This is a genomic window from Psychrobacter sp. P11F6, assembly GCF_001435295.1.
Taxonomy (GTDB): Bacteria; Pseudomonadota; Gammaproteobacteria; order Pseudomonadales; family Moraxellaceae; genus Psychrobacter.
Genome location: NZ_CM003594.1, coordinates 1,499,460 through 1,557,130, shown reverse-complemented (window position 1 = coordinate 1,557,130; position 57,671 = coordinate 1,499,460). Strand labels below are relative to the sequence as shown.

The following is a 57,671-nucleotide window of genomic DNA, read 5'->3' as shown; positions in this document are numbered from 1 at the left end:
CTGACTCAACTGACAGCGTTTTAACAAGGTTTTGTTTGCCAGCTGATAACGTGCCTGCTCATCTTTCACAAAAAATACCACATTGGTCAAAGTATTCAGCAGCGGCAGTAATAATGAGACATTACCGATAAAAGCCTCACTACTGTCAGGACGATAGACAGTCATATTCTGCTGCAATGACGTGGTAAGCATAGCAAGCGCTGTATCTTCTATTACATCTGTTATTACCTCAGTCATCGCATCTCACCCCTATCATATCAATTTTACATTCAGCCAAACATCCGTAACTCGCAGGCTATGTCGCTTATATCTATTATCACCAATTTTTAGGCAAAGACTTCTCTAGTGTACACCGAGCCACTATGCAGAAATACGCATTTATCCATGAAAAAACAGCAAGACGCTCTTTCTAAAAAAGTCCACTCTATATACGGACCTCAGCAAATAACGACCAACTATTGGCTGTTAGATTAAAACCATTAGGTCTAGTACATAAAAACGGAATATAACTTTTTCACGGATGAATTAGGGCGTCGGTCATGTCTTCTATATTATTTAATTTCAAAATTATTGACTCGCATACGGGCGGTGAGCCTACTCGTATGGTCTATGACGGATTTCCTGACCTCGTCGGTGATACTATTCAAGACAAACTGCAATCCTTCAAACAAAACTTCGATCACTTACGTCAAAGTATTATTTTAGAGCCGCGTGGTAATGATGTTCTTGTTGGCGCGCTACTTCTTCCCACAAGCAATCCTAAAGCCACAGCGAGCGTTATATTTTTTAATAATGCGGGTTATCTGGGCATGTGCGGCCATGGCACGATTGGCGTAATCATCTCTTTAGCTTATCAACAAAAAATATCAGCAGGCGTACATTGGCTTGAGACTCCCGTAGGTCTGGTTAAAGCAACCCTACATAATGATGGCAGCTGCAGTGTACAAAACGTCCCTTCTTATCGTTATAAAAAACAAGTCGAAGTTCATGTTCCTGAGTTAGGGCTTATCTGCGGTGATATCGCTTGGGGTGGCAACTGGTTCTTTTTGGTCAGTGAACATGGACAAGACATTCAAGCAAATAATGTCGAAAAATTGACTCAAGTAACCATGCAAATTAAACAAGCACTGGTCGCTGCTAATATCACAGGCGAAAACGGTAGCGAGATTGACCACATTGAGTTATTTGCCGATAGCGATGATACACAAGTAGATAGTAAAAACTTTGTTTTGTGCCCAGGTTCAGCCTACGATCGCTCCCCTTGTGGTACCGGCACAAGTGCCAAACTTGCTTGCCTAGCGGCTGACAATAAACTCGCTCCTGAACAATTATGGCAGCAACAAGGCGTCGTCGGCAGCGTATTTACTGGCAGTTATCAGTATGCATCTGAGCTTAATACTAATCTGAGTACCGATCTTAGTACTACGCTCAACAATCCAGCTGGTGCAGCTTATCCTGAACAGAGCATTATCCCAACGATTTGTGGTCATGCTTATGTTTATGCTGAAACCATGCTCATTGTGCAAGAAGACGATCCCTTTAAATGGGGAATCCCATCTTAATAAAATCGCAGCATTATTTATAAAATGACAGGTTTATTAATATAAGACCGCTTAATCGACAGAACGCAATCGAGAAAAATCATGACTACCTTAGACTTCGACTTACATATTATTGGCGGTGGCATTATCGGTCTAGCGGCGGCAGTAATGTTGCAAGCGCGTGGTGTAAAGGTCTTACTTCTAGACGCTAACGAAGTTGGTCAAGGTGCATCACTTGGTAATGCAGGTCATATCGCTACTGAGCAAGTATTTCCCATTGCAGATGCCAGCATGCTGCGTCATGTACCAGCCATGTTATTCAATCCGACTGGGCCGCTGCGTATAGACTGGCGCTATCTACCTCGTTTGATGCCTTGGGCAATGCAGCTATTGATGAATATGCGCCCTGAGCCATTTGAGCGGATTCATCAAGCGTTATTAAACTTAAATAAAAACAGTCTGCAAGCATGGCAAGGCTTTGCCAATCAGTGGCAATTGGACGAATGGGTACAGGTAAAAGGTTCATTATTGACGGTCGAGAATACAAGTAGCGTCGATCCTCTCATAGCACATGGTAGTCGACTTAACGATATTGGCGTGGATAATGAGCTATTGACCAAAGAAGCGTTATTAGAACTTGAACCTGCTTTACGAGATAACCAATTAGCGGCGTTATTTTTTCCAAATACAGGACATATAACCAATTTAAAAGCCGTTATTAATCAGCTTCACCATACTTTTAGACAGTTAGGCGGTCATGTCATTGAACATTGCCGTGTCCTTGCAGCGACCAACGATACAGGCGGTATTCACCTAACAACCAGCCAAGGTGATATGACAGCGTCCAAAGTGATGCTAGCCGCAGGCTCACACTCTAAGGCATTGGCCAAGCAACTGACAGGCGTGAATGTGCCGCTAGATACCGAACGCGGTTATCACTTAATGCTACCGCATGAAAGTACGCGCTTACAGATACCGGTATCAAGCATGGATCGCCGTTTTATCATGACACCGATGCAAGAGGGGCTACGCTTGGCAGGCACAGTAGAATACGCAGGACTTGATGCTCATGCCAAGATGCAGCGCGCGCATATGCTATTACAACAAGCGCAGCCTATGCTCAAAGCCGAGTTAGACTCTACTGATAGTACGCCATGGATGGGGTTTCGACCATCGACCGCAGACTCCTTGCCAGTCATCGACAAAATCGAACGCGTCTTTTTAAGCTTTGGGCATCAACATTTAGGCCTAACGCAAGCTGTCGTTAGTGCGCAAATGATTGCCAACTACTATTTTGATGAAGATCACCCTATCGATCCAAAACCGTATCAACTCTCACGCTTTAAATAAGCAGATTATTAAACGTTTATAAACCCAGAAAAACTAACCGATTCAGCATTGAATCATCACCCATGAAATCAACATCACTAAGGATAGTCTTATGAACATTAATGGAATTTTAGTCCCAATCGTTACTCCTTTTGACAATAACGGCAACGTTGATTCACAAAAATTAAAGACACTGGTCGAAGCTTTTATTGACCAAGGCGTAGCCGGTATCGTTGCCTGCGGTACCACAGGTGAATACTATACCTTTTCGGCTGCAGAGCATGAGTTGGTATTAACTACTATCGCTGAAGCCGCAAAAGATAAAGTCACCCTCATCGCTGGTATCAATAGCTTATCGACGGACCATTCTATTGAGCTTGCCGCCCAAGCCAAAGCTTTAGGTTATGACGGTCTGATGCTGTCTGCCACTCCTTACAGCTTGCCTGAACAAGACGGCATCATCGCTCACTTTGAAAAAGTCGCAGATGCAAGTGATCTGCCTATTATCATGTATAACTTCCCTGCTCGTGTTGGCGTTGCCATTGAATTTGATACTGTCGCTCATCTAGCCAAGCACCCTAACATCGTTGGTGTAAAAGAAAGTAGCGGCGACTTTAGTCATGCGCTACGCATGCTGCAAGCTGATTTTGATGACTTTGATGTGGTTTGTGGCTGCGATGATCAACCCATCGATTTCTTTTTTTGGGGCGCAAAAAGCTGGATTGCCGGTGCAGCTAACGTCTTCCCAGCAGAGCAAGTCGCACTATTTAATGCCACTCAGCAAGGCGACTGGGATAAAGCCAAACAAATTATGAGCGAGATTTATCCTGCCATCCATTCTATGGAATCTGGAAACTACAACCAAAAGGCTAAAGCGGGCTGCTTAAAAGGCAGTATGGATGTTGGCTCAGTGCGTGTGCCATTAACTGATATGCCAAAAGATGAGAAAGCAACGTTTTTAGCCTTATTGGCTAAATAGTACTCAGCTTAGTAAAACAACTTTAAGGATAACCAACGCTATATTTGATGCCGCAATCAAACTTTGAATCTATGGCATCGAAATTAGCAAATAAGGATTAGAAAAATGAGCACTAAAGAGCAAGCTACTAAAGAAAAAATCTATAAAGAACAAGTACTTGAGAAAGCAAAACAGCAACAGCTCTGGGCTGGTCACTTAATAGCGGCTGATCATTTATCAGACGCTACTTTGGACAATTACACGCCTATTGATAATAGCGTTATCGGTCAGATTGCCTCTGGTACTAGCGGTGATGTCGATATTGCCGTGCAAATAGCCCGCGATAGTTTTGAAAATGGTGAATGGCGTCGCCTGGCTCCAGCAGAGCGTAAGTCTGTTATGCAGCGCTGGTGTGCCCTGATGCATGAGCATTCTGAAGAACTTGCCGCCCTAGATTGTGTGGATGCAGGCAAACCAATTACTGAATGTTTAAACACTGACATGCCAGCGACTATTGAGACGTTCGAGTGGTATGCCGAAGCGGCTGATAAGATATTTGGTAAAGTCGCGCCAACTGGTAGCGCAGCTTTAGGGCTTATTGTCCAAGAGCCTATTGGTGTCGTTGGTGCAGTATTGCCTTGGAATTTCCCAGCCCAAATGTACGCGTGGAAAGTCGCCCCTGCTCTGATTATGGGCAACTCCGTCATTGTTAAACCAGCTGAGCTGACCTCATTATCTGCCTACCGTCTAACCGAGCTTGCCTATGAAGCTGGCGTGCCCAGAGAAGCTTTACAAATGGTCTGCGGTCTTGGTGAAAATGTCGGCGCTGCACTTGGTCAACATATGGATGTTGACATGGTGTCTTTCACTGGCTCGACTGAGGTCGGACGTCTGTTTTTACAATACTCGGCACAAAGTAATCTAAAAGAAATCGTCTTAGAATGCGGCGGTAAAAGCCCGCAAATAGTCTTTGACGATGCTGTACTCGATGACGCTGCCATTAACGATATCTTATCAGCCGCGTTTTGGAATATGAGTGAAAACTGTAGCTGTGGTTCACGTCTGCTGGTACATAGTAGCCAAAAAAAAGCGCTGCTTGAGCAACTAAAGAGTGGTCTAAAAGATTGGAAGGTTGGCTCACCTTACGACCCTGATACCGCCATTGGTCCTATGATTGAAAAAACACACTTCGATAAGGTTTGTCATTACTTACAAACTGCAAAGGATGAAGGTGCAACGATTGTCGCAGGTGGCAACATCCACACAGACTTAGGTAGTGGCTGGTATGTCGAGCCGACGATATTTGATGATGTTAGTGCCGATATGACTTTATTCAAAGAAGAAGTATTTGGCCCTTTGCTTGCAGTGACGAGTTTTGAGACTGAAGAAGAAGCTATCAAATTAGCCAATGAGACCAACTATGGACTCGCTGCTTCTTTTTATACCCAGAACATCAAGCGTGCTTATCGTGTGGCATCGTCTATTAAAGCAGGCACAGTCTCAATCAATGGTTTTTCAGAAGGTGATATCACAACGCCATTTGGCGGTTATAAGCAATCAGGGTTTGGCGGCCGTGATAATGGTTTAGAGGCTTTATCACAATACGCACAGACTAAAACCATCTGGGTGGTTAATTAGCTCACTTACTCAATAGGCACAGGTTATATAACCGTATTCACTAATAAAAACAGCAGCTTATCTGATTTAAGCCTTTAGTCACATACTTACAGGGAAGTAAGGTCATGGAAGCGATTATTAATACTATCGTCGGCTATATATGGAGCGATGCTTTAGTTTATTTGGCACTCGGTGTCGGCATTTATTTTACCGTTGTCACTCGCGGTGTACAGTTCCGCTATCTTAAAGAGATGGTTAGGCTGTTGTTTGATAAGCAAACCTCAACCCAAGGTATCAGCTCATTCCAAGCCTTTTGTATGGCATTGTCCGGTCGTATTGGGGTTGGTAATATCGCAGGTGTGGCCACCGCTATCGCAGCAGGTGGTCCAGGAGCGGTATTTTGGATGATTGTTATGGGCTTGCTTGGCGGTGCCAGTGCCTTTGTCGAGTCAACCCTTGCGCAGGTATATAAGCATGACGTCGATGGTCAATATCGCGGCGGCTCCCCTTTCTACATTGAGCGCGGCCTTAAGATGAAACCGTTCGCTATTGTAGTCGCAGCGGTAACCTGTCTTTCTTATGGCGTTTTGGTGCCCGGTGTACAAGCCAATACCATCGCCGACTCTTTTAATACCGCCTTTAATATTCCGCCCGTCATCACTGGGACCATTATCATTGCTCTATTGGCCTTTATTATCTTTGGCGGTGTCAAACGTATTGCCAGCTTTGCGGGCACAGTTGTCCCCTTTATGGCAATCGGCTATATCTTGCTCATGGTGATTGTTTTAGGCTTTAATGCTTCAAACCTACCTGCCATGTTCGCGCTCATTTTCAAAAGCGCCTTTGGTATGGATGCAGTATTTGGTGGTATTGTTGGTCTAGCGATTTCTTGGGGTGTACGCCGCGCAGTCTTTTCAAACGTTGCTGGTGCAGGCGAAGCCACTTTCAGCTCGGCTGCCGCAGAAGTATCTCATCCTGCCAAACAAGGCTTGGTACAGAGTTTTTCTATCTATGTTGATACGGTTCTTGTCTGTACCGCAACTGCGCTCATGATCTTGTCTACGGGCATGTATAACGTCATTCCAGCAGAAGGAATGGTGCTAGTCGAAAACATGCCAGGCATTGAAGCTGGAACCGCATTTACCCAAGCTGCTGTATCGACAGTATTTAGCCAATATGGCAGCGGTTTTGTCGCGATTGCTATTTTCTTATTTGCTTTTACTTGCTTGATTGCTTATTACTATATCGCTGAAACCACGCTCGTCTATTTAGATAGTAAGTTACGCTATCCGGTGCTAAAGCCGATATTAAAAGTGGTGTTTTTAATCATTTGCTTCACTGGCAGTATGCAATCAGTCGGCGTCATGTGGGCATTAGGTGATATTGGCTTCGGTAGTATGTGTTACCTCAACTTTATCGCTATCGTATTACTCAGTAAAACCGCTCTCAAAGTATTAAAAGACTACGATGAGCAAATGAAGCTGGGACTTGACCCTGTCTTTGACCCCCGAAAAGCAGGCGTTGAAAATGCAGACTTTTGGATAGGATATAGCGATAAACATGATAAGCGCTAAACAGCAATGATATAATCTCCCTAAACACAACCTTCTTTCCCAGACGATTAAAGTCCTCTAAACCACTATGATTTAGAGGGCTTTAATCGTATTAATAAACATTAAAATATTATTTAAGAGTCATTATTCAATCAATACAACTTGATCTTGTTAAAAAAATCATTGTCTAATAATAATTTCGGTCTGGCATTGACCTCTTTTAGACCCACCTTATGTTGCATCATAAGCTCTATGAGATTCATTTGATCGATGAGTATCAGACTGTGCGAATCCGTTGCATTGGCATATTCCTGCGCAGGCTTGGTAAAGCTTGTCGTGGTAATAAACAAGCCATGATGATTGGTTTTTTGTGGTGGATAAGCCCCTATGAAGTTTCTCAAATCGCCATTAGATATATTATTACCGGCACTATATAGTTTGGCTTGAATATAATAGTTATGCACCTCACCATCTGGGAAATCCTGAATAATCAGCCCATCAATGCCATTGTCATTCGAGCGTCCAGTATGACGCGATGTCAAATTACTCTCAGGACTTTCAATCTCTAAAGATCGTTCAATCATTTTTAGACAAAACCACTCAAACTGCAAAGGTGACAAGCTTTCAAGCTGCGCCATAATCATATCAGGCGTTACCTTGACAAAATCATTGCCCACAGTAGCATCTGCATAATTGTTCATAAACATAGACGTTCGGCGCTGAGTTTCTTCTATCAAATGATTAATAAGTGCATCGCCATTTTTACCATAAGCCGCAATATTGACTTTTTGCAGATCAGCAAAGGCTTTATTATCAAAACGGGTCAAGTTAGCAATATAATCACTATTTGGAATGCCTTCGTTAATGTATTGAGTAAAATTGTTTCCTGCTAACCAAAAATAGACTTTGCCAAACGGGTCTAAACGTATGATGTTTTTAGGCGTTACTTTTTCATCAAAAGTAATAAAATTAGCGAAATTCTGATTTAAATTGGGTACTAAGCTGAACTTGTCTTCTTTGACCAGCCCCATTGCGGACAAGCACAATAAAATTAGATCAACGATGTCATCATAACAAGGTGAGCCGTTATGACACTCATGGCGTATATCATAATTACTCATGTAATTGATTTCTTTATGATCATTGACAATTTGTGCTAACTTTTCAAACTCTCTATAAAATACCGTGCGACCAACGGTGTTCCGTGTACTCAAATTTTTTATGGTTTGTATACCCGCATTTAACATGTCACCAAATGCGGGCAGCTTCGTAATGTTACTCATAATATTATCGTCTTTGTTTGATTACATGAACATTATTGTGTGAAATAAGGCGTCGAATGGGCTTTGTTTCGCAATAACTTAAGGACAAATGTTTATGCTACCAACTATTAAGATAAAACACAGCAAAATTTTACCTTTATAAATAAGAAAAACAAATCCTCTCACTCAGATTAAAGCCTTTGAATCAGTGGCTGTCTACGGCAAATAATGCTATTATTGACGACCCCATTTAAAACGTATCAACATGGCTATCGAGGTCTTATTTACCTTTGAACATCCATATAAATAACGGATACACATCCTTTATTTTATCGATAGCTTATTGCTTTTGATCGTACTAGTAAGAGTCTTCTATGGCATTTGTACACCTTGGCATCCACAGCGAATATTCAATTACTGATTCTATCGTGCGTATCAAGCCGCTAGTGAAAGCTGCGGCGGCTGACCATCAGCGCGCGCTGGCATTGACCGATTTGTCCAATCTGTATGCCACGGTGAAGTTTTATCGTGCCTGCCTAGGTGCTGGTATCAAGCCCATTATCGGCAGTGAAGTCATCATGGAAAATGAAGACACACGGCTCACCCTACTCGCGATGGACAACGAGGGCTATCAAAACATCACTCGTATCGTATCGCTCGGCTTTACCGAAGGGCGCGCCGACGATGCCAATCATGGTGTACCAGTGGTCAAGCGCAGTCATATTTTAGCGCATGCGGCAGGCGTGATTGTCTTATTTACTGAAAAATCAGATGTCGGTCAGGCACTGGTCGGCTCTATGCCAGAAAAAGCCGATGAGCTGCTAATAGAATGGCAAGCGCAATTTGCTGATCGCTTATATTTTGCGATTAAGCGTACCAATCGCTCAGGTGAAGACGCCTTTATTAAAGCGGCTATTCACTCTGGTGCTAAGCATCATATTCCTATCATTGCCCACAATGACGTGCGGTTTTTAGAGCAGGATGATTTCGATGCTCACGAAGCGCGGGTTTGTATCGCAGGCTCTTACGTACTTGCCGACCAAAATCGCCCGCAGACTTATTCCGATGCGCAATATCTTAAAACCCAAGCACAAATGCAGCAGCTATTTGCTGATATTCCGCAGGTTATCGACAATACTTTGCGCTTAGCAAGCCGTTGTAATGTGACGTTGACGCTTGGTATCAACGTATTACCTGACTTTCCTGTGCCTGAAGGTGAGACGATTGAATCGTTTTTCCGTGCAGAATCTATCCGAGGTCTGAATAATCGACTAGATAAACTATTCCCCATCGAGAAACGTAGCGATAATTGGAGCGAGTTTCGCCAAAGATATGATGACCGCTTAGAGTATGAGCTAAAGGTTATTCTTTCAATGGGCTTTCCTGGTTACTTCCTCATCGTCATGGACTTTATCCGCTGGGCAAAAGCCAATGGCGTACCAGTCGGTCCTGGTCGTGGTTCTGGTGCAGGCTCGCTCGTTGCTTATTCGCTCAATATTACCGACCTCGACCCTATTCATTACGACTTATTATTTGAGCGCTTTTTGAATCCCGAGCGTGTGTCCATGCCCGATTTCGATATTGACTTCTGTATCGAAGGTCGCGACCGCGTTATTGATTATGTAGCACAAACCTATGGTCGTGAAGCGGTCTCGCAAATCATTACCTTTGGTACGATGGCAGCAAAAGCGGTAGTTCGAGATGTCGCGCGCGCGCAAAGTAAATCGTACTTCCTTGCCAGCAAAATGTCGAAACTTATTCCCAAAACACCGGGGATTACTTTAAGCCAAGCGCTTGAACAAGAGCCGCAGCTCAAAGACTTAATCTCCAATCCTGACAATATGGATTATGAAGATGCCACTGAAGTGTGGGAAATGGCGATTAAGCTTGAAGGTATTTGCCGGAACGTGGGTAAACATGCTGGTGGCGTATTGATTGCGCCGCACAGAATCACAGATTTTAGCGCAATTTATTGTGATGATGAAGGTCACCGTGTCAGCCAGTTTGATAAGGATGACGTTGAAGCGGTTGGGCTAGTAAAATTTGACTTTTTGGGTCTACGTAACTTGACCGTGATTGATGCCGCTGTCAGAAATATCAATCTGCGCCGTGCCAAAGAAGGCAAAGATGCGTTGGTGTTAGAAGACCTACCGTTAGATGATAAAAAAGCCTACAAGCTCTTGCAAGATGCTAAGACCACTGCCGTCTTTCAGCTAGAAAGTATGGGCATGAAAAAGTATCTGGCGAAATTACAACCGACCAACATCGAAGATGTGATCGCCATGTGTGCGCTCTATCGCCCAGGTCCGCTTGATGCTGGCATGGTAGAGATGTATATCGACCGTAAGCACGGTCGCGAGGAAGTGATTTATGACCATCCCAATCTTGAGCCGATTTTAGAAAATACCAATGGCGTTATTGTCTATCAAGAACAGGTCATGCAAATCTCGCAGGTCATGGCAGGCTATAGCTTGGGCGGCGCGGATATGTTACGCCGAGCCATGGGTAAAAAGAAACCTGAGGAAATGGCCAAACAGCGCGATATCTTTATCACTGGTGCAACCGCGCAAGGTATCGACGAAGCGACGTCAGGTGGTGTTTTTGATTTGATGGAGAAGTTCGCAGGTTACGGTTTTAACCGCTCGCATTCGGCTGCTTATGGCGTACTGGCTTATCAGACCGCTTACCTAAAACAATACTACCCTGCTGAGTTTATGGCAGCCGTACTCACATCAGATATGAACAACACTGACAACGTGGTGTTCTTTATCAATGATTGCCGTGAAAACTTTGATTTGACCGTGGTTAATCCATCGGTAAATCGCAGTGAATGGCATTTCGTTGCCGATACCCCAACCAATATCATTTATGGCTTAGGTGCGATTAAAGGCGTTGGTGAAGGCGCGGTCGAGTCTATCGTTGATGCACGCCGCCGTGAAGGACCGTTTAAAGACCTATATGATTTTTGTCGCCGCGTTGATATCAAAAAGGTTAATAAACGCACTTTAGAGGGACTGATAAACGCTGGTTGTTTTGATGACTTTGCAGCCACCCTACGACCAGATTTACCAGCCGATGAAGCGTACGAGATTCGCGGCGCATTAATGAGCCAGCTGCCAAGTGCCGTACAAGCTGCTGAACAAGACCGTCAGAACCGTGAAATCGGCATGATGGATTTGTTTGGTGAAATGGATGGTGTCGTCGCCGCGCCGCCACTGGTTATGACGCCAGAGCTGATTTGGGGTGATAAACATCGTTTAAAAGCAGAAAAGAACACGTTAGGATTGTATTTGACGGGTCATCCAATCAATGAATACTTGGATGAGTTAAAACGCTATACCTCAGGCACTCGTCTCGATAAACTGACTGACACGGGCTATAACGGTAGCTGTTATTTCGCCGGATTGATTATTGATATTGCCAACTTTGGTAATCGCAATGTCATTATCTTAGATGACGGCACTTCAAGGCTGGAAGTAAGCTGCTATGCCGAGCGTTTCAATCGTGTCAAAGAACAGTTGAAAATTGATGAAGTCGTCATCATCAAAGGCAGCATTCGTGAGCGTGATGGGCGTTTATTTGCCCGTCTTGATAGTGCCATGAGCATGGTCGATGCGCGCCTAAGATGGATGAAAAAAATCAGTATTAAAATTCATGGCAGCGACATCAATCTGCTGACGCGACTGCAACCGTTACTCAAGTCTGCACAAGCCAGCATTATTCCGGCACCAAAACTGTCTCATGACAACGAGCAAGACGAGCAAAGTGGCAGCTTTAATGGCAATAGTGGCTACGATGCTGCGATAGGTGGAAGTCTGTATGATGAAAATGGCAATGATTTATTGGCGCTAGAAAATGACATGAATCAAAATAGTGCTAATCAAAGTTATGCCAATAATGCTTTGAGCAATACCGACACCTCCATTAATGATAATTGTCTGCCACTGGGACTGAGCATTTATGAGAAATTTGGCATCGCTAACGTAGGGCTATCTGAGCACTGGCGCATCTACCCCAACGATGATAACTTACAGCAATTAAAGAATATGGTTAGTGAAGACAATTTGCATTTCCATTATAGCTAGGGCGTATCCTCATTTTAAAAATGGTGATAAAAATGAGATAAATTGCCGTCAAACAAGGAAGATAGCGACGTTAATATCGAGATATTGATAAGCTATTTGACGATGTTTAACAAAATTTAGCCATTTTTAACCCATTTAGAGAGTAATTGATTGAATTGAGGACACGCCCTAACACCTGAAGAACATTGACGTATTTATTACAAACCCTTTACCGTTTTAACTTTTAGAATTGGACATAAAACCATGGATGAAACCCCAAATAAAAATATGGCTCACCAAGCTAAAGAAATCATTAATCATGAGCAATTTGAAGACATGCGTGATTTATTAGAAGAAGACTTTGCTGACTTGATACAAGTGTATATCACTGATAGTCAGCAGCGAGTAAGTGCGCTGCGAGTCGCTCAGCAAGAAAATGACAATGCCAATGGTTTTGAGGTTGCTCATGCGCTAAAAGGGGCTAGCGCCAATTTGGGCACGACCCAATTAATGAACTTGAGCAGCCAGTTACAAGAGCGCTGCCGCGAGCGTCTTATCAGCGAGCAAGCGGCACTGATTGAAAATATCGCCGTCGCATTGCAACGCGCAGAACAAGAAATCAATCTAAGACTGGGATTATAATGAGTAATGATCCTACCCCTATATTAGCAGCATCTACTGTCCATCATACAGTGAGCGACTATTTGGCTTGTGTGCAAGTTGTCATGGTTAATACCACTTTGCCTGCCAATATTGGCTCAGCAGCGCGCGCCATGCACACAATGGGTTTGTCTCGTTTGACGGTTGTCGATCCTAAGCTACCAATTGATGAAACCAGTGTATCTCATGCAGCAGGTGGCAGCGAGCTGCTATCATCAGCCTTGATTGCACCTACTTTAGAATCTGCTATTGCGAATTGCCAGCTGGTATTTGCTGCCAGCAGTCGCAGTCGGCATTTGCCCCGCCCTGTCGTGACACCCACGCAAGCTGCTAAGATTATGTTTGATTTTATCGATAAACAGTCGGCGTTGAGCAAGGACGATAGCAACGCTGATACCCTATCGGCTGCTACTACTAGTAAACCAAATATCGCTATCCTATTTGGGCGTGAAGATCGTGGATTGACCAATGAAGAATTGGCTTATGCCGATTATCATATCCAAATTGATGCCAACCCTGCTTACCCTGTACTCAATGTCGCGTCAGCCGTGCAAGTAATCGCTAGCTTTATTTTTGCTTACGCGCAATCACACACTCAGACAGCGGATAGTTTAGATACTGCTTTGAGTACTACTACTCAGCCAATGCTCGATGTACATTTACGTCAGCAATGGGATGAACCCGCCATTACCCAGCAGCAATTGCAACAGCTGACCCATCGCACCACTGAACTGATGGCTCAACGAGGTTTAGCCGATAGCGAAAACTTGAAGTCATTACCATCGCGGCTGTCACGACTGGGCTCACGCCTACAGCTTGATCAAAAAGAGTATCAGCTACTCAGTGCTTTGATTGCCAAACTTGCAAACGACTAAAGCTTTTAATATGCAAGGTTTCTGGCATTGAGTTTCTATTGCATTAGCAGCCGTAGCATTTACAAATCCTATGATTTTAAAAATGATATGATTCAATAATAAAAAGGAATTGATGATGAATTGGAACGTTTATTTGTCCGGAGAAATACACACTGACTGGCGACAAAAAATCATGCAAGGCGCGAAAGACAAAGGTTTAGATATTACCTTTACCTCCGCAGTGACTGAACATGAAGCCAGCGATGCAGCTGGTGATGTGCTTGGTAAAGAAAATATTGGGTTCTGGCGCGACCATAAATCATCAAAAGTTAATGCGATTCGCACCAAAAACATGATTCAAAAGTGCGATATTGCTATCATTCGTTTTGGTGATAAATATAAGCAGTGGAACGCTGCCTTCGATGCCGGCTACTGCGCGGCTTTAGGCAAGCCGTACATTACCCTTCATGCTGAAGATATTATCCATCCGCTAAAAGAAGTCGATGCGGCGGCAATGGCATGGGCGCAAACGCCAGAGCAAGTTGTTGAGCTGCTAAAATATGTTGTCAGTGATAGCTAAGTCATAAATAATTGCCTATAGATAAATTGTCAATGACTGGTATTTCATCTGTCAGTCGTCTGTTTTTATTTATCGCTCATCGCTATATTTTGTGCTGCAAAGCTGCTATAACTAAATTGATTGTAATCAAAAATACGATAGGACAATTTATGTCATTGCCAACTGCCTTATTCAAATCACTTTCACGCATCAAAAAAGACCTAACAGAAGATATCGATGCGGTATTTAACCGTGATCCTGCTGCGCGTAATAGTCTGGAAGTCATCTTGACTTATCCTGGCATCCACGCGCTCGTCCTACATCGCGGTGCCCATTATCTTTGGAATCATGAACAAAAACTGGCGGCGCGCGTTATCTCATATGGTTCACGCATCATTACGGGTATCGAGATACACCCTGCTGCCAAAATTGGTCGACGATTTTTTATTGATCATGGTATGGGTATCGTGATTGGCGAAACGGCAGAGATTGGCAATGATGTGACCCTTTATCACGGGGTAACGCTTGGCGGCGTCTCTTGGAATAATGGCAAGCGCCACCCTACTTTGGAAGATGGGGTTATCGTTGGTGCTGGTGCTAAAGTATTGGGACCATTTACTGTCGGTAAAGGCGCCAAAATTGGCTCAAATGCCGTCGTAGTAAAGGCAGTACCAGCAGGTGCGACCATGGTCGGCAGCGCCGCTCGGATGATATCCGACCATCATGATGAAAAGGGCAATCCAATTGTCAAAAAAGTCGATGATGCCAAGCAACAAGAAAAAGTGGCGCAAGCTGCTTCTACAGATAATGGCATAGATAAAAAATCAATAGATGAAAAAGCCACCAACCGCTCAGCACGCGAAACTGCTTTTCAAGCCTATGGTATCGACCCATCCTCACAAGATCCTGTGGCTGAAGCTTTTGCTAAAATGCTCGAACATATTCAGCAATCAGAAAATCGCCTCGATCAACTACAAGCAGCGATGTGCAAAATCGATCCTAACTTTTGTAAAAAAGAATATGACAAACTATGCTTAGAAGATATCGATGTGATTGGCCGTGCCGATATAGATGAGATAGGCGCTGAGCAGAAATAAGGTGCTAGTTATTGTCGTTATTGAATAAAAAAGAGGCTAAACAGCCTCTTTTTTCCATTTTAATGACTTGATAAATAAGATTTATCGACTAGCCATTTGACAAACAACATTTATAAAAAAGACGAGTCAGGCTGGGTCAAAAACTCTACTTCTTCGCTACTCGAAACCCGCCCTAAGATGTCATTACGATGCGGATAACGACCAAAACGATCGATAATCACTTTATGTTTCAGCTCAGCATCCACGGTGTCTGCATTGGTATACTGCTTAAATAGCTTTTCTGCTTGCTGATGAATCAGTTTTAATTCGCTGTGCATATAAGGCATCAATAAAAACTTACGTTCATCCATCGTTTCAAGTGCCTCTAATGCACCGGCAGCCACCGCCTTTTGCGCGAGCGCGAGACTCATCGCATCTTGGGCAAAAGCCGCTGGCGTATCACGGTAAATGTTGCGCGAAAATTGATCCAATATAATAATTTCTGCTAAACGCCCCTTTATGCTACTACGCCACGCATAAAACTCTGCAGCCTTTGCTTGCTCAAGTATATCGCTGTATCGCTCTATTAGTAATTCATCAAACGCTATGTCTTTCTCAAAAAACTTCTCACTACCTGCCTCATCAAAACAGAAATTTAATATGTCGTTGTACATCATTCCCTCACTACATTATTTAAAAAAATCAGCCCAAAACATTATTCAAAGCTATGTTTAAAGCTATCATTTAAAAACATAAAGCTTTCACTTTTGGTTTCATAATCACTAAGGAGTATTTAGCGATTGCGTCCTATACTCTTTCATTATTCATAACTAAAAAAATAGGAAAACTCATGGCGCGTTTACAAGATAAAGTTATCATTATTACGGGTGCCGCCCAAGGCATGGGCGAGACTCATGCGCGTTTGTGTATGGCAGAAGGCGCTAAAGTCGTCTTGACCGATATTAATTCTGATAAAGGCGACGCATTAGCAAAAGAGCTTGGCGCTGATGCGTTATTTATCAAACATGATGTCACCAATGAAGATGATTGGGCGCAAGTCGTTAAAGAAACACAGGAAAAATTTGGTCGAATTGATGTACTGGTTAATAATGCAGGTATCACCACTCATAAATCTATTTTGGATACCTCTTTAGATGACTATCGCAAGATTCTAGAGATTAATCAGGTGTCGGTCTTTTTAGGCATGAAAGCAGTCATTCCAGCGATGAAAGCCGCCAAACAAGGTTCTATCATCAATATCTCATCAATTAATGGCTTGGTTGGCGGCGCTATCGGTTATACCGATTCTAAGTTTGCGGTACGCGGTATGACCAAAGCAGCAGCATTAGAGTGTGCCCCTCATGGCATTCGCGTGAACTCCATTCATCCAGGCGTCATCGCCACACCGATGATTATGCAAGGCGATACCAAAGATGCGGTTGAAGCATTTGCCAAAACTATTCCGATGAGACGTGTTGCTCAGCCAGAAGAAGTCAGCGGCATGGTGTTATTTTTAGCCTCTGATGACTCAAGCTACTCGACGGGGTCAGAGTTTGTCGTTGATGGTGGTTTGACCGCACAGTAGGCGTAATAGTTAAACTTTTTAAATGTGATATAGGCTGGGCATTTTGCTCAGCTTTCATTTTGGAAGGTTTTAAGAAAAATACTAGGGCGTGTCCTCAATAACTTTTACTTATTTAGAATAGCATTTGGGCTGCTTCATTTAACCTTTTAAGAAATGACCTTTAATCAACTCCTCTATCCCTGCTTTTTCATGCGCTTTGAATGGGTAACGATCTGCCATTACAATCCAATTAGACTCTTCAAAATCTTTATTTTTGCTTAGGCTATTTTCATCAGAAACAACTTCTATTAATAGCGTTTCTATCAATAGAATATCGATATCCATCGTAACTTTTTTTATTGGCGTCTGAGCTTCTGTTAGACGCTGTCTATGACAGTCACCTTCAAGATCTTTAAAAACCTGCTGTAACTGTTGCAGTGTCATTGGCTCTACCAAACGCAAATAAACGCACTGATTGGTATAATCGGGCTTTGGTTGCGCTTCGGTCGATGTAAAGTCAGGATTTTCAAATGCAGTAGATAACTGTATTTCCCCTAGCGCCGCTAGATCTTTTCGGACAAGCGGCAGATAATGCTCAGCTTGATAATTACTGCCTAAAGCCAATAATACTGCCGTCACAGACTGCGTTTGCAACTGTTCAGGCGTCTGCTTTTTTAGCGTTTCAAGACTCAAATCAGCCAAATTTTTATGCATATTATGCATCATCGTCCTTGCTTACAACTGGCTTATTTTCAATGACCGTTGCATAACGCGTGATCTGTACCCCAACCGCATCGGCTTGCTTTATAGCAGTGGGCTTAGCAATGCTTAAAGTGATTTTATGACAGCTATATTTGGCAAGCAACTTATCAGCGATTTGCCCCGCTAAATGCTCTAGCAACTGCGCTTTAATCGCTTGGCACCATGCGCTCACATCATCGCAAACCGCTTTATAATTCAGCGCATCATTGACATCATCTGAGATAGCCGCACGGCTGATATCTGTTTCAAGTGCTATATCAATCAGCAGCGGCTGCGTGATTGCGCGCTCCCACGCGTAAACACCGATGACGGCTTCTACTGTCAAGCCTTTGACAAACACCACATCAGATTCGGTATGAAACATGCTCTCATCCTTGTTTGCTAAATTTTAATTAGATTTTGAACTCAGGTTTTTTAATTGGTTTTCTGCAACGCCTCTTCACGCAAACGCGCAGCTTTTAGCGCTTTACTAGGGCGATGACGCCATAAGTCAATGCTGAATAATAACAGACCAAACCAAATCAGACCAAATACTGCAAGACGCTGTAAATCAAATGGCTCGTTATAATAGAACACCGCTAAGAAGAAGATAAAGGTCGGCGTCAGATAATTCATAAAACTTAAAATGCTATAAGCAACGAGCTTGGTAGATTTATTAAACAATAATAGCGGTATCAAGGTAATCGGCCCTGCGATCATTAGTAGCCAAATACTGGGACTAAACCAAAAACTCAATTGACTGCTGACCACATCTGCTTGCCAGAACCACCATAAGCAAATCGGCACCAACATCGTTGTTTCGACAAACATGGCATCGACAGCCGTCAAAGGCGTCTGCCGTTGAATGGTACCGTAAGTACTAAAACTAAAGGCTAAAATCAGTGATATCCATGGCAAGCTACCAATCATAACCACTTGAATGACTACGGATAATAAGGCGAAACCGATGGCAACCCATTGCAGTGTACGTAAGCGCTCTTTGAATAAAATCATCGATAGCGCAACGCCCACCAATGGTCCGATAAAATACCCCAAACTGGCTTCGAGAATACGGTCGTGATTGACGGCCCATACATAAGTGAGCCAGTTGGTGGCAATAATCAAACCCGATATAAATGAGAACGCGATCCATCTCGGGTTTTTCTTTAAGGTATCGATCCATTGCCAGCGCTTGGTGACTACCAACACAATAAGCAAGCAAGCAAACGTCCAAATAATACGATGACCGATAATCTCGGTCGCATCGTAGGCGGCCAATTGTTTAAAATATAATGGAAACCCACCCCAGATAAAAAAGGCAATGAGTGCGGTGATGATGCCACGTCTGGTTGTTTTAATGGGCGTAACTGGTTTTTTGATGACGTTTTGGGTGGTCATAGTACAGTACAACTTTTTAGAGCAAAGCGCACTCTTGCCCCATATTAATGTTTATATCAATTCAATGGCAAAAGCGCAGGGTCACTACAGATAGGATACAAGTTAAAAAGCAATGCGCTCATGCCAATATAGGCATCAACACATTGCTAACGATAACAACTTTAAAAACAACATTTACATCAAGGCTAATGAGCAACTTTTTAGACTTTATTGAATGCTGTAGCCAGCATTTTACAAGTCAGTACTTTAAAGCTCAACCTTGCAAAAGCCAATAATACTATTCAGCAAGTTAATATAGTTTGTGGTATTAAACCGCAGCATTATCAACTTTAATAGACATTCCAATGTGATTGGCAAGCTCTGCAAATCCTGGGAAACTGGTATTGACGGTCTCAACGCCTTCAATAGTAATTTGCTTGGATGCACGTAAGCTGGCAATGGCAAAACTCATAGCAATGCGATGATCATGGTGCGAGGTAATATGACCGCCACCAAAGACAGGCTGGCTATTATTGACCTTGCTATTTTGACCCTCAATACCTTCGCGTTCAATGCCCTTACCTTCAATAATCAAACCATCTTCCGTCACTGTACAGTCAATACCCAGTGTTTGTAATCCTTCTGCCATAACTGCAATACGATCAGACTCTTTTACGCGCAGCTCTTTAGCACCAGTTAACACCGTACGACCTTGCGCACAGCTGGCAGCAATGAACAATACTGGAAATTCGTCAATCGCTAATGGTACTAAATATTCTGGGATATCAATACCTTTTAGGCTTGAGCTACGAATAGTGATATCTGCGACTGGTTCGCCGCCCACATGTGTCTCATTACTTAGGCTAATATCTGCTTGCATGAGTTTTAAGATATCGATAATGCCCGTGCGTGTCGGATTAATACCTACTTGCGTCAAAGTCAGCTCACTATTTTGGCTGATCGCAGCAGCGACCATAAAAAATGCCGCAGATGAGATGTCAGCAGGAACCGCGATATCACCACCTGTGAGTTGCCTGCCACCGGTTACACTGATACGGTTGCCATCGACCGTTACTGGATAACCAAAAGCTGAAAGCATACGCTCGGTATGATCACGACTGACTTCTGGTTGGGTAACGGTTGTGGTGCCTTCTGCCCAAAGTCCAGCCAACAATAAGCAAGATTTAATCTGCGCAGAAGCCACAGGCATCTCATAATCGATACCTTGTAATGGCTTACCGATAGTCGCTCGACCAGTGATACTAAGTGGCGCCGTACCACTATGACCCGTACTTTGAATGACTGCACCCATATCGCGTAAAGGTGCGGCTACACGCTCCATTGGACGCTTGTTCAGGCTGGTATCGCCTGTCAACACGCTGTCAAATGATTGCGCCGCCAAAATACCAGCCAGCAGGCGCATGCTAGTACCTGAGTTGCCCATATACAATGGTGTTTTACTCGGTTTCAGACCGTTCATACCCACGCCATGAATGGTCAATTTGCCGTTATCAGGCCCTTCAATGGTCACGCCCATATCACGGAATGCTTGCAAGGTGGCAAGCGCATCTTCCCCTTCCAAAAATCCAGTGACATTGGTCACGCCTGTCGCAAGGCTGCCCAGCATGATGCTGCGATGCGAGATAGACTTGTCACCAGGAATGGCAATAGTGCCCAATACAGTATTGCTAGGAGTAATATTATAAGAAGCTGACATGGCAGAAGTATCCGTATAAGGGGTGCTGGCTAACATATGGCCAAAATGTCGCCGTGCGGCTTGCGCGCGGCCCAAAAGTCCCATCAGGGCGGTTGAATCTTTATCGATGATAAGCTGACGCATGGTCTGTAGGTAAACGCCATACTCATCAAGGGCGCTAACAATCGCGCTTTCGTTGGCAAAAAATATATCATGCCACATTTTAGGATCACTGGCAGCGATGCGGCTAAAGTCACGAAAGCCGCCCGCTGCATAGCGAAACATATCTAAATTATCATCATGGCTTGCCAGCTGCTCAACCAAATTGAAGGCAAGCAGATGTGGCAAATGACTGGTATGCGCCAATATACGATCGTGGTGTTCCGCATCCATTGACATAACGTTTGCACCCACCGCTTCCCATAACTGCCGCAGCTTAGCGATAGCGTTATCATTGGTCGTTGGCAGCTCGCAGATAATGACACTATGATTAACAAACAATGTCGCACGTCTGGCATGATATCCTGAATTCTCAGCACCCGCAATCGGATGCGCTGGAACAAGACCTATAGGCAATGAGCCAAAGACGGCTTTGGCAGCGTCAATGATATTGACCTTGGTGCTACAAACATCAGTAATGATGCAATCAGTGGCAAGTTGTCCATTATCCATCGCCGCTTTGATATCGATAAATACGGCTTGCACCGCTTGTACTGGTACGGCGATAACAATCAAATCACTACCAAACACTACCTCACTTAAGACAGCACTACCAGCGTCTAATAAGCCGTGCTGAATGGCTTCGTCGATGCTTGGTACATGTCTATCAACCGCCACTAAGCGCTCACTTAAACCATTGTCTTTAATGGCTTGGGCAAGGCTTGCACCGATAAGCCCTAGACCAATCACGCAAATTTGTTTACATAACGGCGGCTGAGTATTCATACACTGCATATTATTGTTTTGATTGCTTATGTTTTGATTGCTTATATTGTTTTGCTCGCGACTCACGGCTTTTCTCGTTAAACAAACTAGCGTCAGAATGACTAAAACAAGCCGACGCTAGTGTCATGAAAATGATTAATAAATTATTTACTTATCCAAAACGACCTAACATACTTCTGATCAATTATCAGTCAAGATTGAGCGCAGTGTATCAATCAGGCGCATATTTTCTTCTGCCACCCCTACTGTGATACGCAGCCAATGAGGTAAGCCATAGCTCTCTAATGGACGGACGATAACACCCTGCTCTAGCAATGCTTGATGAATAGAAGCAGCGGTGATGTCTTCCATCTCAACGGCTATTTCTACTATAATAAAGTTGGCATGCGACTTAATGAAACCCAACCCTAACGCATCAAACTGCTTTTCTAACCAGCGCATTTGCTCATCATTCATCAGACGAGTTTTTTCAATAAAGTCTGAGTCAGCAAGTGCAGCAGCAGCAGCAGCTAAAGCCACTCTACTCACGTTAAATGGTTGACGGATTCGGTTGAGTAAGTCCGCGACAGCCACTGAGCTAAGCGCATAACCGACACGTAAACCCGCCAGTCCATAAGCTTTGGAAAAGGTGCGCACGATGACGACATTATCAAATTCATCTAACAACGCCCGATTATTACTCTCAGGGCTATATTCAATATACGCCTCATCTAATACCACCAATACCGAGCTTGGTATACTAGCCATAAATGCTCGTAACTCTTGAGGTTCAAGCTGCGTGCCAGTTGGATTATTAGGATTGGCGATAAAGACTATTTTAGTATTGGGGTTGTCTTGAACCGCTTGACTCATCTCTTTTAAATCATGACCAAAGCGATGTGCAGGCACTTCTATACCTGTCGCCCCTTGTATTTTAGCCAACATCGGATAAACGATAAAGGCATATTGACTGTAAACGATAGCATCGTTAGCACCAGCAAAACTACGCGCTAAAATATCAAGCAAATCGTCAGAGCCATTACCCAAAGTAATCTGCTCCACACTGACATCATTGAAGTCAGCCAGCGCTTGTTTTAGATAGTAACCGTTGCCATCAGGATAACGTGCCAACTGACCCAATTGCTCAGTAATCGCTAGCGTGACGTGCGGTGAGCAGCCTCTTGGGTTTTCATTACTGGCAAGTTTTACCACATCTGAGACGCCATACTCACGCGTCAACTCTTCAATCGGCTTGCCCGTTTGATAAGGCACCAGCTCTAAAATACTATCGTAGGCAGGTACAAGCGGTGATAAATTTGACTCTACTGAATGAGATGACGGCATGATTTATCCTTAGATATGATTTTGGCAAGTGATGTGACCCATTCGGCGTTATATCGTTGGTTCAATTTCAAAGCGAGTCAAGGGTAACCAAGTGCAGATGATTATGTGATACTTCACGCAAGGTAAACGCCATGACTCTTTTACAGTAGAAGGACTATAGCACTGCTTTTGGATAAGAACCTAGAACACGCACATCTTTTACCAACGGACGGATATCAGCGATAGCAGCGCTGACGTTTGGCTCGTCAATATGACCATTCATGTCGATGAAAAATACGTATGCCCACTTATTCGGACGCTCAGGACGGGTTTCGATACTGGTCATCGACACGCCATGATAAGACAAAGGCTTCAAAATCTCGATCAATGCGCCCGCTTTATCATGTGCTGATACGACGATAGACGTTTTATCCTGACCTGATGGCGCAATCGCTTCGTGACCGATGATAAGGAATCGCGTGGTATTGCTCGGGTTGTCTTCGATATTTGAATATAGCTTATGCAAGCCATATTCTGCAGCAGCCACATCACCGGCTATTGCTGCTGAATGCCATTCATTTTTCAAGCGGCGGGCAGCTTCGCCGTTGCTCGATACCGCCACGCGCTCGACATTAGGATAATTGACATCGAGCCAATGACGACACTGCGCTAGTGACTGCTGATGCGAGTAAATACGGCTTAAACCATCAAGTTTGGTATGTTCAGCGACCAAGAAATTCTGATGAATCGGCAGCTCAACCTCTCCGATTATCTTTAAGGTAGAAGACAAAAAGCCATCTAACGTATGGTTGACCACACCCTCAGACGAGTTTTCGACTGGCACCACACCATACATCGCTGTGCCTGCTTCAACTTCACGAAATACATCAGTGATGGTGGTCATTGGTACGGTATCAGCGGCTTTACCGAAATGCTTGAGCGCAGCAGCATGAGTAAAAGTGCCTACTGGTCCCAAGAAAGCAATGCGCTGCGGTGCTTCTAAGTCGAGACAGACCGACATAATTTCACGGAACAATCGCGCCATTTTGTCATCAGCGATCGGACCTGTGTTACGTTCCATCACCGCTTTTAGCACTTGCGCTTCACGCTCAGGGCGATAAAAAATAGGATTGCTATTGTCGGCAGTCGGGTTATTGACAATGTGTTGTTTCTTTACTGCGGCCACTTGCTGAGCCAACTTGGCACGGTTATTAATCAGTGTCTGGATTTCGCAGTCTACTGTATCAATACTTTGGCGAATATCGTCCAAAAACGCTTTTTCAGTTGCAGTATCGTTAGCCCCTGCGATGGCTTGATTTAGCTTATCCATGTTTTGCTCTGATGACTGCTCACTCATTACCGCCTATCCTTTTTCTAAAATTATTACTGAGTTTTTTACTAGTTAGGTACTGCTTTTTTAACTTTGAAGGCTTTAAATATTGCTAATTATCGACAACCAATCATCTCATTATTGAATCAGCACTCAATGACGGTCAAAGGTGTCAAGCATACTAGCAATGATATTCGATAGAAATCACACTAAATAGCAGATAGTTTCTCAAAATACCCTGCACGGCGAGCGCTATCGTCTACTATTGCCGTATGTTAGTCACACACACCAGCATGCAAATGTAGCAGCCAGATCGCTGACCCGCTCTACTATAACAAAAACTATCGACAGTGCCCATGTGTAAATGCGCGTAAATTCGTCAATATTGGCAAACAGAGGCAATATGGCAGCGATGTACGGCAAAACTATGAAGGAACATCCACTCAAAACTATGTTACAGTCTGAAACTGATAGCAAATAGCAAATAGCAAATAGCAAATAGCAAATAGCAAATAGCAAATAGCAAATAGCAAATAGCACTATAAAGTAGAAAATTACCACGTAACTGAACACAACCTGTTTTTGATAAAAAAGGATATCTGATGAGCGCATTACAACAGCTTCGTACCATGACCACCATTGTCGCTGATACTGGTGACATTGCCGCCATTGCGCGCTTAAAACCTATCGATGCGACCACCAATCCAAGCCTCATTACCAAAGCACTCCTCCATCCTGACAACCAAGGCATGCTGTCAGAAACCATGAGTCGTCATAATGGCAATATAGATGCAGTGATTGACGCGCTGACCATTCAGGTTGGCTGTGATATTTTAGAGCTTATCCAAGGCCGCGTCTCTACCGAAGTGGATGCTCGTTTGTCTTATGACACTCAGGCGACGATTGATAAAGCCTTAGCATTTATGGAAGCTTACCAAAAAGCAGGGGTTAACTCAGAGCGCGTATTAATTAAGATGGCCGCGACATGGCAAGGTATTGAGGCAGCACGCTATCTTGAAACCCAAAATATTCACTGCAATTTAACGTTGTTATTTGGACAGCATCAAGCAATTGCCTGTGCCGATGCAGGTGTGACATTGATATCGCCTTTCGTTGGTCGTATTTTAGACTGGCAAAAACGCCAACAAAATCGTCAAAACGTGCCTGCTTCTGATGATATGGGCGTGCAGTCTGTGAAGCGCATTTATCAATACTACAAGCAGCATAACTATAATACGCAAGTGATGGGCGCAAGCTTTCGCTCGACTGAACAGATATTGGCGCTAGCAGGGTGTGATCTATTGACCATCGCGCCTGACCTTATCGACGCGCTGGCAGCGATGGATACTGAGGTGATACAGCAACTGTCACCTAGCATGTCATTAGATGTAGCCGACATGAAACGCGTGAGTCTAACGCGAGAGGAATATAGTAGCGCCTATCAACAAGACACGGTTACACAAGATTTATTACCAAAAGGTATCGATGGCTTTATTGGTGCTCGTGATGAGCTTGCTCAGATGTTAGCAGCGATGCGTCATTGATACGAGCGTCGAGCGATATAAACGGTGATGAATATGATCAACACTTTACAAACCTCAGTCGCAGGTTATAAAAGAAATTTGCCTGCTAATAGTAAGTTGGCTATCATGGCTCACTTCTCACAACAAGAAGCAAGGCTTGATTATGAAACGGCTATCAGTGTTATTAGTGGGTGGTGTTCTAGCAGTCAGCACGCATGCAGTGAACTGGTCAAAAATATCAGAAAGTCCTACTGGATCAATTTTTAGCTTAGACTTGGACTCTATTGAAAGCTCCGACATCAATATCATAGACGAAAAAAGTGTCGAAAACATCACTGTATCTATCCGCAGAACATACCCTGCACAAAAAGATGAAACAAAAGTAGATAAGGAAGGTAAAGAAAAAGCGATTCATCATAGCGATCAGCAACTGCTCATCTCTTGCAAAGACGCCAGTTACTATAAACGCGCTTACGTTAACTATGATGCCAATAACAAGGTATTAGAATCTTGGCAATCAGAAAAACCCATATTAACCACCAAAGATTTTAAGATAACCAAGCCAAAAACGATTAGTCGCATGCTAATAGAACAGGCGTGTAAAACTTACCTTACCAGCAAGACAAGCAACGTACGTTAAGACAAAGCAAATACAGGCAATCAAAAAAGCGCGCTAAATTCATTCAGCGCGCTTTTTTGATTGCTTCATTCCACGCTATTCACTAAGCGTTGCCAGTTTTAAGCCTTTAAAACCGTATAGACAGGCACTGGAAATTCGCCATGCAAATCAACCAAATCTAGCAATACTAACGCCCCCACCACAGTATGATCTGCCGATTTACACAGCTCATAAGCGGTGGTTAAAGTACCGCCTGTGGCTAAAATATCATCGACCAATAGCACGCGCTCAGGCGGTAGATTGTTTTGCATCTCAAGCGTGTCTTTACCATATTCTAGAGCATACGCTTTATTGGCAACGGGCGGTGGCAATTTACCGGGTTTACGTAGCAAAATCATCCCTTTGCCCAATCGACCTGCAAGCAAACTTGCAAAGACAAAACCACGCGCCTCGACTGCACCTAGACAATCTACCTCATCCATCACCCCTTCAGGCAGTGCGGCGAGCAATGCATCTATCACCTCATTAATATGACTGCGCAGTAACGGCGTAATATCATAAAAATCAATGCCGACTTTCGGGAAGTCTGGTACTGTGCGAATCACTTGCCAGAAGGGATGATCCGTATTGAGCTTATTAGACGACTCATTTTCGACATTTTTAGATGTAGCGGCAGCATTAATGCTCATGGTAACCCTTAGCGTATATGACTTAGATAATGTAATTTAGATAATAATATATCAACGATAAATGATGGCTAATACTGTGAATTTAGCGGCGCTTATTATAACATAATTGATAGAAATATCGCAGTTGAGCACATAAGCGTACAGGTGCTTACTGACAGACAGAAGGTCTAAACCCCTTGATAAAAACCAATCAATCTCAATATACAAGTGTAAACTTAACGACGAAAATCACGGTTATATGCTAAACTATGTGCGCTTTTACAGTCTCATTTAACGGCTGTGATTGTAAATATGAACGTCAAAAACACCCTGTAACACGGATTATAAACACTGATAATGCTCGATAGGACTATTTATGAAACGTTATGAATGTATCGTCTGCGGCTGGATATATGATGAAGCACTCGGCTGTCCCGAAGAAGGGATTGCCCCAGGCACCAAATGGGATGATATCCCTGATGATTGGACCTGCCCAGAGTGCGGTGTGGGCAAGCTTGATTTTGAGATGCTTGAGCTGTAATAGACGACCCTCTAATTAGGACACTTCATGACAACATCGAATGACATCAAACCATCGGCAACCCTACAACAAGACTTAGGTGGCTACCCTACTCCTGAGTGGCAAAAGTTTGGCGCGCACCAATGGCGAGACTCTGACCTTAGCAAGCATCTGTATCAATCAATGATTGATATCGGCGATGGCATTGAGCTGTGTGTTGAGGCAGGTGGCAATCCTAATAATCCACCACTGCTCATGATTATGGGACTTGGCTCACAGATGATATTTTGGCCAGATAATTTTATCAAGCGCCTTATTGATGCCGGTTTTTTTGTCATTCGTTTTGATAATCGTGATATTGGTCTGTCTTCTAAAGTGCAGATTGATGGACTACCGCGTATCAGTCAGCTAAAAATGATGATGCGCTTGCAAACGGGGTTGTCCAATAAAGGTACGCAAGTTGCTTATAATTTAACGGATATGGCAGAAGATACCGCTCGTTTGATTAAAGCATTGCAGTTGGGCAAAACCCATCTGATTGGCGCTTCGATGGGCGGCATGATTGCGCAAATCGTAGCGGCACGTTATCCAAGTTTAGTGCAGCGTATGGCGTTGATGTTTACCACGACCAACCGTGCATTTTTAAAACCACCGAAACCTAAGCAGCTATATACCCTGATCAACCGCCCTGAAAGTCATTCTGAGCGCGATATCGTGCGCCATAGCGTGTGGTTTATGAAGACAGTCGGTACGCCTGGGCATGTCAACGTACGTATGGTGCGTGAAATTGCTAAATTGCGTTATCAGCGCAACTTTCATCCGCTCGGCACGGTACAACAGCTCAATGCTATCTTGGCATCAGGCTCTATTAGCCGATTTAGCAAGCAAGTCAAAGCACCGACTATCGTACTGCATGGTAGCGCAGATGGACTACTGCCCGCCTCACAAGGTCGTGTGGTTGCCAAGACCATTCCGAATGCCAAGTTTCATTTAATCGAAGGCATGGCGCATGATATTCCTGAATACTATCAACCTTATATGGTCGATTTAATCAGCAATCATTTATTAGAAAAATAGCTATTTATTCATAATAAAATCCGTAATAAAAAAGAGCGTAAATCCTACTATTAATTCATAGGGTTTACGCTCTTTTTTATGCTAGTTATTTTACCTAGGTCATGTAAGTCTTTAGATTTGGACGCGCCGCTTAATCACAGCCCACTCCTGTGCCCTCTTTGTCGATACACATTTTATTGCCGTTTTTTAGATTACCAATCCATGCTTTACCACCAGTAAAGGTAAAGGCGGGTTTGCCTTGATAAAGATCACCAGCTGACACACCGCTATCGGCAAAGCGAAAAGGAATCACCAACTCGCCACCAAGATTAACAAAGCCCCAGTTTTCATCGATGCGCACGCCAGCCAAGCCTTCGGCAAAGGGACGCACCTCGTCAAAAGAATAGGTAATCATGGTCACATTATTGTCATCGATAAATCCCCATTTGCCATCTTGCTGACGCGGTTGTAGCATCGTAAAGCGATTGGGAAGTGTCTGGTTGGATGAGGATGCATTGCCATTAGCGCTGGCAGGTGCTCGTGGCGTCGTAGATTGCTCGTTGTTACTACCATTTAGGTCACTGGTCGTTTTGCCGTTTTCATTAATCCAACTGATTGCTTGATTTTTACGTACACGGGCGACACCATTTTGGTAATCATCAATGTCACTAATCGCGGACGAAAACGGCACGATGGTTTTATTACTAGTAGTAATGACCCCATATTTACCATCCTGCTTTACCACGATACGCCCGTTAGAGACGGGACGCGCCCAACCCTGTCCTTCTTTAAGCACATCATACATCGCAGGCACTACTTCACGACCTTGCATATTAAGATAACCGACATGACCATTGCGCAGTACAGGCAGTAAACCTGCCGATATCTTACTGGCATCAACTTTTTGATAACGTGATAAATCAACGACGCTTTTGCCCTTACTATTAATCAGAGCAACTGGCGCGCCGAAATCTTTTGTCGCCAAAAAATAGCCGCTATTTGCCGTACAAGCCACGTTTTTATAATAACTTTTTGGAATTTTGCAACTGGCCGCTTGTACGCTTGGCACCATAAATAGCGTAATAGCAAAGATGGCGATAGCAAAACCAGATATCAATGGTCGTTGTTGTAGGGATAATGAACGTCGCAACATAGATGAACCTAGGCTAATGATATTGAAGTACTTGAGGTAAAAACTAATAAGAAACTATCCTGTTTTATTGTGCCACTACAGAGATTATAAACCACTAGATTAACAAATAGTGATATCCACGCCAACATCGTTCCTGTAAGGATGTCTCCACCATATATTCGTATTGTTATAGAGATTTTCTTATATGAGTGAAGCTTAAGGTCATCATTGATTTTATACCTAACATATACAGAGATAAAACCTGATGTCTTGATAATAAATCAAACAATAAACATAAATGATGGTTTGACCATTTCATTTTAGCGTCAAAACCTAGACAATACGGTTTGTATTATCGTCAGTATTCATTGGCGTTATCGTTGATACAGTAAGATAAAATAATAATACGGATATAAGGATATTGTATGGCGATTGCTTCTTCACGCTCTGCCTCTACTGGGTTGGTCATTGGTTGTATTATCTTTGGTTTAGGTAGTTTGATTGTCGCTCACGTTGATATTGGCGGTTGGGCAATGGCATTTTGGCGCTTGGCTATTTCAGGTGTCGTATTCGCTGTATTGGCCAAAATCATGGGACAGCGTCTACCCCGCTCAAGGCGCGCTATTTTTTATGGTTTATTATCAGGTGTCTTTTTAGGCTTAGATCTGGCGCTCTGGCACGAGAGTATTTATGCGGTCGGCCCTGGTATCTCGACTTTACTGAATAGCCTACAGATTTTCTTTTTAGCCGCCATTGGGTTCTTATATTTTAACGAACGCCAATCTATATTGCAGCTCATCAGTTTATTTTTAGCCATGTTTGGTGTGGCCATGATAGGCAGTCCTGAGTTTGCGCATAACAGCGCCGCCACTTGGGGGTTCATCACTGGTATCGTTTCAGGGGCAATGCTAGCAGCATCGATGACTTTTATCCGTAAGACCCATGATACTGAACCCACACCCATATTTATGCTGATGCAGCTGATTAGTATCGGTGGTGTATTGGCGATGATTATTCCTATGTTTGTGTTTGATATGGGTCATATTTTGCCAAATACTTGGTCTGAGATTGGCTGGGTGCTCATCTACGGTACGGTGATGCAATGCTTGGCGTGGGGGCTAATTGCCTATTCCATTCCTAAGCTGTCTTTGGCGTTAACTGGATTATTATTATTATCAGAACCCATTGCCGCATTGGTCATTGATTATAGCTGGCTGGACAAACCAATTAATAGCTTACAGTGGAGCGGTGCTCTGTTGACCATGTTTGCAATCTATTTGGGTTCACTGAAACCTAAGCCGCGCGCCCTACGACGTTATCGGTTTTTCTCAAAATTTTATAAGCGAGACTACAAGTAGCTTTTATTCTGCATTTTTATCGTGCACTTGTTGCCCCTCCATAAAAAGCGCCCATGCTACCTATAGCATGGGCGCTTTTTATGGAATGATATACGCTGTGACCGTCATTAACTGATAGGTATAAAACCTCAGCATCATAAAAGCTGATTACTTAGCCAATGATTGATGAGTGGCTTTCGCTTCAGATCCTTGATTAAATAACGCATTTAAGACAATCGCTGCCAAAGTCGCCGTACCGATACCGCCCAAATCAAATCCGCCTAAATGCAAACTAAAGTTACCCGTACCCATAATAACGGTCACGGCCGCGATGATTAGGTTACTGTTTTTGCTAAAGTCGATACGACTGTCTATCCAAATTTTGACGCCTGCAATAGCAATCAAACCAAACACCACAATGGACGCACCGCCCAATAAAGCGGCTGGTATCGTCTGAATGATGGCACCAAATTTTGGTGATAGTCCCAATAAAATAGCCACCACACCTGCCACGACAAATATTGTTGTGCTATATACCTTAGTCACCGCCATCACACCGATGTTTTCAGCATAAGTCGTCACACCAGTACCGCCAAATCCTGCTGAAAAAGTGGTTGCCAAACCATCAGCAAAAAATGCTCGACCCATATAAGGCGTTACACGAGCTTTGGTCATACCTTCGACAGCCTTAAAATGCCCTAAGTTTTCAGCCACCAAAATAAAGGCCACAGGCGCAATCAGAATAATAGCACTCATCTCAAAGCGAGGCGTATGGATACTAGGTAAGCCAAACCACGAAGCAGCTGCCACACCACTAAAGTCAATCGCCGTACCAAAACCCATGACGTTGGTCATGATAAAATAGGCAAAATAGGATAATATTAAACCAACCAGTAATAGCAGACGACGCAGCATACCACGTGTAAAGACAGCCACACCACTGATAAGTAATACGGTCAAGGTAGCCATCCAAGCATCAAACTGATTGGCAGACACTCCTTGAATGGTCACTGGCGCTAAGTTGAGACCAATAATCATCACAATAGCACCAGTAACGATAGGCGGCATCAAACGCTCAATCCAGCCAGTACCCGTTTTCATCACCAGCAGCCCAATTAACGCATAAATGATACCGCAAGCCATGATGCCGCCCAAAGCGACATTCAAATTACCATTGAACCCTGCGCCTGCATAAGCTGTCACAGCGATAACGGGACCAATGAAAGCAAAACTTGAGCCCAAATAGCTCGGCATGCGCCCACCAGTGATCAGAAAAAACATCACCGTACAGATACCTGACATCAAAATGGCTAAGTTGGGATCAAAGCCCATTAACAGCGGCGCAAGCACGGTCGCACCAAACATCGCAAAAGTATGCTGTACACCTAATAGCACGCTTTTTGACGGTGGCAAATATTCATTGATACCGACTGGATCACGATCTAAATCGCCTTGATAAGGACGCCATGTCGGAAACCAGCGTCCATTTTCAAAGTCTAGATTGTACGGAGGACTGATCGCCGCAGCCTCTAATCCAGGTTCAGCAGATGGTGCTTGAGCGCTGTTTTCTAAAGGCGAGGAAGGGTCTTTTTGAGAGGGCATACACGCTTGTCCTATGTAAACTGGGCTAAAATAATAGACAACAGTAAATGAAAAATAAAAATTGCGTTAAATCAGGGCATCAATCGGCGAGAATATGTGGCTAGAAATTACGATAACGAGTAAAATCCGCATCTTTTCATTTATAATATGTCGCCCTGATTCATTCATTTATGTTGCAATATGGCAAACCAAAAGTATTATTTGGTATGATGACCATGTTTTGGTAGATGTATGTGGTCGGATATGTTTAACTAAAAAATGGTTATGGTCGCTTATGACTCAGTGTACTCTGCAGCGACAATCAACTTACAGGATGTTACATAGCCATTAGCTCCGAGCATGATAGCGGAGTTTCAAAACAAATAAAAGTTATTATTCAATCACCATTTTTCCTCTTTTGCGTTAATACTTCCATGGGCGGTGCTTCCTCTACACCTTTGTCGGTGCTATAAGCGAGAGCTGCCTGTTATATTCTCAATGAAAGTGCCTAAAGCAGCTATACAACATGTTAGTGCACTTAAAAAACTTGGTAAGTTATTATGATTAGTGTTTTTGATTTATTTAAAATTGGTATTGGCCCATCAAGCTCACACACGGTAGGACCCATGGTCGCCGCCAATCTTTTTTTGGGCTCATTAACCAAGCAAACAGAGCTGACGGCTATTACAGGCGTTGAAATTGAGCTTTATGGCTCTTTGGCAGCCACAGGCAAAGGGCATGCAACCGATACTGCTATATTGTTAGGGCTGCTTGGGCATGCTCCTAGTACGATCGATACCCGTTTGACCAGTCAATATTTGTCACCGATTTTTTCGGACAAACAGCTCAATATAGCAGGCACGCATGTTATTGCCTTTGAGACAGAGCGCGATATTCATTGGTATGACGAAACTGTTTTGCCCTACCATCCTAATGCCTTGACTATCCGTGCATTATTGACCGACGGCAGTCATTATCAACAAACCTATTATTCGGTAGGTGGCGGCTTTGTTATCAATGAAGAAGATGCCACCAATCCGGATGAAGATAACGCCACGCCGACCATTGACGCCATTCCGTACCCCTTTAACAGCGCCGCAGAATTGCTGGAGCAATGTCGTCAACACCACTTAAACGTGAGTGAATTGGTGCTAGCGAATGAATGTCATTACCGCAATCAATCAGAAGTTTTTGCTTACTTAGACTCTATTTGGGAGTCAATGCAGGACTGCGTGACACGAGGCTGTCAAAACAGTGGCATATTGCCTGGTGGCTTGGATGTAAAACGCCGTGCCCAAGCATTACATCTACAGCTGTGCGCCGAGAAAAACCAACCCATTACCAAAAATGACAAACTCGCTGCCATGGACTGGATTGATTTATATGCCTTGGCGGTCAATGAAGAAAATGCCAATGGCGGAAATGTCGTCACTGCCCCCACCAACGGTGCAGCAGGTATTATTCCTGCGGTGATGCATTATTATCGCGACTTTTTATCAAGCTATAGCCAAGATGGTGCACGCAAGTTTTTGTTAAATGCGACCGCTATTGGCAGCTTAATCAAACAAAATGCCTCCATCTCTGGTGCTGAAGTTGGTTGCCAAGGTGAAGTTGGTTCTGCTTGTGCCATGGCAGCTTCTGCATTGGCAGAAATCTTAGGCGGTGATCCAGCTAAATGCCTTAACGCGGCCGAAATTGGTATCGAACATAACTTAGGTCTGACATGCGACCCTGTAGGCGGTCTAGTGCAAGTGCCTTGTATCGAGCGCAATGCCATGGGCGCAGTTAAAGCTGTCAATGCGGCGCGACTTGCTTGCCGTGGTAATGGACAGCACTTTGTCTCTTTAGATAAAGTGATTGAAACCATGAAAGTCACTGGTGCGGATATGCTAGATAAATACAAAGAAACCTCACGAGGCGGTCTTGCCGTTTATGCAGACAATCGCATCCCTACTGCCACTCATGGCGTCAGTGTAAAATATAGTCAGTGCTAACATAACGATTGTTTAATATAGCTTATCCTGACATCACATTCCCAAGTATTTGCTGAAATAAAAAAAGACCCCTAATATAGAATTAGAGGTCTTTTTTATTTTGGTTAAATATACTCGTTAACTAGACATGCTCAATGATTCATTACTCAGCTGTTTTTGAAACCACTTCGTTTAGAATCCAAACTGGCTTAGCCATGTTAGTATTTTCATCCATCATGACTTCTTGGCGAACGTCTAGAACATAACGATAGTTTGGCTCATAAGTAAAGCCCTGAATATTGCCGTTTAAAGGTGTGTAGTTTTTTTGATAAGTCTGACGATACTGTAGGCATTCTGCTTCAACTTTAGTACCCTCAGCTGTTGACAGCTCACAGACAGCTTTCAGTGGTGCTACTTCTATCTCAAAACTTGGAATGTTAACCACTTTAACATTCATAGGTTGCCCATCGACAACCATCGTACGTTCGTTATCCATACCCATGGTAGAGCAACCTGACAGGGCAAAGGCGGTCATTACTGCTGCAAGTACTAATTTTTTCATTATTAAATCCTCAGTTAATTGTTATAAATACATTATTAATGGTTTGAGATTATTGTTTTGGACACATCATGCTGGTAAATATATATTTAAAAATATCAGTCAATTTTTGCGATGGGTGTAATACTACTGTCAATATTGAGCCGAGCAAGAGTATTCACTTCATTTAGCTTTACCGAATAAACCTATTACGTCTCAATAATGTCGTCTATTGTTTGTTTACTGAGGTCAGTATAGAGCGCAACTCGTCTTCTGCTCTATAACTGCTTTGTAAAGTAACGTCAGCTTTTGCAACTGATGTTAATCACGCGTATTGAATAGTAGAGTAAATTGATACTGAGCAAAATTTACACATCAAAAAGCCAGAGTGATAGTCACTCTGGCTCAGTTATTCGTTAAACAGTATTTTACTTAGCTGACAGTGATAACCCTTAGCTACGGTAATCGGCATTAATCTTGACGTAGTCATAGGACAAATCACAAGTATAAACCGTATCGCTAGCATCGCCGCGAACAAGGTCAATATGAATGGTAATCTCGGGGCGACTCATGACTGCTTTGCCCGCTTCTTCTGTATAGCTAGGCGCGACGCCACCATTCTGGCAAATCATGACTTCGTCTAGATAGACATCCACCTGTTCCGTATCCAAGTCTTCGATACCCGCATAACCCACTGCTGCTAAGATACGACCCCAATTGGCATCGCTAGCGAAGAACGCGGTTTTGACCAACGGTGAATGCGCGACCGCATATGCCACATCGCAGCACTCTTGCGTCGTCTTACCACCAGTGACGTTGACAGTCATAAACTTGGTAGCACCCTCGCCATCACGTACGATTAATTGCGCCAGACGGACAAATACCTCGGTCAAAGCCGCAAATATAGCCTGATAATGCGGATGCTCTTGGCTGTCAATGATATCTGAGCTGGCAGCACCTGTGGCGATCAACACACAGCAATCATTGGTTGAAGTGTCGCCATCAACAGTGATGCGGTTAAAAGATTGTTCGTTGATGGCACTTAGCATCTCCTGTAATAGGTCAGCAGCGATATTAGCATCGGTCGCCACATAACCCAGCATAGTTGCCATATTAGGGCGTATCATACCTGAGCCTTTCGACATACCTGTCACATGATAGCTAACACCCGCCACGTCGATTTTTTGGCTAGCGAGCTTCGGAATCGTATCTGTGGTGCGAATACCATTCGCCGCGGCAAGCCAATTATCAGCCCCCAAATTGGCAAGTGCATTATCTAAGCCTGCGATGATCGCATCGCTATTTAATGGCTCACCAATGACACCCGTCGAGAATGGCAATATTGCATTACTATCCACGCCAGCCTTACTCGCTAGGGCTGCACAAATATCAACGGCGCGACGTTTGCCATCAGCACCCGTCCCAGCATTAGCATTACCTGTGTTAGTGACCAAATAACGCGGACTGGCCTTGGCAAAATGCTCACGCAACACCCGTACAGGTGCTGCACAAAAGGTGTTTTTGGTGGTCACAACCGCAGTGGTCGCGGTATCAGCGATCTCAATCACTACTAAATCATCTCGGTCTTTATAGCGTACGCCTGCGGCAGTGGCGCTTAGCTTGATTCCTTCGATAGGATAAATAATATCAGGTACTGCAACATTTCCGACTGCCATGGTTCAATCCTTATTGTAAAATTTTTATCGTTATTTATAACGGATGATGCGATAAACACTGAGGTGCGTTGAGCCTTCAACAATGACGCTACTGCTGGTGAAGTATCAAACGCGACCTATATAAATATTACCGTTTTTTTAAATCAAATGCCGACCAAATTGGCGCATGATCAGACGGTTTTTCCATCGCCCGTAGCTCATAACTAATCCCAGCATCAACACAGGCTTCAACAAGATCCGAGCTGCACAAAATATGATCGATACGCAAGCCACGTTTCGGCTCATCATTGAACCCACGACTGCGATAATCAAACCAGCTATATAGCTCTGTGCTTTCTGGATAATGTAAGCGATAGGTATCTGTCAGCTCGCGTGACATCAGCGCCGCATACCACTCACGTTCTTCTGGTAAAAATGAGGTCTTTCTATTTTTCAACCAGCGCTTAGCATTGACGTCGCCGATGCCAATATCAGTATCTTCTGGGGCAATATTCATATCACCCATGATTATGAGCGAGCGACCTTCTGCTTTTAGGGTATCGATATATGCCATCAAATCTGCATAATAAGCCCGCTTCATCGGGAATTTGGTCGGATGGTCTTGGCTCTCTCCTTGTGGAAAATAACCATTGAGCACATCAATTTCACGACCGTCAAATTCATAACGGGCATGAATAAAACGCTTCTGTGCCTCGACATCTTCACCAGGAAAACCCTTTTGCACAAATATAGGTGCAACCTTGGATAGTAGCGCCACACCATAATGGGCTTTTTGACCAAAGTACTCTACGTGATAGCCCAGACTCTCTATGTTCTCTAGGGGGAATTGCTCATCATGTACTTTGGTTTCCTGTAGACCCATCACATCAGGATCGATCACTTCTCGCACGGCCTCAAGCTGATGTTGACGAGCGCGAATACCATTGATATTAAAACTGACAAAACGGGTCATAAATTATCCTATATTAATTGATGAAAATACGGTGCTAATATAAAGAAATGGGCCATGAAAATGCATAATCCACTATCATAACAGACGTCGACCGACCTAACTGTTGCGCGCCCTGATATCTTAAGCTAGAGTAGTTGTGGTTAATATGGCTACTATCAAATTTTGGCCATCGAATCATGAACATCGAGCAATATTTACTAAAACAATGACCGAGCATCTTTATGATAAAAAATAACAGCAAAAATACAAACACAGTGGCAAGTGTAGATGGCGAATGTGCGCCATTGTTTACCAAAAATTATAACGTCTATATTAACCATACTGATGCAGGCGGTATAGTCTACCATGCCAATCATTTGGTGTTTTTTGAAAACTGCCGCCGTGATTGGTTTGGGGAACTGAATTTAAATGGATATTTTTTGCAGACTGACGATGGAGAAATCCAACATTTTGTCGTCAGTCAAGCAGACTTGCAATACAAAAAAGCCATTCTGTTAGATGAAGTCATCAGTGTGCGCATCGATAAAGTCGAGTTAAAACCTGCCAGCATTATCTTTTACCAGAGCATTTATCGTCACAGTCCAGACAGCCTTTCTCTTGATCATGCTAATAGCAATGCCAATGCTAGCAGCTTATTAAGTAGTGGCAAAATCATCATTGCTTGTGTGCAAAACCAAGTCAAAACCAAACCGCTATCCAATAGTAAGGCAGATACTGCGGTTGCTAGTGCCACGCCCATGCGCCCTATTCGTGTTCCAAAGCATTTACGCGATGCCATTGAGCAAGCGATCCACGAGCAGTTGAATGCTTAATGGTTGGATACTTAGTGGCTGAATAATTAGTGATAATGACTTATGCATCTTCATAATAATAAACCGATACTGATATTCGAGAATATTCAAGTACACAGTAAACGTACAGCCAGCATACCTGCCTATAATGAGAATAAGGTTGACGATAAAAGTATTAATAACAAAAATATGGAAGCCACAGAAGCCACAACATCTGCGCTATCTACCATTTGTCAAAGATGGATCAGCAAACTAAGACCAAACACTGTCTCTCAGCCAATCATACCTGCTCATCAACGATTATTAATCGATGGCGCCACAGGCAAGCTGTTAGCAGGTCAAGTAACCGTGTTAACAGGCGCTTCTGGTAGTGGTAAATCGGTATTATTACGGGTATTGGCTGGACTACTGCCCATGAGCGGTGGCAATGTTCGTTTGCGCTCTGATGACCAATCAACCAGTAGTGCTTATTGTAGTATCCATGATACTGCACCGATACAGTGGCGCACGCACGTTGCCCTACTCGCCCAGCACCCACAATTATTAGAAGGCAGTGTGCTTGAGAACTTGCAAATGCCTTATCAGCTACAAGCGCATCAGCATCGCAGGTTTGATATCGACTGGCATATCGCACAGCTTGGGCACTTGCAACGCAGCGCTGATTTTTTACAGCAAGAAATCTATCATCTATCGGGCGGCGAGCGGCAACTGGTCAACACGTTACGCCTCTTACAATTGAACCCACGGGTGTTATTACTAGATGAGCCTACCGCGGCCCTAGACAGTGACACATCAGCCCAGCTCGTCAATCTACTCATGAACTGGTTACAGGCAGATAGTCAGCGTACATTACTGTGGGTAACTCACGATACAAAAGACATCATGCCGTTAGCCGATCAGCATTGGCAGATGCAAGCAGGGGTATTAACTGAGATATTCTAACGTTGAGCTAATCCTGTCATGTCACTCTTTAAGATGACTTTTTCTAACAAATTCGCATTAACGTCTATCTTATATTCGTCAGTTTATATAATGAGCCACTATGAGCGGTACAGATGATATACAAGTATTTTTAACTTACGGTGATATTGCCCTTGCCAGCAGCTTAATTATCATCGTTCTTATTATCTCTTGGCGGCTACGCTTACAGCTGACCAAAACGCTGTTAATCGCGGCTATCCGCACGGTGCTCCAGCTTAGTTTTATCGGTTTGATATTGGCATGGATTTTTGCTCGTGAACAGTGGTATGAAGTCCTGTTAATTTTGACCATCATGACCTTGATTGCAGGCGCTGCTGCCAAAAATCGCGTCAAACGTAGCTATAAAGGTTTGTTAACTGACACTTTGCTGGCAGTAAGCGCTTCGGCTATATTAGTCACTGCGATAGCCATCATGATTATTTTAAAGGTACAGCCTTGGTACACACCGCAATTCGTTATTCCTATATTGGGGCTAATATTGGGCAATTCGCTCACCGCTATCTCATTGACCAGCAACCAGTTGATTGAATCCTTTCATGAGCAGCAAGGACGTATAGAGATGATGCTCAGCCTATCTGCTCGCCCATTTGAAGCAGTGCATGAGCCAATACGCGCCGCCATTGTCAATGGCATGACTCCGACGCTGAACTCTATGCTAGTCGTCGGTATCGTTAGCTTGCCCGGGATGATGACAGGTCAAATATTGGCTGGCGCTGACCCCACTCAAGCGATTCGCTATCAGATAGTCACTATGTTTTTGATATGTGTGAGCAGTACGCTCGGCTGTACGATCAGCGCTTTACTCATTTATCGACGCTTTTTTAATAAAAACAAGCAGCTGATATTACCTTAATAATTGAGCATAACTACATTCAGTTGGAGTGCTGACAAATCTCTAGTTGATATATTGATGTTGGCTATGATAAATTTTTTCTTAACTCATTCATTTCTATACTTATTAAGCGGCGAATAGCGTATCTTAAGTGACAAACAGCGCATCTATCTAATCACGTGAAATTCCATAAAAATCATATTTTTCAGCTTTATTTATGCACTGCTCAGTATTTCATACTAGTATAGTATTTGATGATATTCATGCTACTGTATTGCTTAAATGTATCGTTATTTTCTGATACCTTAGTGTTAGATAACAGGTAGAGCTTATTTGAGAGCAAAAATGCTTTTATGATTAAGCGATCTGTTCGTTCAATTGACTTCATTATCCTTTAATAATGATTAAGTCAATTGAACGATAGCAATAAAACCTAGCAGCCAGTCAATAGATAAGGATATTATCACGCTCAGCGGCAAACGGTTTACGTCAGCGCTGATGTGTTTTATTGACACGGATATGACTGCTTTACGACAGAATTCACCCTATTTTAAACTTCAAGGACGCTGACTATGACGCCGAATAAACCTTGGCTTGCCCATTATCCTAATGGTGTACCAAAAACTATCAACCCCGATAGATATAGCAGCATCATGGAGCTGTACGAAGAATGCTTTGAGCGCTTTCGTCTGCACCCTATGAGTATCTGTATGGGCGTGACCCATACCTACGATGATGTTGATAAAGCTTCACTTGCCGTTGCTGCATGGTTGCAGGCGCAGGGTCTGCCTCAAGGCAGTGTGATTGCTCTCATGATGCCAAACGTGCCGCAATATCTGCCAACGATGATTGGTATTTTGCGGGCGGGTTATGTGTGTACCCCAGTTAATCCACTTTACACTGGTCGTGAATTACGCCATCAATTAAATGATTCTGGCGCTCAGGTTATTTTTGTGGTTGATAACTTTGCTCAAGCACTCGAACAAGTCATTGATGAGACCAATATTAAGCGTATTGTCCTATCAAAAATGGGCGACATGATGGGGCTAAAAGGTATCTTGGTGAATACCATCATTCGTCAGGTCAAACGCTTAGTGCCTAAGTACAAGTTGAATGACCCTAAGCACGAAGTGACCAAGTTTCCTGATGTGCTGAAGAAAGGCAAAAGCCTGCCGTTCCACAAACCAAAAATGCAATTAGATCAAAAAGCATTTTTACAGTATACAGGTGGCACAACAGGACTATCTAAAGGGGCTATCTTAACGCAGCGCAATATCGTCGCGGCTGCGATGCAATCAGAAGCATGGACCAAACCGATTACGTCAGAGATTAATGAGGTCTATATCAATATGGTCATGGCGTTACCGCTCTATCATATTTTTGCCTTTATGCTCAGTTTACTCGGCATGCGCTCAGGCTACACCTTTATCTTGATACCTAATCCACGTGATATACCAGGATTCATTAAAACCTTATCAAAACAGCCGTTCCATATATTGCCAGCGGTTAATACCTTGTTTAAAGGCTTACTTGATCATCCAAACTTTAAAGAGTTAGATTTTAGCTCATTACGTATCTCGCAAGCAGGTGGTATGGCAGCAACTGAGCAGACAGCTGCTCGCTGGTTAGAAGTCACTGGTTGCGCCATGATTGAGGGTTGGGGTATGACAGAAGGGGTCGCTGTAGGTACCGCTAACGTCATCACTGATCGCAAGTTCAACGGTACGATTGGTGTGCCTGTCTCTAGTGTCGATGTCATTGTCATCGATGATGAAGGCAATCGCGTTGGTGTAAACGAAGCTGGTGAGATGTGTGTCAAAGGTCCTAACGTAACCTCAGGTTATCTTAACAGAGACAGTAGTGATGACTTTACGGCAGATGGCTACTTTCGCACTGGCGATATCGTCAGCATGGATGAAAAAGGATACTTTAGATTATTAGACCGTAAAAAAGACATGATTTTGGTTTCAGGCTTTAATGTCTTCCCAAATGAGGTTGAATCAGTGATGCTAGATTGTGATGGTATTATTGATTGTGCGGTGATTGGTATTCCCGATGAGCATCAAGGTGAAGCGGTCAAAATTTATATCGTCCCTGCCGATAACAATGTCACCAAGGACGTCATTAAAGAATTTGCATTGGACAATATGACTGGCTATAAATGCCCACGTCATATCGAATTTGTCAGCGAGTTGCCAAAGAGTAATGTGGGTAAAGTATTACGTCAAAAACTGCGTGAAAAGCATATGTCGGACAACCCACAATTGTAAATAAAGAAATCATTATCAAAAAGCGTTTTACATCATATGTAGAGCGCTTTTTTTATGTGAATCTATCATTCTTATACAGAAAATTATTCCTTTGTAACTATAATGTTAATGCTTTTACCTAACAACTTTTTTTACAAAATAGATGATTCGTATAATGATTCACAAATTTCCAAGGAAAATGCCGTTCGCACCTTGTTGCTAACCGCTTATCCTCTATGCTGTTACAACATATATTTTTTGCTTTATCAAACTTAATTATAAACTATCAAGTTCTTGTATAAAAATAACAATATCAATTGTAGTTATGTTAATGTGTTGCCAAAATAAGTCACGCTATTTTTTATTAGTGTGAGTCGATAGTCGTTCAATTCAGATCAGTTTATGAGCAAGTGGTGCTTTTCTTAGTAAGGATAATAGTAACCAGCTGTTTACTGTATTTAGACCACTGCTTTTTATAGTGAAATGAGCTTGTAGTTAAATAATTTATATAGAGGTCACCGTATTTTAGCAGTCTGTGAATCGATAGGATAGCACGCGACAATCCATTGCTCTTAAGGCGATGATTTATATTGTTGACAAGGATGTGACTACTCTTTTATAGAACCTTAACGTATCACAACATTTAAGGACGCTAAGTATGACAGTAGATAAGCCTTGGCTGGCGCAATATCCAGAAAACGTACCCAAGACCATTAATCCTGATCAATATGAGAGCCTCATAGAGCTGTATGAGGAATGTTTCAATCGTTTTCGTATGCATCCTATGACTATTTGTATGGGTGTCACTCATACTTATGGTGATGTGGATAAAGCCTCACTTGCCGTTGCTGCATGGTTACAAGCGCAAGGCATTCCTAAAGGCAGTGTGGTTGCACTCATGATGCCAAACGTGCCGCAATATTTGCCAACGATGATTGGTATTTTGCGAGCGGGCTACGTGTGTACCCCAGTTAACCCACTGTATACCGGTCGTGAGCTGCGCCATCAATTAAATGATTCTGGTGCTCAGGTTATTTTTGTGGTTGATAACTTTGCTCAAGCACTTGAACAAGTTATTGAAGAAACCGACATCAAACGTATTGTCCTCTCGAAAATGGGCGATATGATGGGACTAAAGGGTATTTTGGTCAATACGGTTATCCGTCAGGTCAAACGCTTAGTGCCTAAATACAACCTAAATGACCCTAAATACGATGTGACCAAGTTTCCTGATGTGCTGAAGAAAGGCAAAAATTTGCCTATCCAAGCCCCAAAAACCACATTACAACAAAAAGCAATTTTGCAATATACTGGTGGAACGACTGGTTTGTCGAAAGGCGCTGTTTTGACTCAGCGTAACGTTGTCGCCGCTGCGATGCAGTCAGAAGCTTGGTACCGCCCTATCACCTCAGATATTAATGAGGTCTATATCAATATGGTCATGGCGTTACCGCTTTATCATATTTTTGCCTTTATGCTGACTCTGTTAGGCATGCGCTCAGGTTACACCTTTATCTTGATTCCTAACCCACGCGATATGCCAGGCTTTGTTAAAACGCTGTCAAAACAGCCGTTCCATATATTGCCAGCGGTGAATACTTTGTTTAAAGGCTTGCTTGACCAACCAACCTTTAAAGATTTGGACTTTAGCTCACTGCGCATCTCACAAGCAGGTGGTATGGCAGCAACTGAACAAACAGCGGCGCGCTGGTTAGAAGTTACTGGTTGCCCGATGGTCGAAGGTTGGGGTATGACTGAAGGGGTTGCAGCTGGTACCGCTAACGTCATCACTGATCGCAAGTTTAACGGTACGATTGGTATACCAGTCCCTAGTGTAGATATCATTGTCGTTGATGATGAAGGTAATCGTGTCGGCTTACATCAAGCTGGCGAGATGTGTATTAAAGGCCCAAACATCACTTCAGGCTATTTTAATAAAGACAATAGCAATGACTTTACCAGCGATGGTTACTTCCGTACTGGCGATATCATCAGTATGGATGAACAGGGCTATATCACTTTACTTGATCGTAAAAAAGATATGATTTTGGTTTCAGGCTTTAATGTCTTCCCAAATGAAATCGAGTCAGTCATGCTAGATTATAAAGGCATCATTGATTGCGCAGTGATCGGTATTCCTGATGACCACCAAGGCGAAGCAGTCAAAATTTATATTGTCCCTGCTGATAACAATGTTACCAAGAGTGATATTAAAGAGTTTGCTTTGGACAATTTGACTGGTTATAAATGCCCACGTCATATCGAATTCGTGAGCGAGTTGCCAAAGAGTAATGTGGGTAAAATATTGCGTCAAAAGCTACGTGAAAAGCATATGTCGGATAATCCTCAAACCCTGTAGTGCATAGATTTTAGATTTTTAAAAAGAAGACAATAAAAAACCCTCAGCATTAAGGTTGAGGGTTTTTTATTGTCTTCTTTTTGACTTCATTGCTGTTGATGCCAAAGCAATAAAGTCAACTAGTTACTAATTGACTTTATTGACCACTTGCAATGGCAAATGCTTCATTGCTTGACCGACGATAGACCACGGTAGACTTGGTACACAAGCTTCATCGACTCCAGCCTCAATCGCTGCAACGATGGATTTGGTGCCCGTATCTGCATCCACTTCAAACGGTAGTGGTTTGGCATTTTCATTAATTTCAGTACGGATATAACCTGGATAAATGGTCGAGACTTTAATGGGCAATTTGGTTAATAACATATCAGCACGAATGCCTTCTGCCAGATGAGCCAGACCCGCCTTACTTGCGCCATAAGCGGTCAAATGCTTAGGCAGTCCACGCATTGCTGACATGCTTGATATCACCACCAGATGACCGCTGTTTTGTGCGCGGAATATATTCATCGCCGCTTCACATTGCGCGAGCGCAGAGACAAAGTTAATCTCAACGGTGCGGCGGTTGGTATCGAAGCGCCCTTTACCAATACGGCGACTATCCCCGACGCCCGCATTGACCACCACACGATCGATATGACCAAAGTCAGTTGCGAACGCATCAAATACATCGAATATGGCATCATAGTCACTGACATCTAATGCTCGATATTCAACACGAATATCAGGATACGCTGCCATCAGCTCTGCTTGTAGACTTTCTAGACGGTCGGTACGACGCGCGCAAATCGCCAAATTATAGCCAAGCTTGGCAAACAATCTTGCCATGCCTTCGCCCAGTCCTGAGCTGGCACCCGTGATTAATACTGTTTTACCACGACCAATCTGCTGTTTACTTAAACCTTTTAGGTATCGTGCGGGCTGAATCGCGCTAAATAGCTGATTTTTACTTTGTTTGGCGCTTTTAGTGACTAAATTGATCAATTTATTTTGCATAGAACGTCCTGTTTACATCCATATTATATGAAGTTGACAGTCTATAATATCGCAAATTGATAAGTGCGGCTTGTCTGTCATAAAAATACACAAAAAGTACTCAACAATTATCATAGCCGATTTTAATAACATAAAAACCGGCTACGTGTTTAGAATAGCCATTTTATCCTGATGTTAATCATTGCTTAATTATGACCTTGATGTCTTACCGCCATCACATGCTATGTTATCGCCACGTCAAGAAGCGTTTGCCATCAGCAAATAAGTGACTGTATTCATTTAAAGACAATAGCCGTGTACTCTGCGCTTTTAAAGTAATAGACGTCACGCCCGTATTAACCAAGTTTTTATTAATTTGATACGCAGTCTGACTGCCTTGTTGTAATAACTGCGCGGTAATAGCCGAAATAATGCCGCCCGAAGTAAACACCAGCACCGTACTATCACGCTCTAAATTCAGATTAGCCACTTGCAAACGCACTTGCTCAAGCGCTTGTTTTGCCCGCTCATTAAATTGTGACCAGCTCTCAATATAATCACTGTCATTGTCACCTGCATGCCAGCGCTGCATTGCGGCATCAAACAGCTCCGCTAAACGCATAGACGGCACTTCTGCTTGCGCAATCTCAGCCGCAATAGCACCTTTACTCATAAAAGCAGGATTAGACTTTATAAACACGTCTTTATGATTAAATTCATCAAATTGTGGCAGTACATAGCTATCCGGCGCACTTATATCGATCGCAGGCTTACTAGAGATATCGCTATCAACAAATGACTGATAACGCTGCCAAAAATGATGTGCAGAGTCTTGCTGTCTAACCAAACTACCAGTAAAAATCGCATCGATTCGACGCTGAGTCGTCGCGTAATGCTGACCTAGCATCTGCGCTTGCTTGCCACCCAGCTCTGAGAGTTGATCGTAATTCTCTTGTCCAAATGACGCTTGACCATGACGGGCCAAAAGTATGGTTGTCATAAAATATTGCCTTATTAATCGCACTCTTATAATTTTTAAAAGCCCTAGATTTTTAATTTTTAAGCTGCTTACTCTTCAGCTTTAGGTGCGCTTTGTCCAAAATAGCTCTTTGGTAAGATACCTTTAATCACAGTCTGTATAGGACTTGGCAACTGCTCAATCATCGCAGCATCAACACCCATATCCTGTAGATGTGGCTGTACTCGGCTAGTAAACAAAATCTCACCTTCATATTGAGCAATCAGTTTAAGACATTTGGCATGTAATACGTGCACAATAATCCAGAAATTTTTAAAGGCTGGATTGGTCGTTTGTTTATGATAGTAGCGATAATAAATTTGTTGAACGATACCCGCTAGACGGAATAACCCGAACACTTCATAAAACGTCCAGTTGTCTATCTCTAGACCTGTCTGCTCAAGATAATAAGCAACCACCTCATCGCGAGTCATCATGCCTTTTAAATGGGTGGGCTGACGGCGTGACTGCTGCATAATGATGTTGTCATCTTCTTCAATCCAATACGCCAATGCGCTGCCCAAATCCATCAAAGGATCGCCCAAGGTCGCCATTTCCCAGTCGAGTACGCCGATCACCTTGGTCGGATCTGCTGCATCCAAAATCACATTATCAAAGCGCCAATCGTTATGAATGAGACAAGTCTTACTGTCAGCAGGCGTATGCTTACCAAGCCATTGACGTACTAAGGCAAAACTTGGGACGTTAGGTGTTTTGGCTTTGACATAACGCTTGTCCCAACCTGCAACTTGGCGCTCACAGTACCCTTCGCCGCGACCTAAATTGACCAAGTCAGGATGCGCTTTATAATCGACTTGATGCAATTCAATCAAAGCATCAATAACATTGGTACATAATGCACGCGTTTGCTCTTCATTTAAATCGATGCCTTTTGGCAAATTGGCACGAGGAATGATACCTTCCATACGCTCCATGACATAAAAGTCTGCACCGATGACGGACTCATACGTACATAGCGCGACCATTTTAGGCACATAAGGATAAGCATCTTTTAAGGATTTTTGAACCGTATATTCGCGCACCATGTCGTGTGCTGATTTTGCTTTGGTGCCTTTTGGTGGACGGCGTAAAATTAAATCTTGGCTTTTACTTTTACCTTCGCCTTCATATTGCAAACGATAGGTCCAGTTTGATGCACCACCTGAAAATTGAGTAACGGTAGGCTCGCCTTCTATATCGACGCCTTGAGCACGTAGCCATGAGCTGACCGCTTTGGCATCAAGCTCTTCGCCCTCACGAACCTCGCCGCCTTTATCTAAGATTTTATTAGCTACTTCTTTGACGGTAGTGTTGCTTTGATTAGCAGTTGCCATAAGACATTCCTTATCGTGTGGTCAAATATGTTTTATCAGTGAGTATAGGGATGAAAATTCACTATTAACGGTGTAATAGTGAATTTCAATGAGAAATTAAGTTAAGCAGATGGTTATTTAAATCAGTTTCTATAAGTTTATGAATAACTAAACTTAGGATTTAGCAGATTTAGAAGGACGAATAAAACCCTGACGCTTTAATTCTAACTTAGCAATCATGGTTTTATGCACTTCATCAGGACCATCGGCTAAGCGCAATGCTCGAGCTTGGGCAAAGAATGCAGGTAGCATCGTATCTTGGCAAACGCCCATGCCACCATGAATCTGAATCGCCATATCAACCACTTCTTGTAGCACGGTTGGCGCAACCACTTTGATAGCTGAGATTTCAGTCAATGCTGCTTTTGTGCCTTGCGCATCCATTTTTTGCGCTGCATATAGTGTCAATAAACGCGCTTGGTCAACCTTAATACGTGCCTCAGCGATACGCTCAAAGTTACCACCCAGTTGTAATAATGGCTTACCAAAAGCGGTACGCTGCATGCCGCGCTTAACAGCCAGCTCTATCGACTTTTCGGCAGCGCCAATACAACGCATGCAATGGTGAATACGACCTGGTCCTAGGCGACCTTGTGCAATCTCAAAGCCCATACCTGCACCACCGATAAAGTGACTGACGGGCACACGTACGTTATCAAAGCTGACTTCACCATGGCCATGCGGCGCATCATAATCGCCAAAGACTTTGAGCATACGCTCGATGTTGACACCCGCTGTCTTTGCTGGGACCAATACCATCGAATGTTGATGATGACGGTCTTTATTCTCATCAGGCGTGTACGCCATTACAATCAAAATATCGACCGCAGGGTCACCCAGACCCGATGACCACCATTTACTGCCATTGATAATAATCTCATCGCCATCAACCACAGCTGTCGCTTGCATATTGGTCGCATCACTGGAGGCGACATCAGGCTCAGTCATACAAAATACCGAACGCGTTCTACCTTCTAAGATTGGTGTGAGCCATTTGTCTTGCTGCTCCTCAGAACCATAGCGCCATAACAGCTCCATATTGCCGCTATCAGGGGCATTACAGTTAAACACATAAGGCGCTAATAAACTGCGTCCAGTGAGCTCGGCAATCGGTGCATAATCGGTCACCGACAGCCCTGCCCCTAGCGTGTCATCTGGCAAAAATAAATTCCATAGACCGGCTTCGCGTGCTTGTTTACGTAGGCTCTCGTACTTTTCTGGCCATTGCCAATTTTTCCAATTACCGTCTGGGTTTTGCGCATGACAATCCGCCCAAAACTGTGCTTCTATTGGCTCAATATGGGTTTCGATAAATGCTTTGACTTTGGCGTGCATGGTTTGACCATGTTCGGTGGCAGTAAACATCAATGTATTTTCAGACATAGCTGGCATCCTTTTCCTTGCTGATGGTTAATGATTTTCATCACGTTCACATAAAGCTTTTATAAAAAGCCCAATGCTAATTTTATAGTGTACGTGCGTATACTCTGTTCTGTATGCCACATTTATAACACAGCATTTATGAATAAACAGCAAAAAGGCGCGACCCGCTAGGACACGCCTTTTACAAAATACAAACAATGCATCTATTTAGATTGGAAAATTGAAAATTACTTTAGGATATTTAAACGGCTATTAAAATCAAAGCGTGCTAGCGCATCTGGTAGTTTATCAATCGCCATATTCACGGTGGCCTCTGCCGCTTGTGACAATCCCAACTTTTCGGCCAGCGTTGGCTTTTGACGTGAATGCAGCGCATAGACTTCATTGTCTTCCATACGCTCTAAAATATAGCTGTCTGAGGTTTGCAAACTGTCAATTAAATTCAATTTTAGCGCATCTTCGCCATACCAATGCTCGCCTGTTGCTACTTTTGCGACATCCAATGCTGGACGATAGGTATTCACGAAATGTTTGAATAACTCATGCGTTTGCTCCAGCTCTTCTTGGTATTTGGCACGGTCGTCAGCGTCATTTTCACCAAACATAGTGACAGTACGTTTATAGTCACCAGCGGTAAACATCTCATAATCGACGTCATGATTTTTTAGCCATTTATGAAAGTTTGGCAACTGTGATACCACACCGATTGAGCCAATAATGGCAAAGGGCGCAGCCACTACGTTATCTGCCACACAAGCCATCATATAACCGCCACTGGCCGCGACTTTATCAACACAAACCGTTAGTTTTAAACCAGCCTCTTTTAGACGTGCCAATTGCGCTGCTGCCAAACCATAACCATGAACCAACCCGCCGCCTGATTCAAGACGTACCACGACTTCATCGCCTTTATTTGCGCTGCTGATTAATGTGCTGATTTCTTCGCGTAAATGCTTGACTGCCGTGGCTTTGATATCACCGTCAAAGTCGAGAACGAAAACTTGTGATTTATTATCACTGTTTTTTTTCTTATTTTTGCTTTTTGCCTTCAATGCTTGCTTGGCTTTTTTAGTCATTACTTTTTTGAATTGCTTAAGCGCGGCTTTACCTTGAGTTGCCTCCATTAAGTCTTCACGGCGTTGTTCTTGGCTTTTATTTAGATGAACAACTTGTAGCTCAACAGGGTTCTTAGCAGGGTGAAAAAGCATGAGTAGCATTCCTTACATGATTAGAATAATTTTAATAAGATTTTATAAGTGAGCCTGATATGTGCACAGTGGCTGATATTTTCAAGCAAAATGACAATATTTAACCCAATGCAAATGTTACTGAATAAATACGCCCATTACTGATACTTTCCTACCCTTTGATTGGACGCCACTGGTTGTATAACAAGGGCAGATTAGGCATAATATGCGTTTACATCAAATTTTCTGTAGCCAACGTGATGACCATTTGTCTTAATCGCGGTGTTTGTGCGTTTTTAGCGGATAGCTTGAATCGTACAGCAATGGCTGCATTATTGTATTTCGAATTGGGCTGACAACTGGATAATTATATTATGACGCAAAGCACTATGACGCATAGCGAATATCGAGACGAATATTGCGGAGCCGTAACCGAAAGCTTCATCGATCAAACCATCAGTATCGTAGGCTGGGTACATCGTCGTCGCGATCACGGTGGCGTGATTTTTTTAGACATGCGTGACCGCGCGGGTATCTTGCAGGTCGTCGTTGACCCTGATACACCAGAAGCCTTTGCTACTGCTGATGCGGTACGTCCTGAATATGTGCTAAAAATCACTGGTCGCGTACGTCAACGCTACGCGGGTACTGAAAACAATAATATGACCAGTGGTCAAATTGAGCTGTTGGGCAAAGAAATTGAGGTATTGGCGAAATCTGAAACACCGCCTTTCCCATTAAATGATGAAAAAACCACGGTATCAGAAGACTTGCGTTTAAAATACCGCTATCTTGATATGCGCCGTCCGCAAATGCAAGAGCGTATGGTTTTCCGTGCTAAAGCCACGTCAGCCATTCGTCGTTACTTAGATGACCATGGTTTCTTAGACGTTGAAACCCCTATCTTGACTCGTGCAACGCCAGAAGGCGCGCGCGATTACCTTGTGCCATCACGCACACGCCCAGGTAACTTTTTCGCCTTGCCACAATCACCACAACTATTTAAACAGTTGCTGATGGTGTCAGGTTTTGATCGTTATTATCAAATCGCTAAATGTTTCCGTGACGAAGACTTACGTGCTGACCGTCAGCCTGAATTTACCCAAGTGGATATTGAGACTTCTTTCTTAAATGAAGAAGAAATCATGAACATCAACGAAGGTTTGATTAAGCATTTATTCAAAACCATGATGGATGTTGAGTTTGAGCAATTCCCACGCATGACTTACGCAGAAGCTATGCGTGACTATGCCTCAGACAAGCCTGACTTACGTATTCCATTAAAACTCATCGACGTTGCTGATTTAATGAAAGACGTTGATTTTAAAGTATTTGCCGGTCCTGCTAACGATCCTAAAGGTCGCGTTGCTGCCCTACGCATCCCGGGCGGCGCGTCATTAAGCCGTAAGCAAATCGATGCTTATACCAAATTCGTTAGCATTTATGGTGCACGTGGTTTGGCGTATATCAAAGTCAATGACGCCAGCAACATTAATAGCGGCGTCGACCAAGAATCTGGTCTTCAGTCTCCTATCATCAAGAACATGACTGATGACGTATTGGTCAGCTTGATTGAGCGTACTGGTGCAGAAAGCAACGATATTATTTTCTTTGGTGCGGATAAAGCCAGTGTCGTCAATGACGCAATCGGCGCACTACGTCAAAAAATTGGTCTAGACCTTGAGATGACTACTTGTCAGTGGGCGCCACTTTGGGTCACTGATTTCCCAATGTTTGAAGAAACTGACGATGGTCGTTGGACGTCAATGCATCACCCGTTTACTAAACCTAAAGGTTCTGTTGATGAATTGAAAAACAACCCAGAATCTGCCCTTTCTATCGCTTATGATATGGTATTGAACGGTACAGAAGTTGGCGGTGGTAGCTTACGTATCAATACCTTTGATATGCAGCAAGCGGTACTTGATGCTTTAGGTATCGGCGAGCAAGAAGCTCAAGACAAGTTTGGCTTCTTACTTGACGCCCTAAAATTCGGTGCGCCGCCGCATGGTGGCTTGGCCTTTGGTTTGGATCGTCTGATTATGCTCATGGTAGGCGCAGACTCTATCCGTGATGTTATCGCTTTCCCGAAAACCAAAACTGCTGAATGCCCACTGACTCAAGCACCTGCTGAAGTCGATAGCAAACAGCTACGTGATCTTGGTATCCGTGTGCGCGAAAAAGCACAGGCTGACACCAACAAACCTGCGCAATAAATGGTCTAACGATGTCCGGATATTTTTCTCAGTACTTATTACGTGATTCATCACCGTGTGAATGGTTATGAATCCGTATCACATTTTTAAAATCGTGCCATTGTCTGTCTTGCAGATACTGGCACGTTTTGTTGCGTGGGTGATTATCAAGATACCCAATTTGAGTATCATGCGTACAGTCAGTATCAATATGGCGTTAATTGCGCCTAAGCTGACTGATGTGCAAAAACAAGTGTTAACCAAAGAGATTATTTATCACCAGTGTTTGACCAGTATTGAATCGATCAAAAGCTGGGCCATGCCACCTGAGTGGAGTATCGCTCAGATTCGCGACGTTCATAATAAAGACATTTTATTAGAAGGACTTGCTAGTTCCAACGGCATGCTCGCTATCGTGCCGCATCTTGGTACGTGGGAGATGATGAACGCTTGGCTCAATCAATTTGGTTCCCCAACCATTATGTACAAACCTGTTAAAGGTGACATTACCAACAACTTTGTGTTACAAGGGCGTTCAAGACTTAATGCAACCTTAGTACCAACCGATGGTAGCGGCGTCAAAGCCATATTTAAAACCCTCAAACAAGGGGGCTTTAGTATCGTCTTACCCGATCATGTTCCTGATCCTTCGGGCGGCGTGGTTGTACCCTTTTTTGGTATTAAAACGCTAACCAGTACTCTTGCTTCTAAACTTGCTAGTAAAACCAGATGTGCCTTGGTCGGCTTATCTTGTATTCGCCGTGACGATGGTCGTGGATTTGACATCTATTGTTATAAGCTCGATGATCCAGCACTTTATGATCGTCATGCCGAGACCGCCGCTTATGCACTTAACCAAGCCATGCAACAGATGATTGAAGAAAAATGCAGTCACTATATGTGGGGCTATCGACGTTTCAAACACATTCCCACATTAGGGAATCCTTACAACGTTGATGAAGAAACTTTGGCCAAATTCATTCTTGACAACAAACTGGCTAACGATCAAAACGTTCATGATACAATCACGCGCGCTGGCCATGAACAATGACATTACAATTAGCCAAACGTTTAGAGATATCGTGAATCCTAGCTGTGATAATATTGGCTGACTTTTGTATCCTTAGACGTTACTAAGGCGTGTCCTCAGTTCAATCGATCGTCTTATATATGGATTAGAGATGGCTAAATTTTGCTAAACAGCGTCAAATAGTCAGTCAATAGCTCAATATTGTCTGCGCTACTTTCTTGTTTGGCGACAATTTATCTCATTTTCATCACCATGTTAAAAATGAGAACACGCCCTAAATATTTTTTATTTATATTAATATGAGTGCATTATGGCAACTGACGTAACCAATACCTCATCGACAGACCACACGCATGCACGCAGCAGCACTGCTGAGCAGCGTTATGTTATCTGTATGAAATGGGGTGACAAATACGGCGCTGAGTACGTCAACCGTCTTTATAATATGGTCAGTCGCCATTTGACCTTAGACTTCCAAATGATCTGCCTCACTGATGATAGTAGCGGTATCGACCCTGCTGTGACTTGCCATCCTATTCCAGAGATGGATTTGCCTGCGGGGCCTGAGCGTGGTTGGAAAAAACTCACGACTTTCAAACCTGAACTATATGGTCTTAAAGGTGTGGCTTTATTTTTAGATATCGACATTGTTATTGTTGATAACATAGATGCCTTTTTTGCCTATCAAGCTCAGCACAAAGACAGCGTGGTGATTATCCGTGATTGGAAAAAACCGTGGCGAATGATTGGTAATAGCTCTGTTTATCGTTTCAATATTGGCATGAACACCTATCCTGATTTGCTCGCAAACTTTGAGCGTAACTTTGCCACCATTCGTACCCAAGTGCGCCATGAGCAGGCTTATCTGTCTAACTATTTACGTGAGCATCATCATTTAGAGTATTGGGATAAAACATGGTGTGTCAGCTTCAAGTACCAATGCATCGCCCCTATTCCCTTTAACTTTGTGCGTGCACCTACTCTGCCGGATGGCGCAAAGATTGTCATCTTTCATGGTGAGATTAATCCGCCAGATGCCATCAATGGTAGCGGCGGCAAGTGGTATCGTCATGTTAAGCCAAGCCCTTGGCTAAAAGATTATTGGCGATAAACCCATAGGAAATACCATGAAAGCAGATGATGAAAAGCAAATAGATATTGTGATTGCTTGGGTAGATGGTGATGAGCCACTGCTTAAACAAAAAAGAGCGCGTTATCAGAAAACAACCAGCGCGGCATCTGATGCTATCAGCTCAACACGTTTCGCCAGTAACGATGAAATATATTACAATATTGCCTCCATCATAAAATACGTACCTTTCTGTCGACATATCTATATCGTCACCGACCAACAGCAACCGGAACTGATTGAAGCATTTGCTGAACAGAATATTTGTGCAAAAGACAAGATACGTATCATCGATCATAAAGACCTCTTTGCGGGCTATGAGCAGTTTTTGCCTACTTTTAACACGCGGTCTATTGAAAGCATGCTATGGAATATCTCAGGTCTGTCTGATTATTTTATATACATGAATGATGACTTTTTCTTCAACCAACCTGCTGTTATTACAGATTTTTTAGATGACGACACGATTATCATTCATGGTCATTGGCGAAAAAACACTCTTCTACAAGCCAAACTCCAATATCGAAAATCTCTACAAAAATTATCAGGCAAAAAAGTTCAACCCAAACATACGATTGCCCAAATGCTCAGCGCTAAAATCTTGGGGATGAATCAGTTTTTTGAAGTGCACCACTATCCCCATATTGTCGATAAGAATATTTTAAAAAACTATCTTTTGCATCACCCTCAGCTATTGATTGAGCAAATTCAATATAAATTTAGAGATGTGGCTCAGGTAAATCCCATTACCTTAATGAATCACTTAAAGATTCAACAAGGAAAAGCTTGTCTCAAGCCGCCCGTAGCAATCAACTATCTAAAAAATGAAAACGGTGTTGAGGATTTTTTAGCAGGTTTACAAAAACAATCTGTCAAATATGGCTGCATACAAAGCTTAGACTTGCTGGACTCTGACTCCCGTAGCAATATTACCGAGGCGATGATTCAGAAGTTTTCCCAGCATCTGCCATCATCGTTATTGCTAAGTCTCACTAAATAGAATCAATCTTATAATAATAAAAATATAACCTTGGAATTTTTATGAAAATAACAGTAGTAGGTACAGGCTATGTCGGTTTATCCAATGCTATGTTACTTGCCCAGCACAATAAAGTAATCGCTGTCGATGTCATAGCAGAAAGAGTGGAGATGTTGAATGCCAAACAATCTCCTATTGAAGATCCAGATATTGAAGATTTTTTACTCAACAAACCCATCGATTTCACAGCCACTTTAGATGCCAAAGCAGCTTACAAAGACGCAGATTTTATTATTGTTGCTACCCCTACGGATTACGACTCAAAGACCAACTATTTTAATACCCAAAGTGTTGAAAGCGTCATTGGAGAGGTGCTGAGTGTCAATAAAAATGCGCTAATCGTTATAAAATCAACAGTGCCTGTCGGCTATACCAATGATATTAGAAAACGATTTTTGACAGATAACATCATTTTTTCGCCTGAATTTTTACGCGAAGGCAAAGCGCTATACGACAATCTTTACCCTTCGAGAATTATCGTCGGTGAGCAGTCGGAACGTGCGAGACAATTTGCAGATTTGCTCTTGGAAGGTGCAATAAAGAAAGACGTTCCTCAGCTATTTACTGAATCTACTGAAGCGGAGGCCATTAAATTATTTTCTAATACTTATTTGGCGATGCGTGTTGCCTATTTTAATGAGCTGGATACGTATGCCCAGACTTTTGGGTTAGATACCAAGCAAATTATTGAAGGCGTAGGATTAGACCCGCGTATCGGCAATCATTACAACAATCCATCGTTTGGCTATGGTGGCTATTGCTTGCCTAAAGACACCAAACAGCTATTGGCAAATTATGATGACGTCCCGAGCAACCTTATCAGAGCTATTGTTGACTCTAATAGCACTCGTAAAGATTTTATTGCCGATAAAATCATTGAAAAGCAACCAAAAGTCGTTGGTATCCATCGACTAGTAATGAAAAGTGGCTCGGACAATTTCAGAGCGTCTGCTATTCAAGGCATTATGAAGCGTATCAAAGCAAAAGGTATCGAAGTGGTTGTCTATGAACCCGTGTTAAAAGAAGAAGAGTTTTTTAACTCAAAAGTCATTAAGGATTTGGACGCATTCAAAGCCATGAGCGATATTATCGTGGCGAACCGCTTATCTGCAGACATACAAGACGTG

Annotated in this window: 47 protein-coding genes (2 of these 47 cut by a window edge); 27 read left to right on the top strand and 20 right to left on the bottom strand. The window is 43.1% G+C overall.

Annotated elements, in window-relative coordinates; genetic code table 11:
- Positions 1 to 237 carry the 5' end (the start) of an AraC family transcriptional regulator gene (locus AK822_RS06440; protein WP_228139071.1) on the bottom strand. The gene continues 579 nt to the left of window position 1, outside the view, so 237 of the gene's 816 nt are visible here — the first part of the coding sequence; the start codon lies at positions 235 to 237; the stop codon falls past the left edge of the window.
- A gap of 302 nt (positions 238 to 539) precedes the next feature.
- Here AK822_RS06440 and AK822_RS06435 point away from each other — a divergent pair, with 302 nt between their 5' ends.
- The 5 genes from AK822_RS06435 to AK822_RS06415 all read left to right on the top strand — a co-directional run bounded on the left by AK822_RS06435 (position 540) and on the right by AK822_RS06415 (position 7,019).
- Positions 540 to 1,562 carry a proline racemase family protein gene (locus AK822_RS06435; RefSeq protein ID WP_060490992.1) on the top strand — a complete coding sequence of 341 codons (1,023 nt, stop codon included), beginning with the start codon at positions 540 to 542 and terminating at the stop codon, positions 1,560 to 1,562.
- 81 nt (positions 1,563 to 1,643) lie between these two features.
- Positions 1,644 to 2,891 carry an NAD(P)/FAD-dependent oxidoreductase gene (locus AK822_RS06430; protein WP_060490991.1) on the top strand — a complete coding sequence of 416 codons (1,248 nt, stop codon included), beginning with the start codon at positions 1,644 to 1,646 and terminating at the stop codon, positions 2,889 to 2,891.
- A gap of 91 nt (positions 2,892 to 2,982) precedes the next feature.
- A complete protein-coding gene (dapA, locus tag AK822_RS06425; RefSeq protein ID WP_060490990.1) occupies positions 2,983 to 3,849 on the top strand; it encodes a 4-hydroxy-tetrahydrodipicolinate synthase in 867 nt (288 codons plus the stop codon).
- Between the two features lie 105 nt (positions 3,850 to 3,954).
- Complete coding sequence (locus AK822_RS06420) at positions 3,955 to 5,466, top strand: aldehyde dehydrogenase (protein WP_060490989.1); 1,512 nt, start codon at positions 3,955 to 3,957, stop codon at positions 5,464 to 5,466.
- Positions 5,467 to 5,570: 104 nt separating this feature from the next.
- Positions 5,571 to 7,019, top strand: coding sequence for an alanine/glycine:cation symporter family protein (locus tag AK822_RS06415; protein ID WP_060490988.1), 1,449 nt, complete (start codon positions 5,571 to 5,573; stop codon positions 7,017 to 7,019).
- Positions 7,020 to 7,150: 131 nt separating this feature from the next.
- On the opposite strand, the gene AK822_RS06410 is transcribed toward AK822_RS06415, so the two are convergent.
- On the bottom strand, positions 7,151 to 8,281 hold the full coding sequence (locus tag AK822_RS06410) for a restriction endonuclease (RefSeq protein ID WP_060490987.1): 1,131 nt from the start codon (positions 8,279 to 8,281) through the stop codon (positions 7,151 to 7,153).
- A 353-nt stretch (positions 8,282 to 8,634) separates the two neighbouring features.
- Between AK822_RS06410 and dnaE the strand changes: the two genes are divergently transcribed.
- The 5 genes from dnaE to cysE all read left to right on the top strand — a co-directional run bounded on the left by dnaE (position 8,635) and on the right by cysE (position 15,494).
- The gene (gene dnaE / locus AK822_RS06405; RefSeq protein WP_060490986.1) at positions 8,635 to 12,345 is read left to right on the top strand and encodes a DNA polymerase III subunit alpha; all 3,711 of its coding nucleotides are present in this window, start codon (positions 8,635 to 8,637) and stop codon (positions 12,343 to 12,345) included.
- A 243-nt stretch (positions 12,346 to 12,588) separates the two neighbouring features.
- Positions 12,589 to 12,966, top strand: a complete 378-nt coding sequence (locus AK822_RS06400) for an Hpt domain-containing protein (protein ID WP_060490985.1) — start codon at positions 12,589 to 12,591, stop codon at positions 12,964 to 12,966.
- Positions 12,966 to 13,859 carry an RNA methyltransferase gene (locus tag AK822_RS06395; protein WP_060490984.1) on the top strand — a complete coding sequence of 298 codons (894 nt, stop codon included), beginning with the start codon at positions 12,966 to 12,968 and terminating at the stop codon, positions 13,857 to 13,859. Before AK822_RS06400 ends, AK822_RS06395 begins: the two co-directional genes overlap by 1 nt.
- Before the next feature lie 115 nt (positions 13,860 to 13,974).
- Positions 13,975 to 14,418, top strand: a complete 444-nt coding sequence (locus AK822_RS06390; RefSeq protein WP_205628064.1) for a YtoQ family protein — start codon at positions 13,975 to 13,977, stop codon at positions 14,416 to 14,418.
- 188 nt (positions 14,419 to 14,606) lie between these two features.
- Positions 14,607 to 15,494, top strand: coding sequence for a serine O-acetyltransferase (gene cysE, locus AK822_RS06385; RefSeq protein ID WP_372887051.1), 888 nt, complete (start codon positions 14,607 to 14,609; stop codon positions 15,492 to 15,494).
- A 110-nt stretch (positions 15,495 to 15,604) separates the two neighbouring features.
- On the opposite strand, the gene AK822_RS06380 is transcribed toward cysE, so the two are convergent.
- Complete coding sequence (locus AK822_RS06380; RefSeq protein WP_060490982.1) at positions 15,605 to 16,150, bottom strand: DUF924 family protein; 546 nt, start codon at positions 16,148 to 16,150, stop codon at positions 15,605 to 15,607.
- A 173-nt stretch (positions 16,151 to 16,323) separates the two neighbouring features.
- Between AK822_RS06380 and AK822_RS06375 the strand changes: the two genes are divergently transcribed.
- Positions 16,324 to 17,058 (top strand): glucose 1-dehydrogenase, encoded by a 735-nt coding sequence (locus AK822_RS06375; protein ID WP_060490981.1) that lies wholly within the window; start codon positions 16,324 to 16,326, stop codon positions 17,056 to 17,058.
- A gap of 138 nt (positions 17,059 to 17,196) precedes the next feature.
- On the opposite strand, the gene AK822_RS06370 is transcribed toward AK822_RS06375, so the two are convergent.
- From AK822_RS06370 to pheA, 6 genes are all read right to left on the bottom strand, one after another.
- Entirely contained in the window at positions 17,197 to 17,760 is a 564-nt protein-coding gene (locus tag AK822_RS06370) for a 2-amino-4-hydroxy-6-hydroxymethyldihydropteridine diphosphokinase (protein ID WP_228139070.1), read from the bottom strand.
- Entirely contained in the window at positions 17,753 to 18,163 is a 411-nt protein-coding gene (gene folB, locus AK822_RS06365) for a dihydroneopterin aldolase (RefSeq protein WP_060490980.1), read from the bottom strand. Before folB ends, AK822_RS06370 begins: the two co-directional genes overlap by 8 nt.
- Positions 18,164 to 18,213: 50 nt before the next feature.
- The gene (gene rarD, locus AK822_RS06360; RefSeq protein ID WP_060490979.1) at positions 18,214 to 19,176 is read right to left on the bottom strand and encodes an EamA family transporter RarD; all 963 of its coding nucleotides are present in this window, start codon (positions 19,174 to 19,176) and stop codon (positions 18,214 to 18,216) included.
- Between the two features lie 307 nt (positions 19,177 to 19,483).
- A complete protein-coding gene (locus tag AK822_RS06355; protein WP_372887053.1) occupies positions 19,484 to 21,805 on the bottom strand; it encodes a bifunctional prephenate dehydrogenase/3-phosphoshikimate 1-carboxyvinyltransferase in 2,322 nt (773 codons plus the stop codon).
- 171 nt (positions 21,806 to 21,976) lie between these two features.
- Positions 21,977 to 23,119, bottom strand: coding sequence for a histidinol-phosphate transaminase (hisC, locus tag AK822_RS06350; RefSeq protein WP_060490978.1), 1,143 nt, complete (start codon positions 23,117 to 23,119; stop codon positions 21,977 to 21,979).
- A 154-nt stretch (positions 23,120 to 23,273) separates the two neighbouring features.
- Positions 23,274 to 24,455 (bottom strand): prephenate dehydratase, encoded by a 1,182-nt coding sequence (gene pheA / locus AK822_RS06345; protein ID WP_045455471.1) that lies wholly within the window; start codon positions 24,453 to 24,455, stop codon positions 23,274 to 23,276.
- Between the two features lie 575 nt (positions 24,456 to 25,030).
- Between pheA and AK822_RS06340 the strand changes: the two genes are divergently transcribed.
- Both AK822_RS06340 and AK822_RS06335 read left to right on the top strand, forming a co-directional pair.
- Positions 25,031 to 25,972: a transaldolase gene (locus AK822_RS06340; RefSeq protein ID WP_060490977.1), complete on the top strand. Its 942-nt coding sequence runs from the start codon at positions 25,031 to 25,033 to the stop codon at positions 25,970 to 25,972.
- A gap of 142 nt (positions 25,973 to 26,114) precedes the next feature.
- On the top strand, positions 26,115 to 26,591 hold the full coding sequence (locus AK822_RS06335) for a hypothetical protein (protein ID WP_060490976.1): 477 nt from the start codon (positions 26,115 to 26,117) through the stop codon (positions 26,589 to 26,591).
- Positions 26,592 to 26,689: 98 nt separating this feature from the next.
- Here AK822_RS06335 and AK822_RS06330 read toward each other — a convergent pair whose 3' ends face one another.
- Complete coding sequence (locus AK822_RS06330) at positions 26,690 to 27,259, bottom strand: adenine phosphoribosyltransferase (RefSeq protein WP_055124107.1); 570 nt, start codon at positions 27,257 to 27,259, stop codon at positions 26,690 to 26,692.
- Positions 27,260 to 27,614: 355 nt separating this feature from the next.
- Here AK822_RS06330 and AK822_RS06325 point away from each other — a divergent pair, with 355 nt between their 5' ends.
- Together AK822_RS06325 and AK822_RS06320 are read left to right on the top strand one after the other, a co-directional pair.
- Entirely contained in the window at positions 27,615 to 27,779 is a 165-nt protein-coding gene (locus tag AK822_RS06325) for a rubredoxin (RefSeq protein ID WP_011280463.1), read from the top strand.
- A 27-nt stretch (positions 27,780 to 27,806) separates the two neighbouring features.
- Positions 27,807 to 28,835, top strand: a complete 1,029-nt coding sequence (locus tag AK822_RS06320; RefSeq protein ID WP_060490975.1) for an alpha/beta fold hydrolase — start codon at positions 27,807 to 27,809, stop codon at positions 28,833 to 28,835.
- 130 nt (positions 28,836 to 28,965) lie between these two features.
- Here the strand turns inward: AK822_RS06320 and AK822_RS06315 are convergent, their stop codons facing one another.
- Positions 28,966 to 29,967, bottom strand: coding sequence for a WG repeat-containing protein (locus tag AK822_RS06315; RefSeq protein WP_060490974.1), 1,002 nt, complete (start codon positions 29,965 to 29,967; stop codon positions 28,966 to 28,968).
- A 404-nt stretch (positions 29,968 to 30,371) separates the two neighbouring features.
- Here AK822_RS06315 and AK822_RS06310 point away from each other — a divergent pair, with 404 nt between their 5' ends.
- Entirely contained in the window at positions 30,372 to 31,304 is a 933-nt protein-coding gene (locus AK822_RS06310; protein ID WP_055124111.1) for a DMT family transporter, read from the top strand.
- A 147-nt stretch (positions 31,305 to 31,451) separates the two neighbouring features.
- Here AK822_RS06310 and AK822_RS06305 read toward each other — a convergent pair whose 3' ends face one another.
- Positions 31,452 to 32,885 (bottom strand): solute carrier family 23 protein, encoded by a 1,434-nt coding sequence (locus tag AK822_RS06305; RefSeq protein WP_060490973.1) that lies wholly within the window; start codon positions 32,883 to 32,885, stop codon positions 31,452 to 31,454.
- 539 nt (positions 32,886 to 33,424) lie between these two features.
- Between AK822_RS06305 and AK822_RS06300 the strand changes: the two genes are divergently transcribed.
- The gene (locus AK822_RS06300) at positions 33,425 to 34,858 is read left to right on the top strand and encodes an L-serine ammonia-lyase (protein WP_060490972.1); all 1,434 of its coding nucleotides are present in this window, start codon (positions 33,425 to 33,427) and stop codon (positions 34,856 to 34,858) included.
- Between the two features lie 142 nt (positions 34,859 to 35,000).
- On the opposite strand, the gene AK822_RS06295 is transcribed toward AK822_RS06300, so the two are convergent.
- The 3 genes from AK822_RS06295 to xthA all read right to left on the bottom strand — a co-directional run bounded on the left by AK822_RS06295 (position 35,001) and on the right by xthA (position 38,003).
- A complete protein-coding gene (locus AK822_RS06295) occupies positions 35,001 to 35,399 on the bottom strand; it encodes a DUF4377 domain-containing protein (RefSeq protein WP_055124114.1) in 399 nt (132 codons plus the stop codon).
- A 428-nt stretch (positions 35,400 to 35,827) separates the two neighbouring features.
- Positions 35,828 to 37,051 (bottom strand): bifunctional glutamate N-acetyltransferase/amino-acid acetyltransferase ArgJ, encoded by a 1,224-nt coding sequence (gene argJ, locus AK822_RS06290; RefSeq protein ID WP_060490971.1) that lies wholly within the window; start codon positions 37,049 to 37,051, stop codon positions 35,828 to 35,830.
- A 127-nt stretch (positions 37,052 to 37,178) separates the two neighbouring features.
- Positions 37,179 to 38,003, bottom strand: coding sequence for an exodeoxyribonuclease III (gene xthA, locus AK822_RS06285; protein WP_060490970.1), 825 nt, complete (start codon positions 38,001 to 38,003; stop codon positions 37,179 to 37,181).
- A 221-nt stretch (positions 38,004 to 38,224) separates the two neighbouring features.
- On the opposite strand from xthA, the gene AK822_RS06280 reads away from it, so the two are divergent.
- From AK822_RS06280 to AK822_RS06260, 5 genes are all read left to right on the top strand, one after another.
- Positions 38,225 to 38,815 (top strand): hotdog family protein, encoded by a 591-nt coding sequence (locus AK822_RS06280; protein ID WP_060490969.1) that lies wholly within the window; start codon positions 38,225 to 38,227, stop codon positions 38,813 to 38,815.
- Positions 38,816 to 38,857: 42 nt separating this feature from the next.
- Entirely contained in the window at positions 38,858 to 39,736 is an 879-nt protein-coding gene (locus tag AK822_RS06275) for an ABC transporter ATP-binding protein (RefSeq protein WP_060490968.1), read from the top strand.
- A gap of 100 nt (positions 39,737 to 39,836) precedes the next feature.
- On the top strand, positions 39,837 to 40,628 hold the full coding sequence (locus AK822_RS06270) for an ABC transporter permease (RefSeq protein WP_060490967.1): 792 nt from the start codon (positions 39,837 to 39,839) through the stop codon (positions 40,626 to 40,628).
- 551 nt (positions 40,629 to 41,179) lie between these two features.
- The gene (locus AK822_RS06265) at positions 41,180 to 42,877 is read left to right on the top strand and encodes an AMP-binding protein (protein ID WP_060490966.1); all 1,698 of its coding nucleotides are present in this window, start codon (positions 41,180 to 41,182) and stop codon (positions 42,875 to 42,877) included.
- 637 nt (positions 42,878 to 43,514) lie between these two features.
- A complete protein-coding gene (locus AK822_RS06260; protein WP_060490965.1) occupies positions 43,515 to 45,215 on the top strand; it encodes an AMP-binding protein in 1,701 nt (566 codons plus the stop codon).
- 126 nt (positions 45,216 to 45,341) lie between these two features.
- Here AK822_RS06260 and AK822_RS06255 read toward each other — a convergent pair whose 3' ends face one another.
- The 5 genes from AK822_RS06255 to sohB form a co-directional block, all read right to left on the bottom strand.
- Positions 45,342 to 46,211 (bottom strand): SDR family oxidoreductase, encoded by an 870-nt coding sequence (locus tag AK822_RS06255; protein WP_087945578.1) that lies wholly within the window; start codon positions 46,209 to 46,211, stop codon positions 45,342 to 45,344.
- Between the two features lie 226 nt (positions 46,212 to 46,437).
- A complete protein-coding gene (locus AK822_RS06250; protein WP_060490964.1) occupies positions 46,438 to 47,190 on the bottom strand; it encodes a histidine phosphatase family protein in 753 nt (250 codons plus the stop codon).
- Between the two features lie 68 nt (positions 47,191 to 47,258).
- Entirely contained in the window at positions 47,259 to 48,542 is a 1,284-nt protein-coding gene (locus AK822_RS06245) for a phosphotransferase family protein (protein ID WP_060490963.1), read from the bottom strand.
- A 153-nt stretch (positions 48,543 to 48,695) separates the two neighbouring features.
- The gene (locus tag AK822_RS06240; RefSeq protein ID WP_060492194.1) at positions 48,696 to 49,946 is read right to left on the bottom strand and encodes an acyl-CoA dehydrogenase family protein; all 1,251 of its coding nucleotides are present in this window, start codon (positions 49,944 to 49,946) and stop codon (positions 48,696 to 48,698) included.
- 245 nt (positions 49,947 to 50,191) lie between these two features.
- Positions 50,192 to 51,172, bottom strand: a complete 981-nt coding sequence (gene sohB, locus AK822_RS06235) for a protease SohB (protein ID WP_060490962.1) — start codon at positions 51,170 to 51,172, stop codon at positions 50,192 to 50,194.
- A gap of 368 nt (positions 51,173 to 51,540) precedes the next feature.
- Between sohB and aspS the strand changes: the two genes are divergently transcribed.
- From aspS to AK822_RS06210, 5 genes are all read left to right on the top strand, one after another.
- On the top strand, positions 51,541 to 53,367 hold the full coding sequence (gene aspS, locus AK822_RS06230) for an aspartate--tRNA ligase (RefSeq protein WP_060492193.1): 1,827 nt from the start codon (positions 51,541 to 51,543) through the stop codon (positions 53,365 to 53,367).
- A 67-nt stretch (positions 53,368 to 53,434) separates the two neighbouring features.
- Entirely contained in the window at positions 53,435 to 54,397 is a 963-nt protein-coding gene (locus AK822_RS06225) for a lysophospholipid acyltransferase family protein (RefSeq protein ID WP_060490961.1), read from the top strand.
- A 373-nt stretch (positions 54,398 to 54,770) separates the two neighbouring features.
- Positions 54,771 to 55,487: a glycosyltransferase gene (locus AK822_RS06220; protein WP_372885560.1), complete on the top strand. Its 717-nt coding sequence runs from the start codon at positions 54,771 to 54,773 to the stop codon at positions 55,485 to 55,487.
- A gap of 16 nt (positions 55,488 to 55,503) precedes the next feature.
- Positions 55,504 to 56,505, top strand: coding sequence for a Stealth CR1 domain-containing protein (locus tag AK822_RS06215; RefSeq protein WP_060490959.1), 1,002 nt, complete (start codon positions 55,504 to 55,506; stop codon positions 56,503 to 56,505).
- A gap of 41 nt (positions 56,506 to 56,546) precedes the next feature.
- Positions 56,547 to 57,671 carry the 5' portion of a nucleotide sugar dehydrogenase gene (locus AK822_RS06210; RefSeq protein WP_060490958.1) on the top strand. It continues 42 nt past the right edge of the window, so only the first 1,125 of its 1,167 coding nucleotides appear in the window; the start codon lies at positions 56,547 to 56,549; its stop codon lies off the right edge, out of view.

What these genes read in the sequence shown, in the direction of transcription:
- AK822_RS06435 (WP_060490992.1), top strand. Translation starts at nt 540, where the DNA reads ATGTCTTCTATATTATTTAATTTCAAAATTATTGACTCGCATACGGGC.
- AK822_RS06430 (WP_060490991.1), top strand. Translation starts at nt 1,644, where the DNA reads ATGACTACCTTAGACTTCGACTTACATATTATTGGCGGTGGCATTATC.
- dapA (WP_060490990.1), top strand. Translation starts at nt 2,983, where the DNA reads ATGAACATTAATGGAATTTTAGTCCCAATCGTTACTCCTTTTGACAAT.
- AK822_RS06420 (WP_060490989.1), top strand. Translation starts at nt 3,955, where the DNA reads ATGAGCACTAAAGAGCAAGCTACTAAAGAAAAAATCTATAAAGAACAA.
- AK822_RS06415 (WP_060490988.1), top strand. Translation starts at nt 5,571, where the DNA reads ATGGAAGCGATTATTAATACTATCGTCGGCTATATATGGAGCGATGCT.
- AK822_RS06410 (WP_060490987.1), bottom strand. Translation starts at nt 8,281, where the DNA reads ATGAGTAACATTACGAAGCTGCCCGCATTTGGTGACATGTTAAATGCG.
- dnaE (WP_060490986.1), top strand. Translation starts at nt 8,635, where the DNA reads ATGGCATTTGTACACCTTGGCATCCACAGCGAATATTCAATTACTGAT.
- AK822_RS06400 (WP_060490985.1), top strand. Translation starts at nt 12,589, where the DNA reads ATGGATGAAACCCCAAATAAAAATATGGCTCACCAAGCTAAAGAAATC.
- AK822_RS06395 (WP_060490984.1), top strand. Translation starts at nt 12,966, where the DNA reads ATGAGTAATGATCCTACCCCTATATTAGCAGCATCTACTGTCCATCAT.
- AK822_RS06390 (WP_205628064.1), top strand. Translation starts at nt 13,975, where the DNA reads ATGAATTGGAACGTTTATTTGTCCGGAGAAATACACACTGACTGGCGA.
- AK822_RS06380 (WP_060490982.1), bottom strand. Translation starts at nt 16,150, where the DNA reads ATGATGTACAACGACATATTAAATTTCTGTTTTGATGAGGCAGGTAGT.
- AK822_RS06375 (WP_060490981.1), top strand. Translation starts at nt 16,324, where the DNA reads ATGGCGCGTTTACAAGATAAAGTTATCATTATTACGGGTGCCGCCCAA.
- AK822_RS06370 (WP_228139070.1), bottom strand. Translation starts at nt 17,760, where the DNA reads ATGCATAATATGCATAAAAATTTGGCTGATTTGAGTCTTGAAACGCTA.
- folB (WP_060490980.1), bottom strand. Translation starts at nt 18,163, where the DNA reads ATGTTTCATACCGAATCTGATGTGGTGTTTGTCAAAGGCTTGACAGTA.
- rarD (WP_060490979.1), bottom strand. Translation starts at nt 19,176, where the DNA reads ATGACCACCCAAAACGTCATCAAAAAACCAGTTACGCCCATTAAAACA.
- AK822_RS06355 (WP_372887053.1), bottom strand. Translation starts at nt 21,805, where the DNA reads ATGCAGTGTATGAATACTCAGCCGCCGTTATGTAAACAAATTTGCGTG.
- hisC (WP_060490978.1), bottom strand. Translation starts at nt 23,119, where the DNA reads ATGCCGTCATCTCATTCAGTAGAGTCAAATTTATCACCGCTTGTACCT.
- pheA (WP_045455471.1), bottom strand. Translation starts at nt 24,455, where the DNA reads ATGAGTGAGCAGTCATCAGAGCAAAACATGGATAAGCTAAATCAAGCC.
- AK822_RS06340 (WP_060490977.1), top strand. Translation starts at nt 25,031, where the DNA reads ATGAGCGCATTACAACAGCTTCGTACCATGACCACCATTGTCGCTGAT.
- AK822_RS06335 (WP_060490976.1), top strand. Translation starts at nt 26,115, where the DNA reads ATGAAACGGCTATCAGTGTTATTAGTGGGTGGTGTTCTAGCAGTCAGC.
- AK822_RS06330 (WP_055124107.1), bottom strand. Translation starts at nt 27,259, where the DNA reads ATGAGCATTAATGCTGCCGCTACATCTAAAAATGTCGAAAATGAGTCG.
- AK822_RS06325 (WP_011280463.1), top strand. Translation starts at nt 27,615, where the DNA reads ATGAAACGTTATGAATGTATCGTCTGCGGCTGGATATATGATGAAGCA.
- AK822_RS06320 (WP_060490975.1), top strand. Translation starts at nt 27,807, where the DNA reads ATGACAACATCGAATGACATCAAACCATCGGCAACCCTACAACAAGAC.
- AK822_RS06315 (WP_060490974.1), bottom strand. Translation starts at nt 29,967, where the DNA reads ATGTTGCGACGTTCATTATCCCTACAACAACGACCATTGATATCTGGT.
- AK822_RS06310 (WP_055124111.1), top strand. Translation starts at nt 30,372, where the DNA reads ATGGCGATTGCTTCTTCACGCTCTGCCTCTACTGGGTTGGTCATTGGT.
- AK822_RS06305 (WP_060490973.1), bottom strand. Translation starts at nt 32,885, where the DNA reads ATGCCCTCTCAAAAAGACCCTTCCTCGCCTTTAGAAAACAGCGCTCAA.
- AK822_RS06300 (WP_060490972.1), top strand. Translation starts at nt 33,425, where the DNA reads ATGATTAGTGTTTTTGATTTATTTAAAATTGGTATTGGCCCATCAAGC.
- AK822_RS06295 (WP_055124114.1), bottom strand. Translation starts at nt 35,399, where the DNA reads ATGAAAAAATTAGTACTTGCAGCAGTAATGACCGCCTTTGCCCTGTCA.
- argJ (WP_060490971.1), bottom strand. Translation starts at nt 37,051, where the DNA reads ATGGCAGTCGGAAATGTTGCAGTACCTGATATTATTTATCCTATCGAA.
- xthA (WP_060490970.1), bottom strand. Translation starts at nt 38,003, where the DNA reads ATGACCCGTTTTGTCAGTTTTAATATCAATGGTATTCGCGCTCGTCAA.
- AK822_RS06280 (WP_060490969.1), top strand. Translation starts at nt 38,225, where the DNA reads ATGATAAAAAATAACAGCAAAAATACAAACACAGTGGCAAGTGTAGAT.
- AK822_RS06275 (WP_060490968.1), top strand. Translation starts at nt 38,858, where the DNA reads ATGCATCTTCATAATAATAAACCGATACTGATATTCGAGAATATTCAA.
- AK822_RS06270 (WP_060490967.1), top strand. Translation starts at nt 39,837, where the DNA reads ATGAGCGGTACAGATGATATACAAGTATTTTTAACTTACGGTGATATT.
- AK822_RS06265 (WP_060490966.1), top strand. Translation starts at nt 41,180, where the DNA reads ATGACGCCGAATAAACCTTGGCTTGCCCATTATCCTAATGGTGTACCA.
- AK822_RS06260 (WP_060490965.1), top strand. Translation starts at nt 43,515, where the DNA reads ATGACAGTAGATAAGCCTTGGCTGGCGCAATATCCAGAAAACGTACCC.
- AK822_RS06255 (WP_087945578.1), bottom strand. Translation starts at nt 46,211, where the DNA reads ATGCAAAATAAATTGATCAATTTAGTCACTAAAAGCGCCAAACAAAGT.
- AK822_RS06250 (WP_060490964.1), bottom strand. Translation starts at nt 47,190, where the DNA reads ATGACAACCATACTTTTGGCCCGTCATGGTCAAGCGTCATTTGGACAA.
- AK822_RS06245 (WP_060490963.1), bottom strand. Translation starts at nt 48,542, where the DNA reads ATGGCAACTGCTAATCAAAGCAACACTACCGTCAAAGAAGTAGCTAAT.
- AK822_RS06240 (WP_060492194.1), bottom strand. Translation starts at nt 49,946, where the DNA reads ATGTTTACTGCCACCGAACATGGTCAAACCATGCACGCCAAAGTCAAA.
- sohB (WP_060490962.1), bottom strand. Translation starts at nt 51,172, where the DNA reads ATGCTTTTTCACCCTGCTAAGAACCCTGTTGAGCTACAAGTTGTTCAT.
- aspS (WP_060492193.1), top strand. Translation starts at nt 51,541, where the DNA reads ATGACGCATAGCGAATATCGAGACGAATATTGCGGAGCCGTAACCGAA.
- AK822_RS06225 (WP_060490961.1), top strand. Translation starts at nt 53,435, where the DNA reads ATGAATCCGTATCACATTTTTAAAATCGTGCCATTGTCTGTCTTGCAG.
- AK822_RS06220 (WP_372885560.1), top strand. Translation starts at nt 54,771, where the DNA reads ATGAAATGGGGTGACAAATACGGCGCTGAGTACGTCAACCGTCTTTAT.
- AK822_RS06215 (WP_060490959.1), top strand. Translation starts at nt 55,504, where the DNA reads ATGAAAGCAGATGATGAAAAGCAAATAGATATTGTGATTGCTTGGGTA.